This is a genomic window from Streptococcus mitis SK1080 (assembly GCF_000220085.1).
Classification (GTDB): domain Bacteria; phylum Bacillota; class Bacilli; order Lactobacillales; family Streptococcaceae; genus Streptococcus; species Streptococcus mitis_K.
In genome coordinates this window covers 1-43372 of the sequence record NZ_AFQV01000003.1, presented here as the reverse complement: position 1 = coordinate 43372, position 43372 = coordinate 1, and the positions used below count along the sequence as shown (strand labels likewise).

General features: G+C 41.7%; 44 protein-coding genes, 2 tRNA genes, 2 rRNA genes and 2 pseudogenes. 4 read left to right on the top strand and 46 right to left on the bottom strand.

The window, feature by feature from the left end; genetic code table 11:
- Positions 1–43: 43 nt before the first annotated feature.
- From HMPREF9957_RS03160 to rlmD, 5 genes and pseudogenes are all read right to left on the bottom strand, one after another.
- Positions 44–2946: ribosomal RNA gene (locus HMPREF9957_RS03160) — 23S ribosomal RNA — on the bottom strand.
- Positions 2947–3071: 125 nt separating this feature from the next.
- A tRNA-Ala gene (locus tag HMPREF9957_RS03155) sits at positions 3072–3144 on the bottom strand.
- A gap of 51 nt (positions 3145–3195) precedes the next feature.
- A 16S ribosomal RNA gene (locus HMPREF9957_RS03150) occupies positions 3196–4743 on the bottom strand.
- The 16S and 23S rRNA genes sit together here with 2 tRNA genes alongside, the layout of an rRNA operon.
- Positions 4744–4986: 243 nt before the next feature.
- Positions 4987–5058: transfer RNA gene (locus HMPREF9957_RS03145), tRNA-Glu, on the bottom strand.
- Positions 5059–5116: 58 nt separating this feature from the next.
- Positions 5117–6470: pseudogene (gene rlmD, locus HMPREF9957_RS03140) on the bottom strand (23S rRNA (uracil(1939)-C(5))-methyltransferase RlmD).
- A gap of 37 nt (positions 6471–6507) precedes the next feature.
- Here rlmD and recX point away from each other — a divergent pair.
- Both recX and ntdP read left to right on the top strand, forming a co-directional pair.
- Positions 6508–7284, top strand: a complete 777-nt coding sequence (gene recX / locus HMPREF9957_RS03135) for a recombination regulator RecX (RefSeq protein WP_000705082.1) — start codon at positions 6508–6510, stop codon at positions 7282–7284.
- An 88-nt stretch (positions 7285–7372) separates the two neighbouring features.
- On the top strand, positions 7373–7906 hold the full coding sequence (gene ntdP / locus HMPREF9957_RS03130) for a nucleoside tri-diphosphate phosphatase (RefSeq protein WP_000775316.1): 534 nt from the start codon (positions 7373–7375) through the stop codon (positions 7904–7906).
- A gap of 176 nt (positions 7907–8082) precedes the next feature.
- Here ntdP and HMPREF9957_RS03125 read toward each other — a convergent pair whose 3' ends face one another.
- The 41 genes from HMPREF9957_RS03125 to HMPREF9957_RS02925 all read right to left on the bottom strand — a co-directional run bounded on the left by HMPREF9957_RS03125 (position 8083) and on the right by HMPREF9957_RS02925 (position 42293).
- Positions 8083–8850, bottom strand: coding sequence for an epoxyqueuosine reductase QueH (locus tag HMPREF9957_RS03125; RefSeq protein WP_000567567.1), 768 nt, complete (start codon positions 8848–8850; stop codon positions 8083–8085).
- Positions 8851–8987: 137 nt separating this feature from the next.
- On the bottom strand, positions 8988–10610 hold the full coding sequence (gene groL / locus HMPREF9957_RS03120; RefSeq protein WP_000031579.1) for a chaperonin GroEL: 1623 nt from the start codon (positions 10608–10610) through the stop codon (positions 8988–8990).
- Positions 10611–10625: 15 nt separating this feature from the next.
- Positions 10626–10910, bottom strand: coding sequence for a co-chaperone GroES (groES, locus tag HMPREF9957_RS03115; protein ID WP_000917315.1), 285 nt, complete (start codon positions 10908–10910; stop codon positions 10626–10628).
- A gap of 155 nt (positions 10911–11065) precedes the next feature.
- Entirely contained in the window at positions 11066–11461 is a 396-nt protein-coding gene (locus HMPREF9957_RS03110) for a single-stranded DNA-binding protein (RefSeq protein ID WP_000282438.1), read from the bottom strand.
- A 77-nt stretch (positions 11462–11538) separates the two neighbouring features.
- Positions 11539–12300, bottom strand: a complete 762-nt coding sequence (locus HMPREF9957_RS03105) for an SDR family NAD(P)-dependent oxidoreductase (protein WP_001107778.1) — start codon at positions 12298–12300, stop codon at positions 11539–11541.
- 41 nt (positions 12301–12341) lie between these two features.
- Positions 12342–12968, bottom strand: a complete 627-nt coding sequence (ytpR, locus tag HMPREF9957_RS03100) for a YtpR family tRNA-binding protein (protein WP_000578280.1) — start codon at positions 12966–12968, stop codon at positions 12342–12344.
- Positions 12969–12983: 15 nt separating this feature from the next.
- On the bottom strand, positions 12984–13301 hold the full coding sequence (locus HMPREF9957_RS03095; RefSeq protein ID WP_000615777.1) for a thioredoxin family protein: 318 nt from the start codon (positions 13299–13301) through the stop codon (positions 12984–12986).
- On the bottom strand, positions 13298–13597 hold the full coding sequence (locus HMPREF9957_RS03090) for a DUF4651 domain-containing protein (RefSeq protein ID WP_004241936.1): 300 nt from the start codon (positions 13595–13597) through the stop codon (positions 13298–13300). Before HMPREF9957_RS03090 ends, HMPREF9957_RS03095 begins: the two co-directional genes overlap by 4 nt.
- A gap of 204 nt (positions 13598–13801) precedes the next feature.
- The gene (locus HMPREF9957_RS03085) at positions 13802–14875 is read right to left on the bottom strand and encodes an N-acetylmuramoyl-L-alanine amidase family protein (RefSeq protein ID WP_000724453.1); all 1074 of its coding nucleotides are present in this window, start codon (positions 14873–14875) and stop codon (positions 13802–13804) included.
- A 119-nt stretch (positions 14876–14994) separates the two neighbouring features.
- Positions 14995–16602: a CTP synthase gene (locus tag HMPREF9957_RS03080; RefSeq protein ID WP_000105249.1), complete on the bottom strand. Its 1608-nt coding sequence runs from the start codon at positions 16600–16602 to the stop codon at positions 14995–14997.
- A gap of 388 nt (positions 16603–16990) precedes the next feature.
- Positions 16991–17578, bottom strand: a complete 588-nt coding sequence (gene rpoE / locus HMPREF9957_RS03075; protein WP_000418401.1) for a DNA-directed RNA polymerase subunit delta — start codon at positions 17576–17578, stop codon at positions 16991–16993.
- Positions 17579–17693: 115 nt separating this feature from the next.
- A complete protein-coding gene (locus HMPREF9957_RS03070; protein ID WP_000033776.1) occupies positions 17694–18449 on the bottom strand; it encodes a protein NO VEIN domain-containing protein in 756 nt (251 codons plus the stop codon).
- 69 nt (positions 18450–18518) lie between these two features.
- Positions 18519–21170 (bottom strand): valine--tRNA ligase, encoded by a 2652-nt coding sequence (locus HMPREF9957_RS03065; protein ID WP_000032144.1) that lies wholly within the window; start codon positions 21168–21170, stop codon positions 18519–18521.
- Positions 21163–21741 (bottom strand): AAA family ATPase, encoded by a 579-nt coding sequence (locus tag HMPREF9957_RS03060; protein ID WP_000550026.1) that lies wholly within the window; start codon positions 21739–21741, stop codon positions 21163–21165. Before HMPREF9957_RS03060 ends, HMPREF9957_RS03065 begins: the two co-directional genes overlap by 8 nt.
- Entirely contained in the window at positions 21741–22301 is a 561-nt protein-coding gene (locus tag HMPREF9957_RS03055; protein ID WP_000196175.1) for a GNAT family N-acetyltransferase, read from the bottom strand. The genes HMPREF9957_RS03060 and HMPREF9957_RS03055 overlap by 1 nt, the downstream gene beginning before the upstream one ends.
- Entirely contained in the window at positions 22288–22866 is a 579-nt protein-coding gene (locus HMPREF9957_RS03050; RefSeq protein ID WP_000813810.1) for a flavin reductase family protein, read from the bottom strand. Before HMPREF9957_RS03050 ends, HMPREF9957_RS03055 begins: the two co-directional genes overlap by 14 nt.
- Positions 22867–23148: 282 nt before the next feature.
- Positions 23149–23544, bottom strand: a complete 396-nt coding sequence (locus HMPREF9957_RS03045; protein ID WP_000038635.1) for a helix-hairpin-helix domain-containing protein — start codon at positions 23542–23544, stop codon at positions 23149–23151.
- A 95-nt stretch (positions 23545–23639) separates the two neighbouring features.
- Complete coding sequence (locus tag HMPREF9957_RS03040) at positions 23640–23894, bottom strand: DUF1912 family protein (RefSeq protein ID WP_001105565.1); 255 nt, start codon at positions 23892–23894, stop codon at positions 23640–23642.
- A gap of 9 nt (positions 23895–23903) precedes the next feature.
- Complete coding sequence (locus HMPREF9957_RS03035) at positions 23904–25238, bottom strand: DUF438 domain-containing protein (protein WP_000752887.1); 1335 nt, start codon at positions 25236–25238, stop codon at positions 23904–23906.
- The gene (locus tag HMPREF9957_RS03030) at positions 25238–25471 is read right to left on the bottom strand and encodes a DUF1858 domain-containing protein (RefSeq protein WP_000368739.1); all 234 of its coding nucleotides are present in this window, start codon (positions 25469–25471) and stop codon (positions 25238–25240) included. Before HMPREF9957_RS03030 ends, HMPREF9957_RS03035 begins: the two co-directional genes overlap by 1 nt.
- Before the next feature lie 265 nt (positions 25472–25736).
- Positions 25737–25919 carry a hypothetical protein gene (locus HMPREF9957_RS03020; protein ID WP_000522922.1) on the bottom strand — a complete coding sequence of 61 codons (183 nt, stop codon included), beginning with the start codon at positions 25917–25919 and terminating at the stop codon, positions 25737–25739.
- A 1-nt stretch (position 25920) separates the two neighbouring features.
- Positions 25921–26700 (bottom strand): hypothetical protein, encoded by a 780-nt coding sequence (locus HMPREF9957_RS03015; protein WP_000840415.1) that lies wholly within the window; start codon positions 26698–26700, stop codon positions 25921–25923.
- A gap of 261 nt (positions 26701–26961) precedes the next feature.
- Entirely contained in the window at positions 26962–28071 is a 1110-nt protein-coding gene (locus tag HMPREF9957_RS03010) for an SPFH domain-containing protein (protein ID WP_000522912.1), read from the bottom strand.
- Between the two features lie 12 nt (positions 28072–28083).
- A complete protein-coding gene (locus HMPREF9957_RS03005; protein WP_000386258.1) occupies positions 28084–28641 on the bottom strand; it encodes a C1 domain-containing protein in 558 nt (185 codons plus the stop codon).
- 20 nt (positions 28642–28661) lie between these two features.
- Positions 28662–29165, bottom strand: a complete 504-nt coding sequence (locus tag HMPREF9957_RS03000) for a hypothetical protein (RefSeq protein WP_001059608.1) — start codon at positions 29163–29165, stop codon at positions 28662–28664.
- 168 nt (positions 29166–29333) lie between these two features.
- Positions 29334–29684 carry a 30S ribosome-binding factor RbfA gene (gene rbfA / locus HMPREF9957_RS02995; RefSeq protein ID WP_001273601.1) on the bottom strand — a complete coding sequence of 117 codons (351 nt, stop codon included), beginning with the start codon at positions 29682–29684 and terminating at the stop codon, positions 29334–29336.
- 250 nt (positions 29685–29934) lie between these two features.
- A complete protein-coding gene (gene infB / locus HMPREF9957_RS02990) occupies positions 29935–32820 on the bottom strand; it encodes a translation initiation factor IF-2 (RefSeq protein ID WP_000039227.1) in 2886 nt (961 codons plus the stop codon).
- 16 nt (positions 32821–32836) lie between these two features.
- Positions 32837–33136, bottom strand: coding sequence for a YlxQ-related RNA-binding protein (locus HMPREF9957_RS02985; protein ID WP_001041390.1), 300 nt, complete (start codon positions 33134–33136; stop codon positions 32837–32839).
- Positions 33129–33422, bottom strand: coding sequence for an RNase P modulator RnpM (rnpM, locus tag HMPREF9957_RS02980; protein WP_000857552.1), 294 nt, complete (start codon positions 33420–33422; stop codon positions 33129–33131). The genes HMPREF9957_RS02985 and rnpM overlap by 8 nt, the downstream gene beginning before the upstream one ends.
- Before the next feature lie 21 nt (positions 33423–33443).
- Positions 33444–34580 carry a transcription termination factor NusA gene (gene nusA, locus HMPREF9957_RS02975; RefSeq protein WP_000032272.1) on the bottom strand — a complete coding sequence of 379 codons (1137 nt, stop codon included), beginning with the start codon at positions 34578–34580 and terminating at the stop codon, positions 33444–33446.
- A 43-nt stretch (positions 34581–34623) separates the two neighbouring features.
- Positions 34624–35103, bottom strand: a complete 480-nt coding sequence (gene rimP, locus HMPREF9957_RS02970) for a ribosome maturation factor RimP (RefSeq protein ID WP_025170680.1) — start codon at positions 35101–35103, stop codon at positions 34624–34626.
- Positions 35104–35229: 126 nt separating this feature from the next.
- On the bottom strand, positions 35230–35865 hold the full coding sequence (gene trmB, locus HMPREF9957_RS02965) for a tRNA (guanosine(46)-N7)-methyltransferase TrmB (protein ID WP_001266099.1): 636 nt from the start codon (positions 35863–35865) through the stop codon (positions 35230–35232).
- Entirely contained in the window at positions 35862–36656 is a 795-nt protein-coding gene (ccrZ, locus tag HMPREF9957_RS02960) for a cell cycle regulator CcrZ (protein ID WP_000363005.1), read from the bottom strand. The genes trmB and ccrZ overlap by 4 nt, the downstream gene beginning before the upstream one ends.
- A 160-nt stretch (positions 36657–36816) precedes the next feature.
- Positions 36817–37428 (bottom strand): CPBP family intramembrane glutamic endopeptidase, encoded by a 612-nt coding sequence (locus HMPREF9957_RS02955; protein WP_000394051.1) that lies wholly within the window; start codon positions 37426–37428, stop codon positions 36817–36819.
- Between the two features lie 29 nt (positions 37429–37457).
- Positions 37458–37706 carry an immunity protein BlpZ gene (blpZ, locus tag HMPREF9957_RS0102000; RefSeq protein WP_000276505.1) on the bottom strand — a complete coding sequence of 83 codons (249 nt, stop codon included), beginning with the start codon at positions 37704–37706 and terminating at the stop codon, positions 37458–37460.
- Positions 37707–37747: 41 nt separating this feature from the next.
- Positions 37748–38437: a CPBP family intramembrane glutamic endopeptidase gene (locus tag HMPREF9957_RS02950; RefSeq protein ID WP_000820344.1), complete on the bottom strand. Its 690-nt coding sequence runs from the start codon at positions 38435–38437 to the stop codon at positions 37748–37750.
- Between the two features lie 64 nt (positions 38438–38501).
- Positions 38502–38885 carry a hypothetical protein gene (locus HMPREF9957_RS02945; protein WP_000877389.1) on the bottom strand — a complete coding sequence of 128 codons (384 nt, stop codon included), beginning with the start codon at positions 38883–38885 and terminating at the stop codon, positions 38502–38504.
- 82 nt (positions 38886–38967) lie between these two features.
- Positions 38968–39372 (bottom strand): hypothetical protein, encoded by a 405-nt coding sequence (locus tag HMPREF9957_RS02940; protein ID WP_000846945.1) that lies wholly within the window; start codon positions 39370–39372, stop codon positions 38968–38970.
- Positions 39373–39744: 372 nt separating this feature from the next.
- Positions 39745–40101, bottom strand: a complete 357-nt coding sequence (locus HMPREF9957_RS0101995) for a hypothetical protein (protein WP_001036311.1) — start codon at positions 40099–40101, stop codon at positions 39745–39747.
- A 91-nt stretch (positions 40102–40192) separates the two neighbouring features.
- Entirely contained in the window at positions 40193–41542 is a 1350-nt protein-coding gene (locus HMPREF9957_RS02930; protein ID WP_025170679.1) for a sensor histidine kinase, read from the bottom strand.
- A 13-nt stretch (positions 41543–41555) separates the two neighbouring features.
- Positions 41556–42293 (bottom strand): response regulator transcription factor, encoded by a 738-nt coding sequence (locus HMPREF9957_RS02925; protein ID WP_001219150.1) that lies wholly within the window; start codon positions 42291–42293, stop codon positions 41556–41558.
- 295 nt (positions 42294–42588) lie between these two features.
- On the opposite strand from HMPREF9957_RS02925, the gene HMPREF9957_RS0101990 reads away from it, so the two are divergent.
- Together HMPREF9957_RS0101990 and HMPREF9957_RS02920 are read left to right on the top strand one after the other, a co-directional pair.
- Positions 42589–42918 (top strand): hypothetical protein, encoded by a 330-nt coding sequence (locus tag HMPREF9957_RS0101990; RefSeq protein WP_000132578.1) that lies wholly within the window; start codon positions 42589–42591, stop codon positions 42916–42918.
- A gap of 80 nt (positions 42919–42998) precedes the next feature.
- A pseudogene (locus tag HMPREF9957_RS02920) lies at positions 42999–43372 on the top strand (IS3 family transposase); the annotation flags it as partial.

Here is a 43372-nt window from a genome sequence, read left to right as displayed (position 1 = left end):
TATTCAAACCAGAAAACCTCTCGCTTTCATATTCTCAGTTACTTTGGATAAGTCCTCGAGCTATTAGTATTAGTCCGCTACATGTGTCGCCACACTTCCACTTCTAACCTATCTACCTGATCATCTCTCAGGGCTCTTACTGATATATAATCATGGGAAATCTCATCTTGAGGTGGGTTTCACACTTAGATGCTTTCAGCGTTTATCCCTTCCCTACATAGCTACCCAGCGATGCCTTTGGCAAGACAACTGGTACACCTGCGGTAAGTCCACTCTGGTCCTCTCGTACTAGGAGCAGATCCTCTCAAATTTCCTACGCCCGCGACGGATAGGGACCGAACTGTCTCACGACGTTCTGAACCCAGCTCGCGTGCCGCTTTAATGGGCGAACAGCCCAACCCTTGGGACCGACTACAGCCCCAGGATGCGACGAGCCGACATCGAGGTGCCAAACCTCCCCGTCGATGTGAACTCTTGGGGGAGATAAGCCTGTTATCCCCAGGGTAGCTTTTATCCGTTGAGCGATGGCCCTTCCATACGGAACCACCGGATCACTAAGCCCGACTTTCGTCCCTGCTCGAGTTGTAGCTCTCGCAGTCAAGCTCCCTTATACCTTTACACTCTGCGAATGATTTCCAACCATTCTGAGGGAACCTTTGGGCGCCTCCGTTACCTTTTAGGAGGCGACCGCCCCAGTCAAACTGCCCGTCAGACACTGTCTCCGATAGGGATCACCTATCTGGGTTAGAGTGGCCATAACACAAGGGTAGTATCCCAACAACGTCTCCTTCGAAACTGGCGTCCCGATCTCGTAGACTCCTACCTATCCTGTACATGTGGTACAGACACTCAATATCAAACTGCAGTAAAGCTCCATGGGGTCTTTCCGTCCTGTCGCGGGTAACCTGCATCTTCACAGGTACTAAAATTTCACCGAGTCTCTCGTTGAGACAGTGCCCAAATCATTACGCCTTTCGTGCGGGTCGGAACTTACCCGACAAGGAATTTCGCTACCTTAGGACCGTTATAGTTACGGCCGCCGTTTACTGGGGCTTCAATTCATACCTTCGCTTGCGCTAAGCACTCCTCTTAACCTTCCAGCACCGGGCAGGCGTCACCCCCTATACATCATCTTACGATTTAGCAGAGAGCTGTGTTTTTGATAAACAGTTGCTTGGGCCTATTCACTGCGGCTGACTTAAAGTCAGCACCCCTTCTCCCGAAGTTACGGGGTCATTTTGCCGAGTTCCTTAACGAGAGTTCTCTCGCTCACCTGAGGCTACTCGCCTCGACTACCTGTGTCGGTTTGCGGTACGGGTAGAGTATGTTTAAACGCTAGAAGCTTTTCTTGGCAGTGTGACGTCACTAACTTCGCTACTAAACTTCGCTCCCCATCACAGCTCAATGTTATAGAACTAAGCATTTAACTCAATTCACACCTCACTGCTTAGACAGACACTTCCAATCGTCTGCTTTAGTTAGCCTACTGCGTCCCTCCATCACTACATACTCTAGTACAGGAATATCAACCTGTTGTCCATCGGATACACCTTTCGGTCTCTCCTTAGGTCCCGACTAACTCAGGGCGGACGAGCCTTCCCCTGGAAACCTTAGTCTTACGGTGGACAGGATTCTCACCTGTCTTTCGCTACTCATACCGGCATTCTCACTTCTATGCGTTCCAGCACTCCTCACGGTACACCTTCATCACACATAGAACGCTCTCCTACCATACCTATAAAGGTATCCACAGCTTCGGTAAATTGTTTTAGCCCCGGTACATTTTCGGCGCAGGGTCACTCGACTAGTGAGCTATTACGCACTCTTTGAATGAATAGCTGCTTCTAAGCTAACATCCTAGTTGTCTGTGCAACCCCACATCCTTCTCCACTTAACAATTATTTTGGGACCTTAGCTGGTGGTCTGGGCTGTTTCCCTTTCGACTACGGATCTTAGCACTCGCAGTCTGACTGCCGACCATAATTCATTGGCATTCGGAGTTTATCTGAGATTGGTAATCCGGGATGGACCCCTCACCCAAACAGTGCTCTACCTCCAAGAATCTCTAATGTCGACGCTAGCCCTAAAGCTATTTCGGAGAGAACCAGCTATCTCCAAGTTCGTTTGGAATTTCTCCGCTACCCACAAGTCATCCAAGCACTTTTCAACGTGCCCTGGTTCGGTCCTCCAGTGCGTCTTACCGCACCTTCAACCTGCTCATGGGTAGGTCACATGGTTTCGGGTCTACGTCATGATACTAATTCGCCCTATTCAGACTCGGTTTCCCTACGGCTCCGTCTCTTCAACTTAACCTCGCATCATAACGTAACTCGCCGGTTCATTCTACAAAAGGCACGCTCTCACCCATTAACGGGCTCGAACTTAGTTGTAGGCACACGGTTTCAGGTTCTATTTCACTTCCCTCCCGGGGTGCTTTTCACCTTTCCCTCACGGTACTGGTTCACTATCGGTCACTAGGGAGTATTTAGGGTTGGGAGATGGTCCTCCCAGATTCCGACGGGATTTCACGTGTCCCGCCGTACTCAGGATACTGCTAGGTACAAAGACTATTTTAAATACGAGGCTGTTACTCTCTTTGGCTGATCTTCCCAAATCATTCTTCTATAATCTTTGAGTCCACATTGCAGTCCTACAACCCCGAAGAGTAAACTCTTCGGTTTGCCCTCCTGCCGTTTCGCTCGCCGCTACTAAGGCAATCGCTTTTGCTTTCTCTTCCTGCAGCTACTTAGATGTTTCAGTTCACTGCGTCTTCCTCCTCACATCCTTAACAGATGCGGGTAACAGGTAGTACCTGTTGGGTTCCCCCATTCGGAAATCCCTGGATCATCGCTTACTTACAGCTACCCAAGGCATATCGTCGTTTGTCACGTCCTTCTTCGGCTCCTAGTGCCAAGGCATCCACCGTGCGCCCTTATTAACTTAACCTTATTTTTCTGACCTTTCAGTCATAAACTCTTATTAATACTACAGCGTTTTCGGTTTATTTTCTTGTTACTATTTGATATAGATATTCAATTTTCAATGTGCATTACTTGGTGATCTCTCACCAATGGAGCCTAGCGGGATCGAACCGCTGACCTCCTGCGTGCAAAGCAGGCGCTCTCCCAGCTGAGCTAAGGCCCCACAAGACCTCTCAAGACTAAACAAGACCAATGCGCAGTTCCTTATCCTTAGAAAGGAGGTGATCCAGCCGCACCTTCCGATACGGCTACCTTGTTACGACTTCACCCCAATCATCTATCCCACCTTAGGCGGCTGGCTCCTTACGGTTACCTCACCGACTTCGGGTGTTACAAACTCTCGTGGTGTGACGGGGCGGTAGTGTACAAGGCCCGGGAACGTATTCACCGCGGCGTGCTGATCCGCGATTACTAGCGATTCCGACTTCATGTAGGCGAGTTGCAGCCTACAATCCGAACTGAGACTGGCTTTAAGAGATTAGCTTGCCGTCACCGGCTTGCGACTCGTTGTACCAGCCATTGTAGCACGTGTGTAGCCCAGGTCATAAGGGGCATGATGATTTGACGTCATCCCCACCTTCCTCCGGTTTATTACCGGCAGTCTCGCTAGAGTGCCCAACTGAATGATGGCAACTAACAATAGGGGTTGCGCTCGTTGCGGGACTTAACCCAACATCTCACGACACGAGCTGACGACAACCATGCACCACCTGTCACCTCTGTCCCGAAGGAAAACTCTATCTCTAGAGCGGTCAGAGGGATGTCAAGACCTGGTAAGGTTCTTCGCGTTGCTTCGAATTAAACCACATGCTCCACCGCTTGTGCGGGCCCCCGTCAATTCCTTTGAGTTTCAACCTTGCGGTCGTACTCCCCAGGCGGAGTGCTTAATGCGTTAGCTACGGCACTAAACCCCGGAAAGGGTCTAACACCTAGCACTCATCGTTTACGGCGTGGACTACCAGGGTATCTAATCCTGTTTGCTCCCCACGCTTTCGAGCCTCAGCGTCAGTTACAAGCCAGAGAGCCGCTTTCGCCACCGGTGTTCCTCCATATATCTACGCATTTCACCGCTACACATGGAATTCCACTCTCCCCTCTTGCACTCAAGTTAAACAGTTTCCAAAGCGTACTATGGTTAAGCCACAGCCTTTAACTTCAGACTTATCTAACCGCCTGCGCTCGCTTTACGCCCAATAAATCCGGACAACGCTCGGGACCTACGTATTACCGCGGCTGCTGGCACGTAGTTAGCCGTCCCTTTCTGGTAAGATACCGTCACAGTGTGAACTTTCCACTCTCACACTCGTTCTTCTCTTACAACAGAGCTTTACGATCCGAAAACCTTCTTCACTCACGCGGCGTTGCTCGGTCAGACTTCCGTCCATTGCCGAAGATTCCCTACTGCTGCCTCCCGTAGGAGTCTGGGCCGTGTCTCAGTCCCAGTGTGGCCGATCACCCTCTCAGGTCGGCTATGTATCGTCGCCTTGGTGAGCCGTTACCCCACCAACTAGCTAATACAACGCAGGTCCATCTGGTAGTGATGCAATTGCACCTTTTAAGCAAATGTCATGCAACATCTACTCTTATGCGGTATTAGCTATCGTTTCCAATAGTTATCCCCCGCTACCAGGCAGGTTACCTACGCGTTACTCACCCGTTCGCAACTCATCCGGAGAAGCAAGCTCCTCCTTCAGCGTTCTACTTGCATGTATTAGGCACGCCGCCAGCGTTCGTCCTGAGCCAGGATCAAACTCTCATTAAAAGTTTGAGTTCTCACTCATTTCTGTCACTGACAGATTTATTGTTTTTTTCTATTGTTCAGTACTACAACAGTTGTTGTAGTGCCCTGCACATTGGTTCGTCTTGTTCAGTTTTCAAAGGTCTTTGTCACTTGCTTCTCTCAAGCGACAACTATATTAGTATATCACAGACGCTTTCGCTTGTCAACACTTTTTTGAAACTTTTTTAATCTTTTTTCATCAAGTGTTCCTACCGCAACATACCATAGTCCGTACGGGATTCGAACCCGTGTTACCGCCGTGAAAAGGCGGTGTCTTAACCCCTTGACCAACGGACCTGAGTTGTTTTCAACTCTTACTATTATACCCACTTTTCTAACTTTGTCAACACCTTTTTTAATCTTTTTTAATTAATTTTACAACAGCCTCAGTTCGAGCGGTATGTGGGAACATATCGACCGACTGGATATAATGAAGATCAGACTTCTACTAAGCGCACTAAATCACGAGCCAAGGTCGAAACATTACAAGAAATATAAACCATTTTTTCTGGTACATAAGTAAGAATAGTATCTAATAACTTATCGTCCAGACCTGTACGTGGTGGATCCACAATCAAAGCATCTGCTCGGTATCCTTCCTTGTACCAACGAGGAATAATCTCTTCTGCCGTTCCAGCTTCATAATGAGTATTGTCAAATCCCATTCTTTTAGCATTTCGCTTGGCATCTTCAATGGCTTCTGGAATAATATCCATACCTCTGAGTGTTTTTACTTTCTTTGCAAAGGCAAATCCAATTGTTCCAACTCCACAATAAGCATCAATCAAATGATCTTCTTTAGTAACATCCAAAGCTTTTACCGCCTCGTTATATAGTACTTCTGTTTGTTCAGGATTTAGCTGATAAAAAGCTCGAGGAGATAGTGAAAATTCATAATCGAGTACACCTTCTTGAATACTCTCTTCTCCCCAGATAATCTCTGTCTTTTCACCATATATCTCACTGGTTTTAGCTGTATTTGTATTCACAGCTACTGTCACAACTTCTGGAAAATCTTTAATTAAATCTTTTACCAGCAGGGTTAAATTAAGCTGACGATTTGTAACAATAATAATCTGAACCTGTCCAGTCTTTCTTGCTCGTCGGACCATAATAGTCCTAACACCTAGAACTTTTCTCTCATCGGTGATTGGAATCTGGTGATAAGTAAGCAATTCTGCTAGGCGATTAGCAATCACTTGGGTTTCCTTGTCTTGTACCAGGCAGTCTTTCAACTCTACTAAATAATGAGAATTTTGTGCATATAAGCCCGCCTTGACCTGATTTTTAAATTTTCGAGTCTGAAATTGTAACTTAGCACGATAGTACTTGGGTTCCTGCATTCCAATCGTCGGGCGGATTTCATAATTTTCATATCCCGCAGGGGCAAATTTTTTTAGCGCTTGGTGAAGTAAGTCCGTCTTGAACTCCAGTTGCTTATCATAATGCAGATGCATGATTTGGCAGCCTCCGCATTCATTGTAAATAGTACAAGCTGGCACAACTCGAAATTTAGACTTCTTGTTGACCTTTAGTAATTTTGCTTCAACAAAGTTATGTTTAATAGAAGTAATCTGACAATAGACATCTTCTCCTTTGAGAGCACCCGGCACAAAGACTAAGGTTTTTTGATAAAAGCCAATTCCCTCACCATTAATTCCCATGCGCTTGATTTTTAATGGTATTTTTTGTTTCACTTTCAGATTCATACCCCTATCTTATCACATTTTGAGTTATAATAGAACTATGAAAATCACAAAACTTGAAAAGAAAAAAAGACTCTATCTGATGGAGCTTGATAATGACGATAGATGCTATATCACCGAAGACACAATTGTTCATTTTATGTTATCTAGAGATAAGGTGATAAGCCAAGAAGAATTGAAAGAGATTCAGGACTTTGCCAAATTTTCTTACGGTAAGAGTCTAGCCCTCTACCATCTATCCTTTAAAGCTCGCACTGAAAAAGAAGTCAGAGAATATCTGAAAAAATACGATATTGATGAAAACATCGTTTCTCAAGTCATTGCTAATCTTAAAGAAGATAATTGGATTAATGATATCCAGTACGCTTATGCTATCATCAATGCCAATCAACTTTCAGGAGACAAGGGACCTTATGTACTGACTCAGAAACTAACACAAAAAGGGATTTTAAAATCTACTATAGAAGAGATTCTGAAAGAATTTGATTTTTCAAAAGTTGCTCAACGTGTAGCTAATAAACTATTGAAAAAATATGAGGGAAAACTTCCAGCTCGTGCCTTGCAAGATAAGATTATCCAGAATATGACCAACAAGGGGTTTTCCTATTCGGATGCTAAAACTGCCTTTGACCAGTTGGATAGTCAAGTTGACCAAGAAACGACTCAGGAACTCATCTTCAAGGAACTTGATAAGCAATATGCTAAGTATGCCCGAAAATATGAAGGATACGAACTTAAACAGCGTTTAACCCAAGTTTTAGCACGAAAGGGCTACGATTTTTCGGACATAGCAAGCGCTCTCAGAGAATATCTTTAATATTTTCATGTAAAATTCACAGATTTTAGGTAATTTTATGGTACAATAGTAAACGATAAACTTATAAATTGTAGAAAGTTGGTTAGTTATGAAGCTTCCAAAAGAAGGCGACTTTATTACAATTCAAAGTTATAAGCATGATGGGAGCCTCCACCGAACTTGGCGGGACACCATGGTACTAAAAACAACAGAAAACGCCATTATTGGTGTCAACGATCATACACTGGTTACCGAAAGTGATGGTCGTCGTTGGGTCACTCGAGAACCGGCTATTGTTTACTTTCACAAGAAATATTGGTTTAATATCATTGCCATGATCCGCGATAATGGAATTTCCTACTATTGCAATATGGCTAGCCCCTACTATCTGGATGAAGAAGCACTGAAGTATATTGATTACGATTTGGATGTTAAAATTTTTACAGATGGAGAGAAACGTCTCTTGGACGTTGAGGAGTATGAGCGTCACAAACGCAAAATGAATTATTCTGATGACTTGGACTATATTTTAAAAGAACATGTCAAAATTCTTGTTGATTGGATTAACAATGGACGAGGTCCTTTCTCAGAAGCCTATGTAAACATTTGGTACAAGCGCTATGTAGAACTAAAGAATCGGTAAAGTTGTCAAACTAGGGTGAAAGCCCTGGTTTTTTTATTTTAATACTCAATGAAAATCAAAAAGCAAACTAGGAAGCTAGCCGCAAGCTGTACTTGAGTACGGTAAGGCGACGCTGACGTGGTTTGAATTTGATTTTCGAAGAGTATAAAAACCCAGTTTTTCAGCTGGGTTGGTCTCTATATATCTAATTTCGTAACAGTAAATTTGATGTGAGAATAGTCTTTTTCAACATCCTTATCCAGCAAGAACGCTGTGGCGTCCTTCTTAACCTGAACCAAATCAATATTCTGAGCCTGGGCTGCATAGACGCATCCACAATAACATTGACGGTAAATGTCATACTCTTCACACATCTCTACCGAACGTTTGTAGCCTTGATTTTTCTTGAAATCACTTGGAAGATAGTGGGTTGTGTAAATTTTTTGCACATCTATTCCGATGCTGTTAATGGTTTGAGAATTCTTATGAGGACTGATGGTTAAAGCCGAACCGAAATAGTCAAAACCTAAATCCATAGCCACTTGCGCTGTTTTATCCAGGCGGTAGTCAAAGCAAACCTTACAACGGTCGCCACCTTCTGGCTCCTCCTCTAGCCCTCTAACTAGTTTTCGGTATTCATTGGGTTCGTATGGAGCTTCTAGGTACTGGACCGTATTTCCAGTTCGCTCATTGAAATCACTGACAAACTTTTTAGTCACATAGGCACGCTTATGGTATTCTGCCTTGGGATGGATATTAGAATTGGCAAAATAGATGGTCACATCTGCATACTTGGTCAAATATTCGAGGGTATAGGTACTGCAAGGGGCACAGCAAACATGCATGAGAATGGTTGGCCGTTGCTCATTTTTCTCCCATACTTGTACCATCTTCTGCATGACACGGTCATAATTAATCTTCTGATTAGGGTTCATCTTGCTCAGAATTTCTTCTACATCGATCATGTTCTTCTCCTTTTTCTAGTCTTATTTTATCATATAAGTTAGGAGAGCTCAAATCAATTTAGAAGTGAATAGCATAAAAAGGAGGAATAGCCATTCCCTCCTTTTGTGTTTTTTATAAGTTGTTTTCTATAAAAAGCTTACATCATGCCGCCCATCATGCTTGGATCCATTGCTGGAGCTGGGGCTACTGGTTCTGGTTTATTAGCTACGACTGCTTCCGTAGTCAAAATCAAACTGGCTACAGATGCTGCATTTTGTAAGGCTGAACGGCTCACTTTAACTGGGTCGATGATTCCCTCTTCAATCATGTTGACCCATTCGCCAGTTGCTGCGTTGAAACCTGTACCAAGCTCGGCATTTTTCAAGCGATCGATAACGATTGAACCTTCAAATCCTGCATTGTGCGCGATCTGACGAACAGGTTCTTCCAATGCACGGAGAACAATATTGCGGCCTGTTGCTTCGTCTCCTGTTAATTCCAAATCAGCCACGGCTGGGATAACATTTACAAGGGCTGTTCCACCACCTGCAACGATTCCTTCTTCAACAGCTGCACGAGTAGCGTTGAGGGCATCTTCAATGCGGAGTTTCATTTCTTTCAACTCAGTTTCAGTTGCGGCTCCGACCTTAATAACCGCCACACCACCTGACAATTTTGCCAAGCGTTCTTGCAATTTTTCACGGTCAAACTCAGAAGTTGTGGTTTCGATTTGAGACTTGATAACCGCAACACGGTGAGAAATGGCTTCAGGATTTCCAGCACCTTCTACAATAACAGTGCTATCTTTGTCCACAGTTACTCTCGCTGCTTGACCAAGAGCTTCAATTGTCGCATCTTTCAACTCAAGACCAAGGTCTTCTGTGATAACTGTTCCGCCTGTTAAGATGGCAATGTCTTCAAGCATGGCTTTGCGACGGTCACCAAAACCAGGTGCCTTGACTGCTACCACGTTGAAGGTTCCACGAATCTTGTTCAAAACAAGAGTTGGAAGAGCTTCACCATCTACATCATCCGCAATAATCAAGAGTGGACGATTGCTTTGGAGAATACTTTCTAGAAGTGGCAAGATTTCTTGGATATTTGAAATCTTCTTATCAGTAATCAAAATGTATGGATTTTCAAGATCAGCCACCATTTTTTCGCTATCTGTCACCATGTACTGTGAAAGGTAACCACGGTCGAACTGCATTCCTTCAACAACTTCAAGCTCTGTTTCCATACCACGTGACTCTTCGATAGTGATGACTCCATCTTTGCCAACTTTTTCCATAGCTTCAGAGATGTATTCGCCTACTTTTTCAGAACGAGAAGATACGGCTGCAACTTGAGCGATAGCTTCTTTGTTGGCAACAGGAATAGCATTGTTTTTCAAGGCTTCAACTGCTGCAGCAACTGCTGTTTCAATCCCACGACGAATGCCAATTGGATTGGCACCTGCAGTGACGTTTTTGATGCCTTCACGGACAATTGCTTGGGTCAAAACAGTTGCAGTTGTAGTCCCGTCACCTGCGATATCATTGGTTTTTGAAGCTACTTCTGATACCAATTTGGCACCCATATTTTCAAAATGGTCTTCTAATTCAATTTCTTTGGCAATAGTCACACCATCATTGGTAATCAATGGTGAGCCAAATGATTTTTCCAACACGACATTGCGGCCTTTTGGTCCCAAGGTTACTTTAACAGTGTCTGCAAGGATATCGACACCGCGAACCATAGCTGAACGGGCATCTGATGAAAATTTAATTTCTTTTGACATACTTACTTTCTCCTTCTATTCTTCAATGATTGCCAAGATGTTAGCTTCGCCTACGATGATGTACTTTTCATCGCCATCTTTGACGTCAAGACCTGCGTGAGCTTCAACTAAGACACGGTCTCCAGCTTTAACACTTGGAGCAACCAAGTCACCGTTCAAGGTACGAACACCTTGTCCAGTAGCCACAACTTTGGCTGTTTTAGTTTTTTCTTGGGCTGAACCTGCGAGGACAAAACCTCCAACAGTTTGTTCTTTTTCTTCGATTTTCAAGACCACACGGTCTCCTAATGGTTTCAACATCTGTTTTCCTCCATGATGAGATAGATAGTATTAGCACTCTTTATACACGAGTGCTAATTCATAGTTCTATTGTATCACTTGGTCAGAAATAATCAAGAAAAAAGTCTGACTTTCTCAAGATAAAAAGCCTGAGAGCAACTCAGACTTTTCAATGTTTAAAATGGCAATTCTTCCTCTTCCAAAACCAAATCTGCCAAATCCTGTCCTGCGTTATTTTCTCGCATAGCACGTTGGGCACGACTTTCCAAGAGTTGGAATCCTGTAACAAGTACTTCAGTCACATAGTTCATCTGGCCATTTTTCTCAAAACGACGGGTACGTATTTCTCCATCCACTGAAATGAGACTTCCTTTAGTTGCGTAGCTGGCCAAGCTTTCTGCTATTTTGCCCCAAAGGACCATATTGACAAAATCAGCTTCACGTTCGCCATTTTGGTCTTTGTATCGACGATTCACAGCGATAGTTGCTCGTGCTACTGACTTGTCATTGTTGGTTTTGTGCAATTCTGGTGTAGACGTTAAACGTCCAATTAAGATAACTTTATTATACATATTTTCTTCCTCCTACTTATCTATTCGTAGGAAATCAAAAAAAGTTACAGAAATTTGTAACTTTTCGAGGAAATTTTTTACTTTTTATGAACCATAAATCCTGTCGCCTGTTGATTTGCCATAATGGTCATATCTGTAATCTGCACACGACGAGGTTGACTGGTCACATAGACTACTGTGTCTGCAATATCCTGAGCTTGCAAGGCTTCGATTCCTTGGTAAACGGACGCAGCTCGTTCTTTATCACCATGAAAACGCACTGTAGAAAAATCTGTTTCGACAATTCCAGGCTGAATAGTCGTCACCTTGATATCCGTTGCGATGGTATCAATTCGCAGACCATCTGAAAAGGTCTTAACTGCTGCCTTGGTAGCTGAGTAAACAGCGGCACCAGCATAGGCGTAGATTCCTGCGGTTGACCCCATGTTGATGATATGTCCTTGATTGGCTTTTACCATTGCTGGCAAGAAACAGCGAGTGACTGCCATCAAACCTTTGACATTGGTATCCAGCATGGTCAACATATCCAACTCTTCATAGTCCTGATAGGGGGCTAAACCTAGAGCCAGTCCGGCGTTGTTGACCAGAATATCAATCTGACCTATCGTTTCTAGAATATCAGAGCAGACAGTCTTTACCATGGTTATATTCGTCACATCTAGTGGAAAGGTCCAAACTGTCTGATTTGGGAAGGCTTCTACAAACTCCGACTTGAGGGTTTCTAGTCTGTCTATCCGTCGTCCAGTTAGAACGACATTCTCACCCTGCTCCAGATAAGCACGCGCAATCGCTTCACCAATTCCTGATGTCGCTCCTGTAATCACAACATTTTTTGCCATCTTATTTCCTTCTAGCTGGTCTATCAGATACTAACAACTTCTTAGGCAGTCCAGTGTTTGGCTGGGTCAAATGGAGTTCCAACAACTTGGTCTTCTGATAATTCAAGCACCCCACGTTTTTGCGGAGCATTTGGCAGATACAATTCACGAGGGCTACACATCATGCCAAAACTCTTTTCACCACGAAGCTCACCTGGGAAAATAAGATTGCCTTTTGGCATCATAGCTCCTGGAAGAGCTACAATGGTTTTCAACCCAACACGCGCATTAGGAGCCCCTGCAACAATTTGCACTGTCTTGTCACTTGCGACTGCTACTTGACAGATATTGAGGTGGTCACTATCTGGATGAGCTACCATCTCGACAATTTCACCAACAACAAACTTAGGTTCCTTGTCATTGACAATTTCTTCTTTAAAACCTTCCGCCTGCAATTCTTGGTTCAAACGAGCGACTTGCTCATCTGATAAAAAGACTTGACCGCGCTCTGCAATTTCAAACAAACTTGAAACTTCAAAAATATTCCACGCCACTGTTTCCCCATTCTCTCTGAGAAAAACACGGGCTATCTTGCCTTTGCGTTCCACATCCAGTTTGGCATCTCCGCTATTTTTCACGATGACCATAAGGACATCACCTACATGTTCTTTGTTATATGTAAAAATCATTGTTTCTATTTTCTCCTATTTCAGTCCTGCTAAAAAGTCGTTAATTTGTTGCTTGCTTTTACGGTCGCGATTAACAAAACGACCAATTTCCTTGTCCTTTTCTAGAACAACAAGGCTAGGAATTCCGTAAACATCCCAGAGTTTAGCCAAATCCATATACTGGTCTCGGTCCACTCGAATAAAGGTGAACTCTGGATTGGTCTCCTCAATTTCTGGTAAGGCAGGATAGATATAACGGCAATCGCCACACCAGTCTGCTACAAAAAGAAAGACTTTCTTGCCATCTTTCTCTACTAAAGATGCCAATTCTTCTAAACTTGCTGGTTGTATCATAAGACTTCCTCCTCATAGACTAGGTCTTCATTTTCATAGACAAAGGTATAATAACGGCCATCCTCAAAAATGACGCCACCAACTAAGCTCTCCATACTGCTTTCATAAACTTGAACATAGAGGGTCGCAATTTCCCCCATGTCTGAAAAATGGTCTCGTACAATCGCTGTCAACTCTTCCTGAGTCTTCCTGAGCTTATGGTCATCTGCAACTTTTTTCGTAGCAAGGGCAAGGCTCCCAATACCAAGCAGAGCCAGACCTGCCATCCACATTTTTTTAGCTTTCATACCATTCATTTTAACACAAAAAAGGCTTTAGGACAAATAAGGAAGCAGCAGAAAAGCAAGTAAAAAGCCTCTTCCTTGAAGGAAAAGGACTTCTTATACTCAATGAAAATCAAAGAGCAAACTAGGAAGCTAGCCGCAGGTTGCTCAAAACACTGTTTTGAAGTTGTGGATGACGCTGACGTGGTTTGAAGAGATTTTCGAAGAGTATTATTCTTATTGCCAGGCACCTGAGTTGCCAACGTAGTAGCCATCTGGTGTGTAGGTATTGCGAAGCATCTTACCTGATGAAGCCAGATAATACCACTTCCCATTATCTTTGACCCAATCATTCGCTAGCATGGCACCAGAAGAACTTACATAATACCAGTCTCCCTTGTCATAAACCCAAGCGCTTGCTTTCATAACTCCTGAAGTTGATAAATAGTACCACTCGCCTTGATCGTAAAGCCAATCACTCGCAATCATGGCTCCTGATGATTTAAAGGCATACCAGTTGCTACCTTGATGAAGCCAAGTTTGATTGAACATGACCCCTTTATCATTCATAAAGTACCAAGTTTCCTTGTCTTTAACCCAAGCATTCTGTACTAATTGACCTTGTTTTTGATAGTACCAGTTTTGGTTTGATTTTAGCCAGCTTTCTGCTTTTACAATCGGATAAAGTTCTTTGAAAGATTCTCCATCATATTTATGACTGATAGATTTTAGTTTTTCTAGTTTCAACTCACTATTGTCATAGTCTGCCCAAGCAAAGACTTTTTGACCATTGACAGTCTCTGGTAGGGTGGCAGTGTAAGTCTTGGTTTGATAGTCCCATTTTGTATCAAGGTAGGTGTATTGATCATTTGATTCTTCAATACGATAGTAGCCTCTCTTTCCACTATCATTATGAATATCATCCACAACTTTCGTTGACCAGGTCTTCACTTCGTTTCCGCTCTTGGCTTCTACCTTGATATCTCCTCTATAGCCATATGGAACATAGAAATTCAGGTAACGCCCCTCTATACCAATCATAGACTTGTCCTTTTCTTGACCTAGAAAATTGACTGTCTGATCTTGACCATCAAGACTAACCGTCCACTCGATTTTCTCGGTTTTTGGCAAATCCAAGACTTTGATATCCACTTCATGACCATTGTTAAACCGAAGAATCTTGCCATCTTGATACTGTACTCCACACTTAACAACCCATTCTTCTTTAAGCTCAAATGCCTGCCCTGAATGAGGTGAAACAAGCAAAGCTAGGCTTGCTAAAGCTAAACTAAATAGTGTGATTTTTTTCATTGTAGTTCCTCCTTAGGATTTTTTATGTTAATTATATCACTATGTTTTTATTTTGCAACTCATATCCTAAATATGCAAGCAAAAAACCTCTGAGATTGTTCTCAAAGGTTCTGATTTTGCTAATTGCTGTTCTCAACCGCTGCAGTAATAAAGGCAGTGTAGAGTTCTTCTGGACGATTTGGACGGCTTGACAGTTCAGGGTGATACTGACACGCTACAAAGAATTTGTTTTCAGGAATTTCCACAATTTCTACCAAACGATTATCTGGAGAAACTCCTGAGAAGACAAAGCCTGCTGCCTCAAACTGCTCACGGAAGGCATTGTTAAACTCATAACGGTGACGGTGACGGCGTTGCACCACTTCTTGATTATGATAAGCAGCTGCTGCCTTAGAGCCACGTTTCAACTTAGACGGATAAAGCCCCAAGCGAAGGGTTCCCCCCATATCCTCAACATCAATCTGATCACGCATGATATCAATGATAGGGTATTTTGTTTCTGGTGCAAGTTCTGCAGAATTGGCACCTTCGAGTCCTAAAACGTGACGAGCAAACTCGATACAAGTCAACTGCATTCCCAAGCAGACTCCCAACATTGGAACATCATTTTCACGCGCATAGCGGATGGCTTGGATTTTCCCTTCAGTACCACGTTGGCCAAAACCACCGGGTACGATGATTCCGTCCGCATCAGACAAGAGCTCTGCTACATTCTCTGCTGTCACATCATTGGCATTGATCCAATTGATTTTAACTTCTGCGTCGTTGGCATAACCAGAGTGTTTCAAGGCTTCAACCACAGAAATGTAGGCATCTTGCAACTCCACATACTTACCAACAAGGGAAATTTTAACTTGTTTCTTGAGGTTCATGACCTTGTTCACCATAGCTGACCATTCTGTCATATCTGCTACTGGTGCGTCTAATTTCAAATGATCACAGACAATTTGGTCCATACCTTGTGCCTGCAAGTTCAGTGGAATTTGGTAAAGATGTTCGACATCCAACGATTCGATAACGGCTTCTGGTGCCACATCACAGAACTGGGCTAGTTTGTTTTTAATTCCTTGACCAGCCGGCTCTTCTGTACGAATAACCAACATATTTGGTTGGATTCCCAATCCACGCAATTCTTTTACAGAGTGTTGAGTTGGTTTGGTCTTCATTTCACCAGCAGCCTTGAGGTATGGAAGCAGGGTTGTATGGATATACATGACATTATCCGCCCCCACATCTGCCTTCATCTGACGAAGGGCCTCTAGGAATGGCAAGGACTCGATATCTCCTACTGTTCCACCAACCTCTGTGATAATGACATCAGAGTCGGTCGTTAGAGCGGCACGCTTGATTTTTTCTTTCAAAGCATCTGTAATATGAGGAATGACTTGAACAGTTGCCCCAAGGTATTCTCCACGGCGCTCTTTACGAAGCACTTCACTGTAGATTTTACCAGTTGTCACATTGGAATATTTGTTAAGATTGATATCGATGAAACGTTCATAGTGACCTAAGTCCAAATCTGTCTCAGCTCCATCATCTGTCACAAAAACTTCCCCGTGCTGATAAGGGCTCATAGTTCCCGGATCGATATTGATATAAGGGTCAAATTTTTGAATGGTTACTTTGAGACCACGATTTTTCAAGAGACGGCCTAGACTCGCTGCCACAATCCCTTTCCCAATAGACGATACGACACCACCAGTTACAAAAATATATTTCGTAGACATAGATTCCTCTTTCTAAAATGCTCAAGACCTTGTTAACTACGAGGGGACATAGAAAACAAGACCCTACTAATAAGAATAATCTGGGACGACTGCACCAGATTCACAACTAATACTCTTCGAAAATCTCTTCAAACCGCGTCAACGTCCCCTTGCCGTAGATATGTGTTCCTGACTTTGTCAGTCTTATCTACAACCTCAAAACAGTGTTTTGAGCAACCTGCGGCTAGTTTCCTAGTTTGCTCTTTGATTTTCATTGAATATAAAATACAAGAAGATAACTTCTTGAAAAACAAAAATAGCTCCCTAAGAACTAGGGAGCCCCGACCTCTAAAAGAGGTGCCCGAACAATATGATACCTAAAAATAGGATAATTGTCAATAGCTAACTTTTATTCCTCGATGTTTTCAGCATCATCATCTGAAAACTCGTCGTCGTCTTCGTTGAGATCCACGTCTTCACCCAAGTCATCAGGAGCGATTTCGTTGATTTCTGCATCGTAAGCTTCCACTTCATTTTTCTCATCATCTGGATTTTCATCATCATATGAAAGAGCTGGATCTGCTTCGTATGCATCTTCGTCTTCTGGATCATCTGCATTGTAGTCAATGGCATCTGAATCGCCATCCATGAAGGCATTGACACGTTTTTTCTTAGCTTTTGGTGCCACTTCATCGTCATCATTTTCTTCAAGAGCGATGATCTCTTCGTCGATTTCGTCCACACCATACCATGAACGAAGACCCCATTTGTTGTCTCCAAGTGAGATGAAGCTACCGTCAAAGTTCAACTCTGTGTAGAACAAAGGCAAGGCTTCGCGGATATCGCTGTTTGATGTTCCAAGGTAGTTTTGAATTTCGTTTACAAGATCGCTAAAATGCATCTCGTGATCGCGACCACGAAGTTCCAAGATAGCACGCGCTACCTCAATCATAGATAGTTCACTTTTTTCTTGCCCAGCAAATACTTCTAATTCCAAAGCGTTTCTCCTCATTTATACTACTATCGCCAGAGTAAACAGACTCTGACCTCATTTTATCATTTACTCTTTATTTTACGATAATTTTGCAGAATAGTCAAAGGTTAAGGGGGAACTAATACAATTCTTCTAAGCTTCTATATTCAATGATTTCATTTTTGATAATATTCTTTTTAAACTCAAAATGTTTTAAAGGATTATCGATTAACACTAACTTTGGAATATCATCTAGGTTGGTGACTAGAGATAAAATAAAATCTGATTGAAACTCTTTAGCTTTCCCAAATTCGTTGGCAGTCATACGAATGCGACCCTTAGGTTTTCGAATTCCTTTAACTTCGGCAAGATAAGAATGTTCTTGAACATCTACTTGGAAATCATATCCATCACCATAAAGACGGGCATCGGTCAATAGCCCACCTTGAAATTTTTCTTCTTTATCAAAGTTGAGTATAAAATAATTTTCTGCTTCCATTCCAGTTTCTTGTAGACGTTTGAATTTAGTTCGAATAATTGGTTTTTCAAGGGTAGTAATGCCTGTTCGCTTTCCTTCACTAGCAAGTAACATTTTAACGATTTCAGCATAACTATGAACATCTTCATTCCCAAACATCATATCAATTAAATCTTTACGAAAACGGTAAACTTCAGCTTTCTGCCACCAACCTTTTCGATTATTGTCAAAATAAGGATCAAATAAATCCATTCTATTCTTTACAACTCCAGTTGTTTCAGCAATTTCCAGAGAAACCACATAGCGATAAAACTCCGACTTGCTAGAACATTGAAATTCTTTTATAAAAAGCTTGTCAAACTTGGCAAGACCGTAGCCAATTAAATTTAACAATTCATAATGCGGGTGCTTAGACATCACTTTCTCCATCAATAGATATTGATTTCATTATACCAAAAAACACGGCTCATCACCGTGTTTCTGTGTTTATTTAACGAGTTTCTTCATCTCATCAATACGTGCTACTGTCGCATCGTACTTAGCTTGATAGTCAGCTTGTTTGTCGCGTTCTTTTTGGACGACTTCTGGTTTGGCATTGGCTACGAAGCGTTCGTTAGAGAGCTTCTTACCGACCATGTCCAGTTCTTTTTGCCATTTAGCCAGTTCCTTGTCGAGACGAGCCAATTCTTCTTCAACATTGAGGAGGTCAGCGAGTGGCAGGTAGATTTCTGCTCCTGTGATGACACTTGACATAGCGAGTTCAGGTGCAGGGATATTTGATGCAATTTCCAAGTGTTCTGGATTTGTGAAGCGTTTGATGTAATTGACATTGCTGTTAAAGAAGGCTTCCAAGTCGCTATCGCTTGTCTTAACAAGGATAGTGATAGGCTTGCTTGGAGCAACGTTTACTTCCGCACGCGCATTACGAACAGCACGGATCAAGTCTTTGAGACTTTCCACACCTGTGTGAGCCGCAAGATCTTCAAAGGCTGGGTTGACAGTTGGGTATTCTGCTGTCACGATAGAGCCTTCTGAGATTTGTCCAAAGATTTCCTCTGTCACGAATGGCATAATTGGGTGAAGGAGACGAAGAATCTTGTCCAAAGTGTAAAGGAGAACAGAGCGTGTGATAACTTTCTCTTCTTCGTTGTCGCTATAAAGGACTTCCTTAGTCAACTCAACGTACCAGTCCGCAAACTCATCCCAGATAAAGTTGTAGAGGATGTGTCCAGCTACACCAAACTCAAACTTATCAAAGTTTTCAGTGACTTTTCCGATGGTTTCATTGAGGTTGTGGAGAATCCAGCGGTCTGTGACATTTCCAGCTTCCTTGTTAACAACTTTTTCCACATTGGCAGTTGCTTGCTCAAGGGTCAAGCCTTCATTGTTCATGAGGATGTAGCGAGAGATGTTCCAGATTTTGTTAATGAAATTCCATGAAGCATCCATTTTCTCGTAAGAGAAGCGCACGTCTTGGCCTGGCGCAGAACCGTTTGAAAGGAACCAACGAAGGCTATCTGTTCCGTACTTATCAATAACATCCATTGGATCAATCCCGTTACCGAGAGATTTCGACATCTTGCGTCCTTGCTCATCACGAATGAGACCGTGAATCAAGGCATTTTTGAATGGCGACTTGCCAGTAAATTCCAAACCTTGGAAAATCATTCGAGATACCCAGAACGGAATAATATCATAACCAGTCACCAAAGTTGATGTTGGATAATAACGTTTAAAGTCTTCTGAGTCGACATCCGGCCAGCCCATGGTAGAGAATGGCCAAAGAGCCGAACTGAACCACGTATCCAAGACATCTTCGTCCTGAGTCCAACCGTCACCTTTTGGAGCTTCTTCGCCGACATATATTTCACCCTCAGCATTGTACCAAGCAGGGATTTGGTGACCCCACCAGAGCTGACGAGAGATTACCCAGTCGTGAACATTTTCCATCCATTGAAGGAAGGTATCGTTGAAACGAGGTGGGTAGAATTCTACCTTGTCATCTGTGTCTTGGTTGGCAATAGCATTTTTGGCCAATTGGTCCATCTTGACGAACCACTGAGTAGACAAGCGTGGTTCAACCACAACACCTGTACGCTCTGAGTGACCAACGCTGTGGACACGTTTTTCGATTTTAACGAGGGCACCGATTTCTTCCAGCTTGGCAACGACTGACTTACGAGCTTCAAAACGATCCATGCCCGCAAATTCAAAGGCCAAGTCATTCATAGTTCCGTCATCGTTCATAACATTGACTTGTGGCAAGTTGTGTCGTTGACCAACCAAGAAGTCGTTTGGATCGTGGGCAGGTGTGATTTTCACGACACCTGTACCAAACTCAGGATCAGCATGCTCATCCCCAACGATTGGAATCAATTTATTAGCGATTGGAAGGATGACGTTTTTACCGATCAAGTCCTTGTAGCGTGGGTCTTCTGGATTGACCGCAACGGCAACGTCCCCAAACATGGTCTCAGGACGAGTTGTCGCAACTTCAAGGGCGCGTGAACCGTCTTCCAACATGTAGTTCATGTGGTAGAAGGCACCTTCAACGTCCTTGTGAATCACCTCGATATCAGAAAGAGCTGTACGAGCTGCTGGGTCCCAGTTGATAATAAATTCACCACGGTAGATCCAGCCTTTCTTGTAAAGGTCCACAAAGACCTTACGAACAGCTTTTGACAAACCTTCATCAAGAGTGAAACGTTCGCGAGAATAGTCTACAGAGAGCCCCATCTTGCCCCATTGTTCTTTGATGGTAGTGGCATACTCGTCTTTCCATTCCCAGACTTTCTCGAGGAATTTTTCTCGACCGAGGTCGTAACGCGTAATGCCCTCACCACGCAAGCGTTCTTCAACCTTAGCCTGAGTGGCAATCCCTGCGTGGTCCATCCCTGGAAGCCAAAGTGTATCAAAACCTTGCATACGTTTTTGACGGATAATGATATCCTGCAAAGTCGTATCCCAAGCGTGACCAAGGTGAAGTTTCCCAGTTACGTTTGGTGGTGGAATCACGATTGAATAAGGCTTAGCCTTTTTATCGCCTGAAGGCTTGAAAACATCGGCATCAAGCCATTTTTGGTAACGACCAGCCTCAACCTCGGCTGGATTGTATTTAGGTGAAAGTTCTTTAGACATGTGTGTGTCCTTTCTCTATTGTATTCATTTTATCTTGAATCTGCTTAGCAGCTTCTTCTGCAGACAGATTCGTATTATTTATTTTAAGGTAGTGGTGTAGCTCATTCGGTTGGATTTTAGAATTTAATTGAAGGATTTCAGTGGTCTCTAAAATTTCTCTTTCAGATATCTCAATATGCCGTTTCAAGGGCTTGTGCTTCAACCGGTTCTCCGTTTGATTTCGACGTAAACGCTCCTCAAGACTTGTTTCCAACTCAACAAACAGAATCTCTTGATGAAAGTTATCCAATAAATCCTGAATTTGCTTTAAATAAAGCAGCTGGTACTGATTTGAAAAATCAATTACGTCAGTTAAAATTACTGATCGCTGATTTCTTGCACTTGCTCCAAGGAAAGAAAAGGTGATTCCACGAACAAATTCCCACATCTCCTCTGTATAATCCTGATAGATTTCTAGTGCAAAATCGATGGCTTGATGGTTATAAAAGAGGGTAGCATCTGTCAGTCGAGATAACTCTTGACCAATCGTCATTTTTCCTGAGGCCGGAGCACCAATGATGAAAAGATGCATCAAATCACCTCCCACTCACTCCTCAGTAAGCCATATATGAGACTGTCACAGCGGTTCCCTTGAACATCCTTTCGGTCTCTTATGCGAGCTTCGAGGGTAAATCCAAGCTTCTCTGCGACTCGTTGACTTTGGACATTGTAGCCAAAACAAGTTAGTTCAATCTTGTGAAGACCAAGTTCTTTAAAAGCTAGATCAATCAAGGCAAGCGCTGCTTCTGGTACATAGCCTCGCCCCCAATAGTCTGGGTGCAAGGTGTAGCCAATCTCCAGTACATCGTCTTCGTGCCGATGGTTGAAATCAACAGAGCCGATGACTTTATCGGTTCCTTTGACGACAATTCCGTAGCCAGCTGGGAGATTTTCCTTTTGATTACGCTCGGGCAGAATATGCTCCAGATAATAAACCTCATCTTCCAAGGTCTTGACAGGCGGAAAACTTGCTGGGTAGGCAACCTCTGGGAGACTAGCGTAGGCATAGATATCCTCGGCATCAGCGACTGTGCGGACTCGTAACACGAGATGTTCTGTTTCCAAGCGTTCTGGCAGTTCAGCTCTTGTCATCTTTCTTCCTCGCTTTCTTTATGAAGCTCCCCATAGGGTCAACACGGTTATCTAAATAGCGATAAACGCGCTGGTGACCGTCCCCCATGAAGTAAGTCGGTGAAAAACGGTCATTTTTAAAATGCCCTTTCTCATCCAAGAGATCTGGATCAGCAAGTCGTTCGATAATCTTGGCAAAGATGTGACAAATACCATCTTCCTCGATAATCCGATCTACCTGACAGTCCAACACGACTGGACAAACCTCTAAAATCGGTGCCTGAGTCCGTTCAGAAATCTCGTAGTCTAGCCCCAGGTGTTTCAGTTTCTCCCGATGACTGATAAAACCAGCCTGCTCCATATCGAGCATGAGATTTTCATCAGGAATATTTACGGTGAACTTCTGATAGTACTTAATCTGGTAAGCCGCATTTTCCTCAGCGCCAACACCGATGACCAGCCAATCTCCCAGGCTATAAGAGGAGCTACAGGTCGTAATATTGTGTCCAAAATTCTGATCCTGATACCCCAAAATGAAGATAGGAAAACCATAATAGAGTTTACTTGTGTTAAAAGATTGCTTCATGACAACCTCCTTTGACCAAGATACAAAAGAAAAGCCCTGCCATCTACATGACAGGGACGAATGTGTTTATCCGCGGTACCACCCAATTTCGGGCAGAGCCCGCAACTCTCGTCTTTAAAACAAAAAGACAATATTATTTCAATTTTTCATCCATTAGCAACTAGTTTTGACACATTTGTGGACTTCTCAGCACCGCCACTTTCTGTAAAATGTGGGATTCAAAACACCTCTAATGGCTCTATTGTAGCAAGATTTTTTCGGAAATGCAAGGGACAAGAAAGATTACTTGAACTTGATGCCATTTTCTTTCAATTTCTTAATAGTAGCTGGTCCGATTCCTTTCAAGGCAAGGAGTTCTTTTTCAGTCCAGTTTTTGAAATCTGAAGCAGACTTGATACCTTCATCATAGAAAGTTTTGGCACGGTCAAGTGGAAGTCCACCCAAGTTTGCTGCAAAATCTTCTACAGAATTGGCTACTTTTTGAGCTTGCTCTTTGGTAGCTTCCACTGCTTGTTCAACTTTTTTAGAAACAGCCTTACCAGCTTGGCTTGCTGACTGTTCTGCACGTTTCACAACTTTTTTTGTCTCTTCTACAACCTTAGTCACAGTACTTGAAAAGGCACCTGCGCGACGGAGGCTATTTCGTAATTGTTTTTTACGATTGAGTTTCTTTGACATGATAAAATCCTTTCAATAAAAAACCCCTGCTCTGACAAGGATTTAATATAAATATTCTATCAAGATTTTAGTAAAAAATCAAGAATCTATCTCGTTTAATAATTTCGCTCACCAAACAAGCCTTCTGGCAAATCATGAAATCCCTTGCCTGCTTTGAAGTTTTCAAACTTACCAAGCAAGAACTGATAAGCATCCAAGCGACTTTCGTAGCGAATCATGGCATCTTTGGCACGCTCGTCCTGGTCTTCTTCGTAGACTTTTTGGCTTTCCTTGTGCGCCATGTCATTGATCATAATCTGGGTATTGACCCAGGCTTCAAATTCCTTCATAAATTCTTGTTCGTAATTCATTGATTCTCCTTATTCTAATCCACGGAAATAGTCCGTGTCAATCTCACGGTAGGGCTGGATATCCTGAACGTATTCCAGTACACCTTGGAATTCTCCGTTTTCATCGTGCACTGCAGCATAAGTGATGTGGACAAACTTACCTCGCGACTCAGACTTGAACCACATTTCATACTTGTCTTTGCTTCCCTCACGAAGCCCCTTCATGATGGTCTTGACCTTGTCCAAGTACTTAGGCGGATGGCAGAGTTCGACATTGCGCCCAACTTGGGATGGGGTCCGCTTGAAAATCATCTCATCAGCTGGCGTATTGTCATTGTAATATTGGAAAATATCGTCTTTATTGACAAAGGTAATCTCCATAGGGAGGTGATTGAGGATGAGATTGGCCTGCTCGACTGAAAGATAGCCATTCCCAAAAGCCTGTTGACTATGACGGTCCAGCACTGTTTCCTTTTCCTTAGGGGTAAAGGTAATGGTGAACTGTCCTTCTGGCGTATCGATAACTTGCTGAATTTGACCCTCTGCCGTATCTAGTTGTACGGGCTCCTCTGCACTCTTTTCCTCAACAAAACTCTGGCGTTCTGGAACCCATTTTTCAGACGGACGGATGATGGCATAGCCATAGGTATCGCTCTCCTCCGCAATCTGAAGCCAGTCATCCTGAGTAAAGGACTCAAGGAGAATCATGAGAAGGATAGACTCTTCCTTGAAAATCATACTTTCAAACTCTGTCGCAAAGGCTTCAAAATCTTCTTTTACAGTGGAAATCGGCACTTCAGGTAGTGACTTGGTCGTCACTAAAGCTGTTTGAAAGAGTTCCCTGATCTGATCATCCACTCCCCACATAACTTTTGGGGGTGAATCGTGTCCATAGCGCTCCATGATAGGAAAGAAGAGTTCTTCTTTACGTTGGTAATGGATGTCAAATTGCCCCATAAGTCCCATCTGACGCACCAAGCCCTTGCGCATCTCCGCCAGCATTTCTTCATCTCCCATAGACTCATAGGTATCTAACAATCTACGAATGCGAATCAAGGCCGCACGGAGGGCTAGATTTTCTTCCTTAAAGACCCGAACTGGGTGACCAGGGTGTTCGGTATCCTCTACTTCGACACCTTTAATAGCATTTTTAAAAAGATTGGCATGGACATCACAGAGTTCCATGACATCTTCAAATGTGACGCCCGAGTCCGAGTTCATCAGCTCGTGCTCCATGAGGGAAATCTCTATGGCTGAGACACCCGCAAAAGTCGCATCAAAACGCTCCTGAACCGACTCAGGAGACGCACCATTGTGCAATTCTAACAAAATATCCCGCAGTACATGAATCCGTTCATCTGCCATTAGTCTAACCCAATCACTTCGTAGCCATTTGCTTCCAGCGTGCGGACAATCTTGTCCATAGGAGTTCCTTCCAGCTTAGAACCCTGTTTGAGCGATACTTTACGACCGACAGTATTACGCATCAAGGGATTGGCAAGGGGTTTAAATCCAAGCTCAACTAGGATTTCCAAGACTTCTGGATGCTTATCCACCACTTCTGCAACAGGAATTGACACATCGATGATATTGTCCATGACGACCTCCATTGTATGTTCTAAAATGATTTTACTGCTTATATTATACCATATGGAGAGAAATTAAAAAACTAGCAGTGGAGTTCCTGCTAGTTATCTGCGACTTGAATTACTATCTAAATAAGTTTAAAGAGCCAATCCAATATTTTAAATAATAGCTTGTAAAACAGCAATTGGACTGCAAAAGAGATGATCATCCAAAAGAATTTCAAAATCCCAATAATCGGTTTAATAAAAATAATGGCAAGAATTGTCCAGAAAAATTTCATTCTCTCTCCTCTGGCTTAATGAGCCACCGAGCCGTATCCATTAACTTGTCAGCAATAAAAAGTTTTCCCAGACCAACAACGGCGTGGTCATCTTTCTTTATCGTTTTCATTACTTTTACACCTTGCATGGTCAAAAAGTAATTCCCATAAGTTTTAGCTAGAATTTTTATGAGTCCCATATTACTCTCCTTCGAGGATTTCAGCCTCTTTTCGGATTGTTTCAACATCTTCTTGATATTGAACTTCACTATAGTTGACTAGCTTGGATAATTCTTTCTGCAAGCTTTCCCCCATTGGTTTCATAGTTGCAAAGGTTAAACCACCTGAAATGATACCACCCAAGATAGGAATGAATTTCCCCATTCCTTTGGGCAACCCTCCCTTGGTCAGATTCACACCAAATATTTTTAAGACTTTTTTCAAAATAGGATACCAAAGCGTCTTTGTTAAAGCTTTATTAGGTACTGTTTTCATTACCTGTTTGGCAATTGTTATACCACCTGCACGTAACAAGGCAGCGGTTCCATTCACCCCCAACATGACGCCTAGATAAAGCAAGAGGGTATTTTGAGCATCTTCACTCAACTCCTCGCGTGAAGCCCAAAGATCCTCATAACCATAAATATAACCTAATTCTTGAGCCAATTTCAGGGAGAAACCATAAAATTGAGCCACATCAGCTGGAATGGTAATTGCCATAGCAATCCCTCCAGGTAATCCTGCCAAAACAGAGGTTCCACTCGCCAATAAAACATTATCCCTAATGCAGGCATTAGCCACTCTATCTAAGGTTTCTTGAGATAAGAGAGACGTTGGGCCTTGTTCTAATAAGGTAGGAATGTCCTGTGGATCCAATTCTTTGGAAAACTTATCCACTAAAAATTTCGAACGATCAACCTTAACAACTGGTAGTTTTACCACTTGTTGTAATACTTGCATAGCTAACTCTTGTTCAGCCATATACAAACTCCTTTTACTTCTGTAAGTTATATTCTATGATAGCATACTCTTTTAAAGTATGTTTCAAATTCCCCTCAAAAATTTTCAAAAAATCCTTAGCAACTTATTTGTTAAAGATTTTTAATAGTCTTTGTAGAGACAGCTAAAATATTCAACTCCTACCTTTACAACATGATATTCTATCTGTGAACGATAGTCTATTATTGTTTCACCTAAAATGTTCCTTGAATACACACTAACTATGAACTTTCGAGCTTTATCTTATAAATCCATAATTTCTTTTTTCTTTCGATCAAATTCTTCCTGAGATAATATACCTGCATCTAAAAGAGATTTTAGTTTTGTAAGTGCTTCGATTTGCTCATCTAATGATAGACTTGGTTTCATGGCTTTTTCATCTAAACTTTGAGCCATATTCATTCCAAATATCATTCCAGCACTATCACCTAGACCATGTTGCTCCACTCCTGATGCAATTTTTTGTTGTGCTGCAATATTAGAAGATTTCTGCGATACATCATCATAAGCTTTTAAATTCATCTTATTTGATGAAAATTGTTTAACCAATTCCTTAGATTCTGGTGAGAACTCAATATTAGCAATGGCAACTTTTACAATCTCAAATCCAAAACGTTCTTTCCAAGTCCCTGCATACTGTCCATCATTTGATACCTGTTCCGCAAGAACTGCAGCTTGTGAGGGTAATTGTGAAATACGATAAGTTGTTGACAAAGAATTAAGTGCAACAATAAAAGATTGAAGAAATTCTGTCACTATTTGTGATCTAGCTTGAGCGCTATCAAAGGTATAATAAGTCACATTGGCAGGAAGAAAGTTTCTGATAAATTGCTTAGCATCTGTAATTTGGATAGAAAATGTTCCAAAAGCACGTACTTCTAAATCTGTCCCATAAAACAAATCATTATACATGACTGGACCACGAGTCCCAAATTTAATATCACGAATTTCTCTCAAATTAACAAAACAAATCTGTTTTTGCTGATCACTTTGACCACCGAATCCAACACGATTAACAACATTGTCAAACAGTGACTTTTTCAATCCATCACCGTTAAAAACACTGCTCTCACCATTTTTGTATTCATATCCACCTGGTTCTGTAATAATTTCCTCGATACCAGACTGACTAAAGATAAAGGCAGCAGTATTTTCTGGAATAAAAATCTTGGATCCGTTAGAAATAACACCTACAGATCCCTTCGTATTGACACCCCTACCATTATTACTTTCTTGAACAATACCTGGACTTACAGCTGTATGTTCATCAAAAGCTTGAACTGTGATAATTTCTTTCCACTGATCTGCAAATGTCCCACCAATAGAATCTGTGATGGCTTTTATCAACCCCATTTAATTGCCCCCTTATAAACTCTGCTCCATATCACAATAGGCACATCTTACTGTTTGCTTCACTTGACCTGACAAAGGTGCTCCACAAAAGCTACACTTGGTTGAAATCTTTTCTGGCTCTGCATCCTTAATCCCAAGCCCTGCTTTAAAAGTGTCAAATGTATCCTTAAATGTTTCTGCCAAAACATCTGCTCCAAACAAGCTACTATCCCCCAAGGTTTCAAAATTACTTGTATCCCCTGAAATCAATTTAATAATGTTTCTAGCCCACTTGTCAGTATCCTTAGTATTATTAAATGCAAAGATAGCTTGTCCGCCATTATAATAAATTTCCAACCGTTTCACACCATTGGTTTTGGTTACTGAAACTTGAGGTTTCCCTTCAAAAATTTTAATCTGGTTAATGGGTATGGTAACTTGATCTTTTTTTCCTCCCCACAAACCTTTTTTGATATATATTAAGTGTAGATTCGTTAAAATTAATTCATCTGTAGACAAACCATTTTTCCCAAAACTCACATGGTCACTATTCATAACCATATATTCATGTGGCAATAATTGATAATCCATATTGAACTCCACTCTTCCTATTAAAGACTAGCTTTCCACTGCTCCACTTGTTCATGTAGATTATCACGATAATCTTTTAGAGTCTTAATCACTTCTTCTTTCCCTTGAATCGGTGCTTTCTTTAGTGGACCATATTGTTTTTTCAAATCTTCCATTTCTTTTTTAGTGCTATCTTTCAGTTCTTGGATAGCAGCACTATCTTCTAAAACAGTCCCTTTAAAGGCTTCATCTGCTTCTGTATAATAATTATCGATTATTTTCTCATTCATAATCAAGTAATCTTCATAGGTTTTTATAGACTCAATTGTCGTATCGCTAACATCTTGTGGGTTAAAATCGCTTGAACTGAGTTTTTCTTTTGCTTTAGCAAACAACCCTTTCTTCTCAGAACTACTAGATGAAGCTTCTGTTTGATTCTCATTAGAAGAGCTGCTTGTTTTTTCAGAAAGAGAACTACAAGCAACTAGAGTAGAGACGGAAAGACATAGCAAAGCTAAACGACAAACTTTTTTTATATTATTCATTAATAGAATCTCCTTTTATTTATGAAATCATCATATCATATTTGCTAAAAAAAAAAGCATTTTCTATTTAGCTAACCTTTAAAAATACAGAATTCTAGTTAAAAGAATATTTTTCCATTTCAAATTCCACCTATTTTCCCCACCAAAAAAGAGGGTTACCCCTCTTCTTTAGTTCTTATCCAGATTGCGTAGCATCTCGTCAATCTTGTTTCCATACTCGATGGACTCGTCTTTGACGAAAGTCAAATCTGGGATTTTGTACAATTTCAAATTGCGACCAAGTTCACGTTTGATAGTACCAGTTGCTTTTTCAAGCCCGATTTGAGCTTTCTGGTTATCTGAAGCAAGGTTACTCAAAATGGTGTAGTAAACCTTGGCAACAGACAAGTCACCTAGCATCTGAACATCTGTGATGGTCACGCCTTGGACACGCGGATCACGGACTTTCTTTTGCAAAATCTCATTGACTTCACGCTTGATTTCCATGCCCACACGATCCGTACGGAAATGATTTGCCATGATATTCCTTTCTCTACTTTGAACCAAAAGCTAGGCCAGAAGACCTAGCTATTTTTAAACTTCTTGATTTTCATTTCAAATTGAAACAAAGTTCAATTTGAAATCATCTGCTTCTTTCGCCGTGGTGAAAGTGATGGAACTGATTTATCAGTCCCATCACAGGGGATTTTTGAGACTCTAGGCTCAAAAATAAGCAATGAAACCATCGGTTTGCTTGCGTCCCTCACCACCTAAGAAAGGAGCAAAAATCTTATCTTTTAATTTCTTCCATGACGTACGCCTCAATCACATCATCCATCTTGATATCATTATAGCCATCAATCATCAATCCACCTTCACGACCGTTTGTAACTTCTTTCACGTCATCTTTGTAGTGTTTCAAGCTTGCGAGTTCGCCGTCATAGATAACGACACCATCACGGATAACACGGACTTTAGAGTCACGGGTAACCTTACCGTTGATAACCATGAATCCACCGATAGTTCCCACTTTAGACACCTTGAAGGTTTCACGGATAACTGCTTCACCGATAACTTTTTCTTCAAATTCTGGATCAAGCATCCCCTTCATGGCTTCTTCCATCTCTTCGATTACTTTATAGATAATGCTGTGGAGACGGATTTCCACATCGTCAGCTTCTGCTTGTTGACGTGCTTGTGGTGTAGGGCGTACGTTGAAACCAACGATAAAGGCATTTGAAGCTTCGGCAAGGGTCACGTCAGATTCATTGATAGCACCGACCGCTGAGTGAACGATGGTAACTTTAACACCTTCCACATCGATCTTCTGAAGTGAGGCAGAAAGGGCTTCGACAGAACCTTGTACGTCGGCCTTGATGATAACGTTAACTGACTTGAGTTCACCAGCTTTAAGGGTATCAAAGAGGTTTTCAAGGCTGACACGTTGGGTAGCTTGACGTTGTTTCATGAGGGCACGTTTGGCACGCTCTTCACCTGCTGCACGCGCAGATTTTTCATCTTCGTAAACGGCGAAGTGGTCTCCTGCCATTGGCGCTTCGTTCAAACCTGTGATAGAGACTGGTGTTGATGGTCCAGCAACCTTAACACGACGTCCAAGGTCATTAGTCATAGCACGGACACGACCGAAGGTATTTCCGACAACGATTGGGTCTTGGACATTCAAGGTACCTTGTTGAACAAGAAGGGTTGCGACTGCACCTTTTCCTTTATCCAAGCGTGCTTCGATAACTGTACCGATCGCACGAACTGTTGGGTCTGCTTTAAGTTCTTGGATTTCAGCCACAAGAAGGACTGTTTCCAACAATTCTTCGATGTTTTGGTTGAATTTAGCTGAGATTTCAACAAATTCAGAATCTCCACCCCAAGCAGTTGACATGACACCATGCTCTGCCAATTCACCGATAACACGTTCTGGGTTGGCACCTGGTTTATCAATCTTGTTAATGGCTACGATGATTGGAACGTTGGCCGCTTTTGAGTGGTTGATGGCTTCGATAGTCTGAGGCATAACCCCGTCATCTGCCGCTACGACCAAGATCGTAATATCGGTAACAGAAGCACCACGCGCACGCATAGATGTAAAGGCCGCGTGTCCTGGTGTATCAAGGAAGGTAATCTTCTTGCCATTTTCCACGATTTGGTAGGCACCGATATGCTGAGTGATACCACCTGCTTCACCTGTCGCAACACGAGAGTTACGAAGGGTATCTAGGAGTGTTGTTTTACCGTGGTCAACGTGTCCCATGATAGTTACAACTGGTGGACGCTCAACCAATTCATCTTCATTGAGATAACCATCTTCGACAAAGAAACGTTCGATGTCAGCATTATCCACTTCAACTTTTTGTTTGGCTTCGATACCATAATCCACCATGAGGAGTTCAATTGTTTCCCCATCCAAGGATTGGTTTTGTGTGGCCATGACACCCATCATAAAGAGTTTCTTAACGATTTCAGCTGGTTCACGTTTGATACGTTTTGCGATTTCCGCAACGGTCATACCATCTGTATATTCAAATTCTGTTGGCAATTCATGGAATTTACGCTCTGTAACAGGTTTTGGAGTCTGATTACGGTTGTTCTTGTTATTGCCTTTTTTGTTCTTCTTGTTGTTATTCCAGTTACTATTCTTTTGATTTCTCACTTGATTTTGACTACTTCGATTCTTTTGTTGTTTTCTAGGACCATCTTCTTCATGATCATAATCGTCACGATTTTTGTCTGGTCGAGCTTGTTTTTTACGACGTGTATCCACTGCAGCTTCTTTTTTCTCAGGGACGACTTCAACCACTGCTTGAACTTGCTGTGCTTGTTGCGCTTGTTCAGCTAACTTAGCCGCTTCTTCAAAGATTTCCTCTGGTTCCTTGCGTTTGTTAGCTTGAGCCAAGGCTTCTTTAGCAGCCTGATACTGCTTGAAGCGTTCCTCACTTGAACGTGCGTACTCTGCATTTTGCTCTGCTTTTAGGGCTGCTGCACGGGCTTTAAAGTCAACACGTGGAGCCGCTTGATTTGGACGTTTGTCCCCTTGTTGACGGCGCTCATTTCCACGATTTTGCTGACCTTGCTGTTTCTTAGCTTGGTCATTAAAGCGACGATTATCGCGGTTGCCTTGACCTTGTTTCCCACCATTACGACCGTCGTTTTTCTGACGGTTTCCGTTTTGTTGTTGGTCACGGTTATTGCCCTTATTTTGCTTGCGTCGCTCTGCCTGCTCTTTAGCACGTGCTTCACGCTCAGCCTTGAAATTACGACTTTGCGGTTTAGCCGCTACTTTTTCTGTTTTCGGAGCGACTGGCTCAGCTGGTTTTGCCTCTTCCTTGGCTACAGCTGGTTTTACTGGTTCAGACTTTTCGGCTTTCTTTTCTGCACTTGCTTTTGGGGCTGCAGGTTTTGCCTCTTCCTTAGCTACAGCTGGTTTAGCTGGCTCAGATTTTTCGGCTTTCTTTTCTGCACTTGATTTTTGTTCTGCAGGTTTTGCTTCTGCTTTCGGAGCAACTGCAGGCTTAAAGCTGGCAGCGATTTTTGCAGCGACAGCTTCTTCCACACTTGATGAGTGGCTTTTCACATCCAAGCCCAACTCTTTTGCACGCGCTACAACTTCTTTACTTTCTTTTCCAAGTTCTTTTGCGATTTCGTACAATCTTTTCTTAGACAAATCATGTCCTCCTCTTCTATTCCATAAGAGACCTCATTTTCTTTGTAAATCCAGCATCTGTCACAGCCAAAACCTTTCTCGATTTTCCGACTGCTATGCTTAATTCCAGTGTTGAAAACACGGTTACAATTTCTACTTGATAATAATGACTTTTATCTTGAATCTTCTTGGTCAGATTGGGTCCAGCATCATGGGCTAGAAAAACCAACTTAGCCTTGCCATCTTGAATGGCCTTGACCACCAATTCTTCACCCGATATGATACGGCCTGCTCGCTGAGCGAGTCCCAAGAGATTGCTTATCTTTTGCTTATTCAAGTCCTAACTCTCTTCTTTTCACTTTGTGATCCACATAAGCGATCAACTCGTCATAAAAGCTTTCATCCACTTCCATGCTAAAGCTACGGTTAAAGACCTTCTTCTTTTTCGCCTCTAGGGCTTCTGCATTGTCTAGTTTGATATAAGCGCCGCGGCCATTGGCCTTGCCTGTCGGATCAATAAAGACTTGCCCTTCCTTGTTCTTGACAATGCGGAGCAAATCCCGCTTATCAATCACTTCATCGGACACAACAGACTTGCGCAAAGGGATTTTTCTTGTTTTCATCTTTCCCTCCTCTAGCAGCTTTTATTCTTCTACAGTATCGTTTTCTGCTTCCAACTCTACTGAAGCAGCGTCTTCCATGGCTTCAAATTCGCTAGCAGACTTGATATCGATACGGTAACCAGTCAAGTGAGCTGCCAAGCGAACGTTTTGCCCACGACGACCGATAGCAAGAGAAAGCTTGTTATCAGGAACAACCACCAAAGCACGTTTGCTGTCATTTTCGTCAAAGATAACTTGGTCAACCTCAGCAGGAGCAATGGCATTGTAGATAAATTCAGCTGGATCTGCTACCCACTCAATAACGTCGATGTTTTCTTCGATTGGTACCATGCGGTCATTTTTAGCATCGTAACGAGCTGGGTGGAATTTGCTAGTAATCTTCTTGATATTTGCTCCACCGCGTCCAACGATTGTACCGATAGCATCCACGTTTGGATTGTGGCTACGAACAGCAACCTTGGTACGGTCACCAGCTTCACGGGCCACGCTCATGATTTCAACTGTTCCGTCATAAACTTCTGGAATCTCTTGCTCCATCAAGCGTTTGATCATTTCTGGATGGCTACGGCTAACAAAGACATTCACACCGCGAGGGTTGTCTTCAACCTTGTAGACATACACTTCGATACGATCATGAGAAGCAAAAACTTCTCCAGGAATTTGGTCTTGTTTTGACAATTGGGCTTCAATGCTGCCAAGGTTGACATAGATGAAACGGTTGTCAAAGCGTTCTACAGTACCAGACATGATTTCTTGTTCATGTTCTTTATAAGTATTGTAGGTAATGGCACGTGTTTGCTTGCGCATTTTTTCCATGATGGTTTGTTTGGCAGATTGGGCTGCTACACGACCAAACTCAGCAGGTGCTTCTTCAAACTTGATTTTGTCCCCAAGTTCATAGGCTGAATTGATGGCAAGAGCATCTTTCAAGCTGATTTCCAAACGGCTATCAAATACTTCATCAACAACTTCACGGACAGTATAAACTGTAAAGTCACCTGTTTTTTCGTTGAAGTCGATGGCTACGCTATCAGATTGACCATAGCGTCTGCGATAAGCGGAACGAAGCGACTCTACTACTGCGTCGATGATATCTTCTTTTTTGATTCCCTTGTCTTCTTCCAAAATGCGGAAGGCCTCTAGCATTTCTTTACTCATGTTTTCTTCACTTTTGAATCCTCAAAAGCTATCCTTTCTTTTTCTATAATTTAACTGCTAAACGTGCTTTTGATACTAAACTGTATGGAATTTGGACAGTTTTCTTACGCGTCTTGTCCATATATTCCATGGTCAACTCGTCCTCTTCAAAGGCCAACAGAGTTCCTTCAAAGACCTTTTGCTTATCGATGGCTTGGTAGAGCCCGACATGGATGTATTTCCCAACCGCTCCAGCAACGGCATCCTTGGTTTTCAAAGGACGTTCCAAGCCTGGACTGGTGATTTCTAGGAAATATTGTTCTGGGAAGGGATCTGGCTTGATGGTGTCTAGGACAGGACTGATCATTTCTGTCAAGTCTGCCGTGTCGTTCAAGGTAATTCCTTCAGGTTTATCTACAAAAATACTGAGAATCATGTCACTGCCAATCTTTCCATACTCGATATCCACGAGTTCGAAAGGTGATTGAATGACAGGTTCTACAACTTCTCTGACTAATTCTACGATTGTTGCGATTGCGTCCACCTCCTCATAAGCAAGAGGCGAAGATATTTCCCCGCCTCTCTTTCTCATATTCTTACTTACAGTATAGCACTTTTTACTACTTATGTAAAGCAAAAGCACTTATACAGCCTGATTTCAGGCTATTTCTTAAAATTCTGCCTCAACTCGGTAGATAACTTGACCCTTATTGGAGAATTTTTGCTCGTATTCTGTCATGACATTGCCTTCAAAATCACTGGCATGTAAATCAAGCCAGACACCATTGAGTTTCATGCCATACTGAGAAAAGCTCACTAAACTGTACTCAAACAAGCCACGGTTATCCGTCTTGAAATGAATTTCTCCATTTTCAGGCAAGATACGCTTGAAGGTATCCAAGAAGGTCTTGTAGGTCAAACGACGCTTTTCATGGCGTTTTTTCGGCCAAGGATCTGAAAAGTTCAGATACAAGCGATCAATCTCACCGTCTTCAAAGTAGTCAGTCAAGTCAGAACCATCTACCCACAAGAGCTTGATATTAGGCACTACAACTTCAAGCACCTTGTCCAAAGCGTAGCTCAAAACAGACTTTTGAATATCAATCCCGATATAGTTGATGTCAGGATTTTGCTTGGCCATACCTGAAACAAAGGCACCCTTTCCACTTCCAACTTCCACATGAATAGGATTGTCATTGCCAAACAAGTCCCGCCATTTTCCCTTGGCTTCTAAGGGATTGAGGACCACATACTGGGGATTTGCCTCTAGTAATTCTGTCGCCCCTTTACGATTTCTAACTCTCATCTTCTCTTTCCATACTTGTCTCGGAAGTGACGCAAGCCATGAATCTCCCGATTGACATTTTCTAAATCTTGGTTCATATAATACTTGGAAATCTGGCTCAAATAAGACAATTGACCGTACCAATACAATTTATTTAATACCGTTTGATTGTACTTGTAACCGTAGTAGGTCAACCATTCCTTCCACTGATGTTCTGGAATATAATGGCAGAGCATATGGGCCACATCAAACATGCGATCGGTCAAACGAACCGAATCCCAATCCACCAAATAAATCAAGCCACTGTCTGTCTCAATCCAATTACTATGTCGTACATCTCCATGGACAATGGTCGCATAGTCCTCTCTAAATCCTGGAATAGTTTGACGTAAATCAGCCATCACTTCACTGATAAAATGATTTTTACGCAAAGCATCTGGAGCCGTTTCCTGCCAAGACTGTAGTAAATCTACAGGTGTTTCCATAGCATATCCCAAACGACTCAACTGTGTCATCAACGGACGTGAGCGATGAAGACGGGTTAAAATATTGACGATTTGCTTACGATTCATATCATAGGGGGTCAATATCTTGCCTGTCAACCATTCTTGAGCACACATATCACGCCCATCTGCCAAACGGCGACTCCATAATAATTGTGGAGCAATTTGTTCTCTAGCTAGACCAGGTAGGATTGGAGAGGTGTTCATTTTTACAAAGATACGCTTCCCATCAGGATAGCTACCCATATAAGCCTTGCCACTTTTCCCAGGTATGGGAGTCAGTGTTAGCTCATTATCACCCAAATCCATTTCTTTCCTCCGTATAAAGTTTCCTTACTATTCTACTAGTTTTTGGCCTATTCGTCAACCGCTCCACACCCGATTCTCAAAGAAAAGCCTCTGGATTGGCTGGGGTATCATTATAGAAAGAAAAGGTAAGCACCGTCTTCTGCTTACCTTTTCATAATTTTTATAAATAATATAAGAGTGGCAAACTGTTGTAAAACATGTGGACTAGAGTAGAAACCCATAGGTTTTGGCTCTTTTTATAAGCAAAGCCCAGCAACAAGCCCCCAAGTAGATAAAAAATAAACGAAGGGACATTGGAAGGTCCATGCATGAAAGAAAAGAGAGAGGAAGTTAGTACAAGCCCTAACCAAGAATTGTCAAAAACCGCACCTTGAAGAAGTCCTCTGAAAATGAGTTCCTCCTGGATGGGTCCAAAAACTGAGGAAGTCAAAATCAAAGACAGAGAAATTCCTCTGCTGACTTCCGCCAAGTGTTGAACTCCCGCGCCAGAAGAAACAGCGAAGAAATGAATATAAACCAGCGTCTCAAGCACACTTAGAAGAAAGATTGCAATGAAAAGTAAAAGTTCTTTCTTGCTTAACATCCCAAAAGAAATCATTTCAAACTTTCTAGCATAAGCAACACTCAGCGAGGTTACTAGAAGACTTACAATAATCAATTCAGATTCATTTTGAAAAAAATCCCCATGGTTAATCGTATAAGGAACTGTAATGACGATTAGTAGTACTAAAAATCCAAAACACAAGGCATGAAATTTATCAAAAAACTCCATAAAGCTATCCTCCTCACCAAACAGACTTCCTACACGTCATTCTTTAGATCTAGTCTTTCCAAAACAAACCATTTGAGTAACCAAAATCCGACCACATAGCCAGCCCCTAAGAATATAGCCATTAAAGCTAGCATGGAATTTAGGGAATTAAAGACCACCGCAGATACAAAGGTTAGCACAAAAACATTAAAGGCAATGGTGTCAGAAGCCAAGACCAGAATATAGGGCGTCAACCGGTCTAAGGTTTTTGAATCTAGGAAAAATAAGTGTTTATACATGATAACCTCCTCTATGGCTAAAAAGCAAGGCTTTGGTTTTTTTACCCCAAGACCCTATGTAGAAAAGTGAGCAAAAATGGTAAGTTTGCGATGATATTATTAACAATATGAATCGAATAAGAAGGATAGATACTCTTCGTATAACGTGTTAGACAGGCAAACAGACAGCCCACTGCCGTATAGACAAAAATATCTGCGAGACTTGGCAAGCTAGAAAAGTGGGGCAAGGCAAATAAGAATGACGGAAAGAGAAGATCCTGCCCCCATCTCGAATCCTTAAAGAAGGCATGTTGAAGCAGGCCCCTACATACCAATTCTTCCATCAGAGGTCCTAGTACGATTAAGGTTAGGTAAACACCAAACTCCGCAAAATTTGTCTCACTATAGGCAATAAACAAATTCCACCCTTCATTAGTTCCCTGGACGTGTTTAGCTGTCAGATAGTTAAAGCAGATAAGTACAACAGCGGCTAACACCGTCAGAACAGAATAGCTCAACCACTTTTTCCTAGGGATACGAAAGAGATAAGCATGGCCCGACCTGACCAAAATCCAAACCATCAAGCAGATAAAGAGAAGACTGATGATGTTTCGAATCCAGATAATATTTCCTACCCAAGACGAGAACTCCCAATAATTGCTCCAAAATTGGGTTGTCCAAGACAGTCCGAAAAACAGAAACAAATAAGAAAGAATTGCACTCGTTTTGAAAAGAATAGCGTGTCTTTTCATATAAATCCTCCCTACTATCTACAAGACAGGATAGCTCACCTTGTCATGCTCTATTACTGCAAGATTAAGAAGACAGCTTGTTCTTTTTAAGGCTAACCTGACTACTAGATAATAGATACATTAAGGCATTAAAGACAATGAAAATATGTCCATAGAATAAAATCAACCTCGCATCCAAACCAAGATAAAGTTTGACCATCAAAAAGATGAGCAAAAAAATTTGAAACCATAAGGTTTTTCCAAAAATAAATTTAAAGCGATTTCGAATATCTACTTCCTTTATTTTTACCGCTACCCCTTTATTAGCAAGAAGGAAAACGCCTGCTTCAAATAATCCACTGTAGAGAACAATCCACCCAATCGATACATTAGAGATTTGTAAAAATGTCCCTAAAAGAATATTCAACATACTACTCAAGAAAATAACAAGAAATAATCTATATTTCATATTAAATACCTCCATTCACTTATTTCACGGACAGTTTAATAGAGCCTTCTAATAAAAGATTCTGTCAGAAGAGGAAGGCAAGCTACTTTTTATAATACTTCAAGCCCCAAATGAGTAGAAGCATAATAATCAAGCAGAGAATAGCGCCAATATAGGCAATTAGTTGTTGGTAAGATTCTCCTGCTGTGACACCTCTATACAAACAAATAATAGACATAAAACCTGTCAAGCCGATGAACATGAGTTGATTGGTTCTAGGACTAACCAAATCATCATCTTCAAACTCTCTTATCCTCATTTCCCTAGTGAGGTAAACAGTAACCAAAATAGAGGCCAAGTTAATAACCACTAAAAGAAATTGGAGAACTACGGAAAAATTTAAAAACTGACGAGATAGAAATAGATAAGTAGAGACAAGTAAAGGCAACTGACCTAAGAACAATCTCGCAAGGAAGATGTTCCGTTTTTTAGCAAGAAAAGTTTTCATTTCTTTGCTCCTTTCTTTTTAGTTAAAGCAAAATAGATCACAACCGCAATCATATAGGCTATGGTATAAAATAGATGATACCAAATACTCTCCCTAAGCGGATAAAGAAGGATAGACATGATCAGATACAGAACGAAAATGATTAGTATTTTTTTCTTCATAAGATTTCCTCCTAAATGTATGCTTTATCTTAGTTTAGCTACAACCTTTACACTGCTAGTATAGCACTCATTTTATCCTTGGAACACTCAAATCATAAATGGTCATCAAAACATCTTGAATTGTAAAAAATTTAAAAAGCAAGCATGAAAAACATACTTGCCCTGGGGGAACTTGACAATGTGAAAATACAAAATAGAAAACTACTCACCCTCACTTCCGTATGTTCTCATATATTCTCATAATCGCAACAAGGATAGCAGCTGTCCCACTTGCCAAAGCGATAAGGGTAATGATAATGTTGAGGATTTCAGGCGTACTCCCTATTCTATTGATAAGACGGAGTAGGGATATAACTGTCAACTGAATCAGGAGTATTGATTCTACTCTTACCAATGAAGTCAGTTGGTTTTCAACTGCATATAAAAAGACTGGTAACATAACACAGGCTATAGCAATCACAAACAGGTTACTCCCTGTTTCTTCTCCCTTGTTCACCACGGAAATCATGAGAAGATTCGAAGCTATGATCAACGTAGAACAGATGATAAAAAAGGATTTCTTATTCATTTAATATACCTCATATACTATAGTACAAGTCAAACTGACTAAAAACAGACTTCAACTGCTAGCTTCTGCCAATTCTTTTTTCACAAATTTTCTAATGACCAACCGGCAGCAAGTGAACCGTTAAAACTTGACGAAAGACTTGATTTTTGCAGGTGGTATTGAGACTGGTATTGGGATGACTTTCCACAATTTTCATGACGGTATAGAGACCAACTCCTCTCTCCTCCCCTTTAGAACTGGCTCCAAAGGAGAAGATTTCAGAAATATCTATGCTCTCTTCTTTGATGGAGTTTTCAATGATAAAGGTCTCCTGTGCTCCATTTTTTAAAAAGGCGATTGAAACATGAGGTTGACAGGCTTCTACACTAGCTTCAATAGCATTGTCACAAAGGATAGACACAATGGTTAGAAAGTCAAGCAAGCTCATCCCCTCTACCTGAATCTCCTCAGGAACTTCGACATTAAATACAATCTTCTTATCTCTGGCTTTTAGAAATTTACCTGCTAGGAGACTTTTGAGGGCACGGTCACGAATATTTACCAATCGTCCAAGGTCATATTTATTGTCCTGCAATTTTTCACTAGAATCCTTTAAGACCGAGTCGTAGACCTCTTTTATCTGCTCCATATCCTCCTCTTCAATGCCCAGACGTAAGCTAGTCAAGAGGTTAGTGTAGTCATGTCGAAAACTTCGTACTTCCTTGTAAAGTTCCTCTATATGCCGACTATATCGCTCCATATCTCTGTAGCGCAAGGCCTGCTCTTGGTCCAATCTCTCATGGAGTTTGTCCTTCAAATAGGTATCCAGTTTCTTGATAATCCCCATAAAAAAGAGCAAGTAAAACACTAGAATCAGATGGCGAACAGTCGTTGATTGAATACCTTGTTCATATTCAAAGAAAGACAGACTTTGCATCACTAGATAGTAAGCCCCCATTATCCAGTTAATCGTAGTCAGGGACTTTTGAAAACCTTTATCGAGAGTCTCCCTTCTCAAACTAGTAAAATCATAGTCTAACCATTTCAAAAAGGCTAGAGAAATAAAGCAAATGAAAATTTTTATACATAACCAAATAAAAGAGCGGTCATCATACACATGCCCTTGCCCCAAAAATGGAATCACAAAATAGGAGACTACCCTGAAAAAAAGATTCACCAACATCATTGGGAAGAGACCATAAAAGAAGAGTAGTTTTTTAGGAAGCCCTCTTAACAATAAGAAAGATAAACCAATGCCGTACAAGGGTTCCATAAAATAAGTTAGGTAAGTATTTCCTACTATATAGCTAATCGTTACAAAAACAACTGCTAAAAGTAGCTTAAAAAGAAAGGACTTAAAAACTCTCTCCAGAGTTAGAACAATTCCATCCACCTTAAAAAATATAAACAATTCCAATCCAGATATCAAAAACACATATACTATCTTCCAAACTAATTCCATTCCAGCACCTCACTCAATGTAAGTTATTGATGGCCTCAGACACTTCTCTGACCTTATAACGCGCAATCATACAGCTTCCTCCATTGGGAAAGAAAAGGAGTTTCTCTTTCTTATCCAAACGAACTACATTGGCAGGATTAATGAGAAAAGAGCGATGGCACTGCAAGAGACGGGGCTCCTGCTTGAAAACCTCCTCTAAACTCGCTGTAAATTCCAACCTGTCTGTCTTGGTATAGAGAATAACACGATGGGCTCTGGGCGACGTTTCGAGATAGTAGACCTCTTTAAAAGGATACTGGAATTGAGCAAATTTTGATTTAAAGTAAAAGCAATCTTCCGCCAGACTTTTACTATCCTGACTATTGGCATAGAGGAGGGCTGTCTCGATCCGAGATTCAAACTCCTCTGCCGAAAGGGCCTTATCAATGTAGTCCAAAGCTGACACCTGGTAGCGAAAGGACAGGGGCATAAACTCCGAGTGAGTCGTCACAAAGACGATGAGAGCATAAGGATCCCTATCCCGAATCTTTCTAGCCACTTCCAGACCCTTCATCTCCTCATTTCGAATCTCAATATCCAAAAAGAATAGATGATGGGCCCCCTTCTCATGCACTTCAGCCAGCAGTTGCTCTGGTTTGCCAAAAACTTCAAAAGAGCTGGGAGTGATGTGATGTTCTTTCAAGAGTTTCTCAATGGTCGTTTCAATCCTAGTCTGTTGGGAAAAATCATCTTCTAAAACAAATATTCTCATCTTCTTACTCTCCTTGTTTCGATTTCTTCCTAAAAAGAGAATAGCAAAAATACTATGATACAAGCCAACCAAATCCTAAACAGGCCTTTAATGCTCCTGAAGGGTAGCTTGTTCCTCAAATAAGCATGATAATCTTACCACTATTTTATCATAAAATCTTAACAGTACCATTCAGGAAATTTCAAGGACAATTAAAGATTTTATGGTTGAAAAGGAGATAAAAGTGATAGACTGACAGTATCAAAACACAGTTGCTAGAAACAAGACTAGCACCCAGATTAGAGGAGGAATTCTCATGACAGATACAGACCCCATCAAAAGAGCTCAGGCTTTGATTACTGACTTAAACAAAGCCTATCAAGCATGCAAACAGGCAACCGCTGACGACGTACGCTTTCAAGAACAACTAAACTCTATTCTTGGTTTTCTAGCCAAGGCTGAGACAGTGGATAATCGAGTCTTGATTGAACTGGAAAAATTTTACCAGACTTCCAGTCTTCTCATGGGACTCAGCGCCCTCAATCCAGATGCTCCTACTCGCGCCGCTTGGCGGGCCTATGACCGTTTCCACTTTGACCAAGTCAAGACCAAGTTGAGTCTCTACGGACCAACCATTCTCTTGTAGAAAATAAAAGAAGCTGAGCTAAATTTGTACTGCACCCCAAAAGTTAGACAAAAAAATCTAACTTTTGGGGTGTTTTTATTATGAAATTGACTTATAAAGATAAAGTTCAGATCTATGAACTTAGAAAACAAGGACAAAGCTTCAAAGAGCTTTCAAATATATTTGGAATAAACATTTCTAATCTTCAGTACATGATTAGATTGATTGATCGTTATGGAATAGAAATTGTCAAAAAAGGAAAGAATTGTTACTATTCACCTGAACTAAAACAAGAGATCATTGATAAAGTTCTTCTCGAAGGTCGTTCTCAAATAAGGGTGTCTCTAGATTATGCTCTTCCAAGTGTTGGAATGTTGCCTAATTGGCTGGCACAATATAAGAAAAACGGGTATACTATTGTTGAGAAAACAAGAGGGAGACCATCTAAAATGGGACGTAAGCCAAAGAAGAAACC

Coding starts and splice junctions, on each gene's coding strand:
- HMPREF9957_RS03050 (WP_000813810.1), bottom strand. CDS start 22,866: ATGAAGCAATCTTTTAACACAAGTAAACTCTATTATGGTTTTCCTATC.
- HMPREF9957_RS02925 (WP_001219150.1), bottom strand. CDS start 42,293: ATGAGAATATTTGTTTTAGAAGATGATTTTTCCCAACAGACTAGGATT.
- recX (WP_000705082.1), top strand. CDS start 6,508: ATGAAAATCACAAAACTTGAAAAGAAAAAAAGACTCTATCTGATGGAG.
- HMPREF9957_RS02955 (WP_000394051.1), bottom strand. CDS start 37,428: ATGGAGTTTTTTGATAAATTTCATGCCTTGTGTTTTGGATTTTTAGTA.
- trmB (WP_001266099.1), bottom strand. CDS start 35,865: ATGAGAGTTAGAAATCGTAAAGGGGCGACAGAATTACTAGAGGCAAAT.
- HMPREF9957_RS0101995 (WP_001036311.1), bottom strand. CDS start 40,101: ATGAATAAGAAATCCTTTTTTATCATCTGTTCTACGTTGATCATAGCT.
- ccrZ (WP_000363005.1), bottom strand. CDS start 36,656: ATGGATTTGGGTGATAATGAGCTAACACTGACTCCCATACCTGGGAAA.
- groES (WP_000917315.1), bottom strand. CDS start 10,910: ATGTTGAAACCATTAGGAGACCGTGTGGTCTTGAAAATCGAAGAAAAA.
- HMPREF9957_RS03015 (WP_000840415.1), bottom strand. CDS start 26,700: ATGGCTGAACAAGAGTTAGCTATGCAAGTATTACAACAAGTGGTAAAA.
- HMPREF9957_RS03095 (WP_000615777.1), bottom strand. CDS start 13,301: ATGATACAACCAGCAAGTTTAGAAGAATTGGCATCTTTAGTAGAGAAA.
- HMPREF9957_RS03000 (WP_001059608.1), bottom strand. CDS start 29,165: ATGAATAATATAAAAAAAGTTTGTCGTTTAGCTTTGCTATGTCTTTCC.
- groL (WP_000031579.1), bottom strand. CDS start 10,610: ATGTCAAAAGAAATTAAATTTTCATCAGATGCCCGTTCAGCTATGGTT.
- HMPREF9957_RS03110 (WP_000282438.1), bottom strand. CDS start 11,461: ATGTATAATAAAGTTATCTTAATTGGACGTTTAACGTCTACACCAGAA.
- HMPREF9957_RS02945 (WP_000877389.1), bottom strand. CDS start 38,885: ATGAAATATAGATTATTTCTTGTTATTTTCTTGAGTAGTATGTTGAAT.
- HMPREF9957_RS03030 (WP_000368739.1), bottom strand. CDS start 25,471: ATGGACAATATCATCGATGTGTCAATTCCTGTTGCAGAAGTGGTGGAT.
- HMPREF9957_RS03080 (WP_000105249.1), bottom strand. CDS start 16,602: ATGTCTACGAAATATATTTTTGTAACTGGTGGTGTCGTATCGTCTATT.
- HMPREF9957_RS03020 (WP_000522922.1), bottom strand. CDS start 25,919: ATGGGACTCATAAAAATTCTAGCTAAAACTTATGGGAATTACTTTTTG.
- HMPREF9957_RS03065 (WP_000032144.1), bottom strand. CDS start 21,170: ATGTCTAAAGAACTTTCACCTAAATACAATCCAGCCGAGGTTGAGGCT.
- HMPREF9957_RS03005 (WP_000386258.1), bottom strand. CDS start 28,641: ATGGATTATCAATTATTGCCACATGAATATATGGTTATGAATAGTGAC.
- HMPREF9957_RS03060 (WP_000550026.1), bottom strand. CDS start 21,741: ATGCATCTTTTCATCATTGGTGCTCCGGCCTCAGGAAAAATGACGATT.
- HMPREF9957_RS02930 (WP_025170679.1), bottom strand. CDS start 41,542: ATGGAATTAGTTTGGAAGATAGTATATGTGTTTTTGATATCTGGATTG.
- nusA (WP_000032272.1), bottom strand. CDS start 34,580: ATGAGTAAAGAAATGCTAGAGGCCTTCCGCATTTTGGAAGAAGACAAG.
- HMPREF9957_RS02950 (WP_000820344.1), bottom strand. CDS start 38,437: ATGAAAAGACACGCTATTCTTTTCAAAACGAGTGCAATTCTTTCTTAT.
- HMPREF9957_RS03105 (WP_001107778.1), bottom strand. CDS start 12,300: ATGGCAAAAAATGTTGTGATTACAGGAGCGACATCAGGAATTGGTGAA.
- HMPREF9957_RS03085 (WP_000724453.1), bottom strand. CDS start 14,875: ATGAAAAAAATCACACTATTTAGTTTAGCTTTAGCAAGCCTAGCTTTG.
- HMPREF9957_RS03035 (WP_000752887.1), bottom strand. CDS start 25,238: ATGGCAGATGAACGGATTCATGTACTGCGGGATATTTTGTTAGAATTG.
- ntdP (WP_000775316.1), top strand. CDS start 7,373: ATGAAGCTTCCAAAAGAAGGCGACTTTATTACAATTCAAAGTTATAAG.
- HMPREF9957_RS03045 (WP_000038635.1), bottom strand. CDS start 23,544: ATGTCAAAGAAACTCAATCGTAAAAAACAATTACGAAATAGCCTCCGT.
- HMPREF9957_RS03010 (WP_000522912.1), bottom strand. CDS start 28,071: ATGGGGTTGATAAAAGCCATCACAGATTCTATTGGTGGGACATTTGCA.
- rbfA (WP_001273601.1), bottom strand. CDS start 29,684: ATGGCAAATCATTTCCGTACGGATCGTGTGGGCATGGAAATCAAGCGT.
- HMPREF9957_RS03090 (WP_004241936.1), bottom strand. CDS start 13,597: ATGAATGGTATGAAAGCTAAAAAAATGTGGATGGCAGGTCTGGCTCTG.
- blpZ (WP_000276505.1), bottom strand. CDS start 37,706: ATGTATAAACACTTATTTTTCCTAGATTCAAAAACCTTAGACCGGTTG.
- HMPREF9957_RS03040 (WP_001105565.1), bottom strand. CDS start 23,894: ATGAATTACGAACAAGAATTTATGAAGGAATTTGAAGCCTGGGTCAAT.
- ytpR (WP_000578280.1), bottom strand. CDS start 12,968: ATGATTTTTACATATAACAAAGAACATGTAGGTGATGTCCTTATGGTC.
- rnpM (WP_000857552.1), bottom strand. CDS start 33,422: ATGAAAACAAGAAAAATCCCTTTGCGCAAGTCTGTTGTGTCCGATGAA.
- HMPREF9957_RS02940 (WP_000846945.1), bottom strand. CDS start 39,372: ATGAAAACTTTTCTTGCTAAAAAACGGAACATCTTCCTTGCGAGATTG.
- HMPREF9957_RS03070 (WP_000033776.1), bottom strand. CDS start 18,449: ATGTCTAAGCACCCGCATTATGAATTGTTAAATTTAATTGGCTACGGT.
- HMPREF9957_RS03125 (WP_000567567.1), bottom strand. CDS start 8,850: ATGATCGATGTAGAAGAAATTCTGAGCAAGATGAACCCTAATCAGAAG.
- HMPREF9957_RS0101990 (WP_000132578.1), top strand. CDS start 42,589: ATGACAGATACAGACCCCATCAAAAGAGCTCAGGCTTTGATTACTGAC.
- HMPREF9957_RS03055 (WP_000196175.1), bottom strand. CDS start 22,301: ATGACAAGAGCTGAACTGCCAGAACGCTTGGAAACAGAACATCTCGTG.